The sequence below is a fragment of the Cupriavidus basilensis genome (genome assembly GCF_000876015.1).
GTDB classification, from domain to species: Bacteria; Pseudomonadota; Gammaproteobacteria; order Burkholderiales; family Burkholderiaceae; genus Cupriavidus; species Cupriavidus basilensis_B.
In genome coordinates, this window is the sequence record NZ_BBQM01000023.1 from 113152 (window position 1) to 169147 (window position 55996).

A 55996-nucleotide genomic window follows, 5' to 3' on the forward strand; every position below is an offset into this window, starting at 1 on the left:
ACGCTTGCGGCCGACACGGACAACGCTCCATCCGCACTGGCGGACTCGATGCGCCCGCCCGCGTTGGTCAGTGCGCCCGCAGCTTGCAGGGTGAGTCCATCGCCCGCATGCAGGGTCGCGCTGGTATTGTCCACCGCGCCTTGTACCGTGAGCGCCAGCGCCTTCTGAGCCGATACGGTGCCGCCGGCGCCGTCAAGCGATCCGAGCTGTGCGGTCAGCGCGCCGTTGGTCTGGATGACACCGCCCGCGTTGATGACTGGACCTTGACTGGCCATCGCCAGCGTCCCTGCACCGGCGTGGGAGACCTGGCCACCGTCGTTGGTCAGGCTGCCCGCATTGACCGTCAGGTTCTGGCCATTGGCGGCAATGGTGCCTCCCGTGTTGTCCAGCTTGCCACCTGCGGTGATGCCGGTATCGGCCTGACCGTACTGCTTCAGGCTGCCGCCCTGGTTGATCAGGTCGCCCGTCGCCTGGATGGCAAGCTGACCGCCTTCGATCTGGCCAGCAGTATTGTCGAGCGACTGGGCGGCGACGGCGACGCTGCTCCCCGATACCACGCCTTGACGGCTGCTCATGCCGCCAGCGGCGGTTGCCGTGAGCGCGCCACCCGCGCTGAGCGTCCCGGTGTCGTTGTTGAGCGAGGCGGCATGCACCGTGGCATCGCCCTGCGCGTTGACCTGGCCGTGGTTGATCAGGCCACCGGCGGTCAATCGCAGGTTCCCGTTGCCGCCAATGACGCCGCCTTGGGCGCCGCTGGCAGTGGTGCCAGCCGTATTGATGAGCATGCCGGCCGTCTGGATCGACAGGCCATCCGCATTGAGCGACACCATGCGCCCGGCCGTGTTGTCCACCGATGCGGCCGTGGCCGTGAGCGCACCGCCGGCCTGGACCGTGCCCTGCATATTGTTGACTGCGCCCGCCGATTGAATCGTCGTGGCGCCCTGCGACACGATCTGGCCACCCTGGTTGGACAGGCTGCCGGCGCTCAGGCTGGTGGCCGCGCCACTGGACATCTGGCCCCGGTCGTTGACGAGCGCCCCCTGCGCATTGACGACCAGAGCCGCGCCCGCGGCAGCCGTCGCCCCCGTCAGATCGAGATTGCCGGCGCTTGCGGTGAGGCCCAGATTGCCATTTGTCGCGGTCTGGCTGCCTGCCAGGCTGACACTGGCGCCCTGGATTGTGGCGTTGCCGCTTGCCAGGTTCCGGCCTGTGGCAGACACGGCCCCGGTTGCGCTCACCGTCAGGTCGGCTGCCGGGCCCGGCGTGCCATCCGGGTTCAAACCAGCCGCGAGCGTGCCCGTCGATGCCACACTCTGCGCTTGGATGCCAAGCGACTGCTGCGCCGCCAGCGTGCCACCGTTGGAGAATGTGCCATCGGTGCGAAGCGAGGCAGCACCGGCCGAATACGTCGTGCCGCCATTGTCGATGCCGTCTCGTGCCGAGACCGCGAGATTGCCGGTGGTGTTCGTCTGGCCGGCCAGCACGAGCTTGCCTTGCGCGGTCAGCGTCAGTTCGCCGGCCTGCGCCGCCAGCACACCCCGATTCGAGACCCCGACACCAAGCTCCGTTGACGCCAGCAGAATCTTGTTGGCGTACATGCCGCCCAGCTCGCTCACGTCGATGCCGACCGCCGGGGCCGGTCCGTTGCCAGCGATCGCGCTGGCTGACAGCGCGTTGTAGTCGACCTGGTTCGCGCCGGCCACCACGTTGAGCCTGTTCGCATAGATCGCGGCATTGGCCTTGACCGCACGCGCGATCAGGTCCACCTGGTCGGTGCTCGCAGCATTGAGGCCGGCGCCCTCGACGCTGATCTGGCCGCCGGTCACACGGAAGGCATCCAGGCTGCCACTGCCGCCGTAGACGGGCGTGCCGGTGGTCAGCGTCACGCGGCTGGTGTTGATGAAGCCTGCGCCGTCGACCAGCAGTCCGTTTGGATTGGCAATCACCACATCGGCCCGTCCCCCGGCCACTTCGAGGTAGCCGCGCAGCTGGCTCGGTGACGTGCTGTTGACCTGGTTGACGATGATCCGTGCCGAGCCCCCAGGCAGCAGATTGGGGTTGCCGTTGATGTAGCCAGCCTGCTGCGTGGTGGTGATCACCGGCGAGTTGTTGAGGATCGCCCCGGGCCGGTTGACGTCGAACTGCGTGTAGTGGTTCACCGACACCCCTGCCGAGGAGGGCCGCGTGATATTGACCTGCGGGAGACCATTAGCGGTCTGGATCACGCCCGGGCGATTGGCGCCGGCGTTCGGGTCGGCCACGATCTGCGCCCCGGCCACCATCGGCAGTCCCATGCAGGCCCACACCGCAAGCTGGATCGCCGGGATACCAATCCGGGTTGCGCCGGAGTTCGTCTTCGCTGTTCCTCCCGCCGGCGAGGCGGCGGCCCTGCCGGTCCCCGTGCTGCAAGCGGTTTCCGCCACGGCCATGAGCATGGCGCGTGTGCGATTGAAGACAATGCGGTAACAAAGACGATTCATGGCAACCCGGGAAACTGGCGTGTCTAGCGGCAACGCGCTGAGATCCGCAGCAACCTAGGGGCAAACACCGTCCTACCGCGCGCAACTACAGCTGTAACCTTTTGTAACAACAAAAAACTGCGCGCAGCTTAATGTACGGTACAAAGCGCTGATACCCCCCTTTATAACTAGGTAAACTCTGATAATCCTCACAAATTTGTTGCGCCCGCAACCGAGATCGCCCGCACTGCCGCGCTGGATAAGGAAAGTGAATGGATTTGATCCAGGAGCGATGCATTCCATAGCCCCCTGTCGCCCTGATCTGAAAATTTCTTAAATCAGATTTTCACATAACTTATAAAGCCTAAAAAATTATCTTTAAAAGGCTATTAGTAATGGGTTGCACAAGCATAAGTAGGGCGTCAGCATCGGCATTCCCGGCAATAAGGCTGAAAAAAGCGAGCGTTTCGCGGAAACCTATATTCCTGCTAATGGATCACCACCGCAGTGACAAGAAGCGCGCACGCACAAAGATTTCGGATCATCGTAGAAGATACGTGGCGTAAGCCGGTCACGAAGCCATTCCCAAAGATGCGCCAACGGCTGCCGAGTCATCACGCGCACGAAACAGACCCGAATCATCCCCCCGGCGGCGCGCACGACCCGCGCAGGACCAGCTCCGTCGGAATCTGGATGCGGATCCGGTCAGGCGGCACCTCGCCCTTCAACTGCCGCAGCAGTATGCGCGCGGCTTCGTTGCCGAGCGCGTGGGCGTCATAGCGGATCACGGAGACTGGCGGGGTGGCCAGTTGGGCGAGTTCGCTGTCGTTCGAGGCGATCAGCGAAATATCCTCGGGAATGCGGCGATTGCTGATGCGGATGGCCGGGAGCACGCCGGACAGCAGCGGCATGCCGAGCACGATCGCCGCGGTGGGCGGCTCCGGCAGGCTCAGCAGCATCTGCATTTCCCGGTATGCGTATTCGGTCGAGAAGCTGTCGAGCCGCAGCAGTTGCGGATCCACGGCCAGGCCGGCCTGGTCGTGGGCCTGCTGCAAACCCAGCAGGCGGTCGCGCGCCACGCGCGTGCCGCTGCCGCCGGTGATCATGGCGATGCGGCGGTGCCCCAGGCTGATCAGGTATTCGGCGGCGCGCCGGGTGCCGCTGAGGTGATCGGCGCCGACGGCATTGACCGGGGCGTCGAGTTCGCGCTCGAGCAGCACCACGGGCAGGTTGCCGGAGCGGATGTTGGCCAGCACCTTGCCGTTGGATTCGTCCTGCACCGCGAAGATGACGCCGTCGGCGCCACGTTGCCGGAACAGGTCGAGCAGCGCGAGTTCGCGCTCGCTGCTGCCGTCGCTGCTGGCCACCATGATCATGTAGCCGTGTTCGCTGAGGATGCCTTCGGCACCCTTGACCATCGCCGAATAGATCGGGTTGCGGATGTCGGAGAAGATGAAGCCGATCATGCGCGCGGACACGCCCCGCATGCTCTGCGCCGCCACGCTGGGCTTCCATCCCAGTTCGTCGATGGCGGCCTGGACGCGCACGCGCACGTCCTCCGCCACGGTAGGCACCCCGTTCGCCACGCGCGAGACGGTCGCTATCGCGACGCCCGCCGCGCGGGCGACGTCATGGACAGTCACGCGCTTGGTCAAATCGGCTTCCGGATCAGAATCAAAAGGCTTCTTGGAACAGATTCCGGAAATCGGCAAGGGTCGTCTTCCGGGGATTCCAGCGATTATAGTTGGCCTGCACGCACAACTCCGCCATCCCCTCCAGCTTGTCCCCGGTCACGCCCGCGTCGCGCAGGCGGCGCGGGATGCCAAGGTCCGCGCAAAGCGCCTCGATGGCTTCCACCGCCATGCGCGCGGCGTCGAGCACCGGCAGCCCTTGCACGGGCCGTCCCATTGCGGCCGCCACCTTCGCATACTTGGCGGGATTGGCGATCAGGTTGAAGCGCGCCACCGCCGGCAGGCACAGCGCATTGGACAACCCGTGCGACAGGTGGAACTCCGCACCGACGAAACGCGCCATGCAGTGCACGTTCCCCAGGCCGGTCTGCCCGAACGTGATGCCGGCCAGCGCCGAGCCGCACAGCATGTTGGTGGCGGCCTCCAGGTTCTCCCGGTCGGCCACGAACTGGCGGATGTTCCCCGCCAGCAGTTCGATCGCCTGGATATTGATGGCGTCGGTGATCAGGTTGGACTGGCGCGAGATATACGACTCGAACGCATGGACGAAGGCATCGATGCCGGAGTGCGCCGCCACGTGGCCCGGCACGGTGCGCAGTGCCAGCGGATCGAGGATCGCGAATGCCGCCGGGTTGAGCGCGGCATGGCGGATCGACATCTTGAGGTTCTTTTCCGTATCCGTGATGACGCAGGAGCCCGATACCTCCGAGCCCGTGCCCGCCGTGGTCGGAATCGCGATCAGCGGCGGCGGCGCGATCGAGAATGCCTCGATGCCCTCGTAGTCATGGATGCGGCCTCCGTTGGCGAGCACGATGCCGACCGCCTTGGCCACGTCGATGGTGCTGCCGCCGCCGATGGCGATGATGGCCGTGGCCTCGTGCGCGCGGCAGACCTCCAGCGCGCGCGCCACGGTATGCGCGCTCGGGTCGGGTTCGATCTCCGAGTAGGTGGCGATGGCCACGCCTTCGCGCTCCAGCAGCGCGGCCACGCGCCCGTAGAAATCGCTGGCGAGCAGCGCGGCATCCACCGCGATGAACACGCGCTTGCAGCCACGATCGCGCACGATGGTGGCGATTTTTTCATGGGACCCGGCGCCCATGTAGATGCGAGTCGGGCAAAAGAAGGTGGAGATATCGGTAATGGACATGAAAAGATAGTCGAATCGACAGGGAATCGATGGGGATCGATCAGTCGGCCGCGGAGAAGCCGGCGGCGATGGTCGTCCAGCGCTTGGTTTCCGCATGCACGAACGTGGTCAGCACGGCCGGCGCCATGCCGCCCGGCTCCGCCGCCATGCCTTGCAGCGTGCTTTGCATGGCGGGATCCTTCATGCTGGCCACCACGGCCTGGTAGATGCGGTCGCGGATCGGCGCGGCCAGGTTGCGCGGCGCGGCGAGGCTGTACCACGTGCTCATCTGATAGCCCGGCACGCCGGATTCGCTCAGCGTCGGCACGTTCGGCAGGAAGCGCGTGCGCTGCGCGGTGGTCACCGCCAGCGCCTTGATGTTGCCGCCGGCAAGCTGGGCGTTGGCCGAAGCGGCGGAGTCGAGCGCGAAGGTCACGCGGCCGCCGATGATGTCGGTCATCATCGGCGAGGCGCCCTTGTACGGTACGTGCACGGCATCGAACGACGCCTGCTTCTTCAGCAGCTCGGCGGACAGGTGCTGCGTGGTGCCGATGCCGGCCGAGCCGTACGTCGCCTCGGCGTGATGCTCCTTCATGTAGGCGATCAGTTCCTTGACGTTGTTGACCGGCAGCGACTTGCGCACGATCAGCACGTTCGGCACGACCGCGACGGTCGTGATCTGCGTCATGTCCTTTTCGAAGTCGTAAGGCAGGTTCTTGTAGAGCGCCGGCGCCGCCGCGTGGCCCACGTTCGCCAGCAGCAGCGTGTAGCCGTCGGGCTGCGCGCGCGCCACCATCGCGGCGCCGAGCGTGCCGCCCGCGCCGGGGCGGTTGTCCACCATCACGGCTTGTCCGAGTTCGCGCTGCAGCTGCGCCGCGATCGCGCGCGCCACGATGTCGGTGGTGCCGCCGGGCGTGAACGGCGCCACGATGGTGATGGGCTTGGTCGGCCAGTCGGCGGCGACGGCCGGACTTGCCGCGACACCTGCCACGACACCTGCCGCAGCGGCCAGTGCAACGAATGCGCCTGCCGTGCGCGCGATCTTCTTGAGGGAATGCATCATGGTCTGTCTCCAGAATTTCTTATGTTTCGGCCTGTGGCCGGGGATGCTAATCGAGTGTGACGTTGAGCCCGGACAGCAGCGTGCGCCAGGTGGCCACCGAGCCGGCCAGCAGCTCGGCCGCGCCTTCCGGCGTCTGCTGGCGCTCGGCCGGCACTTCCACGCCGGCCGGCGCGAGCCGCGCCTGGGTCTGCGGGTCGCGCACCGCGCTGCGCAGTGCCTTGTTGAGTCGCGCCACCACCGGGGCCGGCGTGCCCTTCGGCGCGAGGACCATGTTCCAGATGTCGTAGTTCAGGTCCTTGATGCCCGACTCGCCGGCGGCCGGCACGTCGGGCAGCGCACTGATCCGCCTGGGGCGCAGCACGACGACGCCCTTGACCATGCCCGACTTGATGAAGCTGGTGGACGTGGTGGTGCTGTCGACCAGGTAGTCGATGTGGCCGGCGGCCACATCGTTGAGCGCCAGGCCCGCGCCGCGGTAGTTGGCGATATTGACGTTGACGCCAAGCCTGGCATTCACCAGCACGCTGCCAAGGAACGAGCCGGAGCCCACGCCGGCCGCGCCCGCGTTCATCTTGCCGGCGTTCTGGCGCGCGTAGGCGGCGAACTGGTCGAGACCCGTCGCCGGAAAATCCTTGCGCGCCGTGATGACCTGCGGCGCGTCGCCGACCGAGGCCAGCGGGATCAGGTCTTTCAGCACGTTGTAGGACAGCGACTTGTACAGCGTGGCGTTGGCGGCCAGCGTGCCGACATTGCCGATCACCAGCGTGTAGCCGTCCGGCGCGGCGCGTACCGCGCGGGCCGTGCCGAGCGTGCCGCCCGCGCCGGGCAGGTTCTCGACGACCACGGGCTGGCCGAGATCGCGCGCCATGCCCTCGGCGATGACGCGCCCGAGAATGTCGGTGGGCCCGCCCGCCGCGAACGGCACGATCAGCGTCAGTGGCCTGGCGGGATACGTCTGTGCGAAGGCGCCGCCCGAGAGCAAGGCGAGCGCCGCCGCGCCGCCCGCCTTGAGGACCATGCGGCGGCCGGATGCGCGCGATGTCATGGCGGGCCTCATCAAGGATTGAAGACGACGAGACGCTCTTCGGTCATCTCGCGCATGGCGTAGTGCGGCCCTTCCTTGCCGAAGCCGCTGTCCTTGACGCCGCCGAACGGCATCACGTCCGAGCGCGCGCTCGACGTCTCGTTGATCTGCACCGTGCCGAAGCGCAGCGTTGCCGCCGCCTTCATGGCGCGATCGATGTCCTGCGTGAAGATGCCCGCCGCCAGCCCGAACGGCGTGCTGTTGGCGCTGGCCAGCGCCGCGTCGAAATCGTCGAACGGCCGCAGCGCGATCAGCGGCGCGAACGCTTCCTGGCACCACACGCGGCCTTCGTCGGGCACGTCGGTCATGACCACCGGATCGATGACCGAGCGCCGGCGCGCGCCACCGCACAGCACGCGCGCGCCCGCGGCGGCGGCCTCGCCGATCCACGTCTCGGCGCGGATCGCCGCCTGTTCACTGATCAGCGGCCCCACGCGCGTGGCCGGATCGCGCGGATCGCCGGCGACCAGCGTCCCGGCGAACGCGACCAGGCGCTGCGCGACCTCGTCGGCAATGCGGCGGTCCACATACAGGCGCTGCACGGACGTGCAGACCTGCCCGGCCTTGCGCAGGCCGGCATTGGCGATCCTGGGAATGGCGCGATCCAGATCGGCATCGGCCGCGACGAACGTGCTGGCAATGCTGCCCAGCTCCATCTGCGTGCGGCGCAGGCCGGCCGCGCGCTGGATGATGCGGCCGACGCGCGTGCTGCCGGTGAACGTGTAGAAGGCCACGTCCTGCTCGTCCAGCAGCCACGCCCCCACCGTGTCGCCCTCGCCTTGCAGGATCGACAGGAACGGCGCCGGCATGCCGGCCTCCAGCAGCACCTGGCCCAGCAGCGCGCTGGTCAGCGGCGTGAAGGCCGACGGCTTGAGGACGACCGCGTTGCCTGCCGCGTACGCGGGCCCCACCTTGTGCAGCACGGTATTGAGCGGCGAATTGAACGGGGTGATCGCGCACACCACGCCCACCGGGAAACGCTGCGTGAAGCCGATGCGCTTGTGCGCGCCGGGGCTGGCGGCGAACGGCACCACTTCCCCGGTCAACTGCGTGGATTCGTTGGCGCACAGGGTCAGCGTGACCTTGGCGCGGTCGACCTCGTTGTTGGCATCGACCAGCGTGAAGCCGGCTTCGGTGGTCATCGCATCGACAAAGCGGCTGCGCCACGCTTCCAGCAGATCCGCCGCGCGCCGCAGCACCAAGCTGCGGTCGTAGGGCGCCTGCGGGCCGGCATCGACCGCCTCTTTGGCAATGCGCACGGCCTGCGAGACCTGCTCGCGCGTGGCGGAGGACAGCGTGGCAATGGTCTCGCCGGTGAACTTGTCGTCCACGTCGAAGCGGTCGCCGGAGTCGACCCAGTTGCCGTTGATCAGATTACCAGTGGGGGGAAGGGTGTCGGCGGGAAAGCGGGAGGTACGCATCGGGACTTTTTTGGGCTGGGGAAAGCCTGTTGAGAAAACGTTTTCTCATATTCGTCGCATCGGACATGGAAGTCAAACCATACGATGCCCGGGATTACCCCTATTTATCCCTGATTTCCGTGGGTATGCGCTGATCTTCCGCCAGACAGCGTGGCGGCCAATTGAGCGGTGCCCGCCATTTTGAGGAAACGTTTTCCATGAATGGAGATCATTGTGCTTGTGGAAGCACACCGGCGGCAGTCGTTCCCCAAGGAAGAGGTTGGCGTCGGCCACGCCGCACGCCCTGATCGCGGCCGGGACCCGCGGGGAGGGATCGGTCGCCGGCCGCACGGCGGCATCGTCATGGAAGAGAGCCAGACGCAGGACTGGCGGCGGCGGATCGGGGCCGGATGCCGCCCGAAACCAGCGACTCCCACGAGTCCAGCATCGCCGACGTCGTCGACGAGGCAAGTCTTGGCCCGCCAGGGCGCACCGGGCGCGCACGACAACGATCGAATTGATGAAAACGAAACACCCGCCTTATCTGCGCGAGGTGATCAATGCACCGTGCTACCTGGTGCGCTCCGGTTGCGGCTGGCGCATGTTGCCGGGGAATTCTGGCCTTGGCAGACGGTGCGTTGGCGTCGTCTCGTGAGGAACCGCGGGCAACGCCCGGATGTATCCGAGGCGACGCGCTACATCGCGATGGGCGGTGTGCCGCTGCGCAGAATCGCCCATCCTCGAATCTCGAAACAGGCTTCAAGCACTCACACGCGCGGGGAACCTGTCGCGGCCCTTACCATGGCTTGAATGCTGAGGTCGACGTCTGTCTCGGTCGTTGCCCAATTCGCAACGCTGATGCGCATTGCAGTGCGGCCTTGCCATGATGTTCCGCCACACCAGCAGACACCCTCTGCCTGGAGCGAATCGATGACGGCTCGCGTTGCCTCGGACGATCCGAATGATACGAGCACCTGGTTAAGCACGACATCATTGAGTATTTCGTATCCGTGACTCGAAAGGCCGTCAGCGAACTGGCGTGCAAGGCGGCAGAATTGCCCGACGAGCTCGGCAATACCGTCGCGGCCGAGATGCAGCAACGCGGCCCATATCTCGACGCCACGCGCCCGCCTGGACGATTCCGGTGTGTAGTGGGAAGGCTCACGTCCCTCCTCGGCACCCTCGGCCAGGTACGCCGCATTCGCCGACATTGCTGCCCGTAGATCCGCTGCGTTCCGAACAAGGACGATGCCACTATCATAAGGAACGTTGAGCCACTTATGGCCGTCCGTCGCCCAGGAATCCGCCTCGGCCAGGCCAGCCGTCAACGCATCGAAATTCCGATTCGCAAGTGCCCAGAGACCGAAAGCACCATCGACATGGACCCAGGCGCCGGCCTGCCTTGCACGAAGGCAGATTTCCGCCGCCGGATCGAAATCACCGGTGTTCACATTACCAGCCTGGATGCAGACAATTGTGCGGCCATCGAGCGCCGGCATGCTATCGACTTTGAGCCGCCCGCGGCGGTCGGTCGGGACCAGGATAACGCGCTCGCGTCCGAGGCCGAGTAACGAGAGCGCCTTCAACACCGTCACGTGAACCTCTTCACTGACAACAACGCGGAGTTCGGGCGCCCCATAGATGCCTTTGGCTTCCACGTCCCAACCCAGACGCGAAAGAAGCGCGTGGCGCGCGGATGCCAGCCCGGTCAGGCTGGCCATGGATGCGCCACTGACAAACGCCCCTGCGACGCCTTCCGGCATGCCGAACAAGTCGCGAAGCCATTGCAGCGATACATCTTCCAGCGTCGCCGCAATCGGAGAAGTCCATCGGAAGCAGGCATTCTGGTCCCACGCCGTCGCCAGCCAGCTCGCCGCGACGGTAACTGGCAAAGCGCCCCCCATCACCAGACCGAAATAACGTCCCCCTGCGGTGGCGACAGTCGCAGGAGATCCGATCTCGTCGAGGCGTCGCAGGACTTCGATCGAATCAACGCCCTTTTGCGGTAGCGCATGCCTCAGTTCGCCGAGACGGCGCATGGCCTCGGGCGAGGCGATTACCGACCGATTTTTTATTGACTGCAAGTACGATATGGCTCTCTCAGAGGCGTCCCGCAAGACCCCGTGTGCCGACGATTCTTCCATAGAGACTCCATGTCTTTCCGGTGGACCAGACGCGCGCGATCGATTCTCGCGCCAGTGGCGTTTTGTCGGCATCGGAAACAGCCAATACCCTGATACAAGATACGGAAATACACGTAGTTGCCCGGGCCGCCAGCCAGCTATTTGTTGTTTGCCGCGCGCGCATGTTGTATCAGGCGCAGCAACCAGCCCGCGCACGACTCCACGTACTCGTCAGCTTTTCGCCCCGGGTATCCTGCGCTTAGTTTGATGGTCAATCCTTGCCCATTCAGCCACGCCTCCACGCCCTCCAAAGCTTCGTCATCGTCAAGCATGATTTTCATACTCTCCAGATTCCCGTTGTTCTCTACTATGCCATTGTCAGCATGCATGGTTCGCTCCCAGATTCATGCCTCCGCATCGATGCGGCGTGAAGTCCAGAGGATCGACGGATCGCACTTCATTTCCCGACAAGATCATGTCGGGAAATGTCGTTGGCGCAAAACTCCGCTTATGCACGGCCGCGGTACGAACGAAGCAACAGGAACTGCAATAACGATCCCAGCAAGAAAATCCCCAGCCACGCGGCAAGCGCGCCCCGCACGACGGGGGACTCAGGACCACTCGCCAGGGGATGGCTGACAGGCAACCGCGTCAGCGTCTCATTGATCCCGGGGACTAACAACAGAAAGAAACTGAACGTGAATGCGAACTGGGACAGGTATCGCCGCGCATGCCCCAGGATTCCTATCCGCGGAACGAATACGCCGCCCAATATCGCAACCAGCGCAACGATGCCCAGTGCGTGGCCGACATTGAAACCGCCTGTGCTGGACAAGCCAAACGATGTGAGTACCGAGACCACCATGCCGGACAAGTAGATCCTGGTGGACAGGTTGGTGCTATCCATTTTCTGATATCGGGCGAAGCTATAGAGACCCGCTGCGAAAGTCGCCAGGCTGAGAATGGTGTGACTCGCGCCCAACGCGGAGATGGGATGAGGCATAGGACAATGACTCCTTCTGAAGGTAAGAAAGGCCCCCCGATCGCCGCAACGCGGGCGGCAGCATGGATGAATGCACGGGCGACAATGACGACTTACAAAACAAACAACCAACTAGTTGGTCGATACAGCAATTCAAAAATTAGGCGCCGTAGCGCCCGCATGGGTGGTGGATGTTCAGCTGACCGCGCTTAAGCGACTTATTGCCACTCTCGAAATGGCCTGAAACGACTCCGCATTGCCCAAGGCTCTTGCCGTCAGCATCGCGCCATGTATCGTGGACATGAAGGTCTGAGCCTCAACAAACGCGCTGTCGCACAATTTGAACTGAGACCTTGCCACGCCACTGTCCAGAACCGTGGCGATCCAGGTCGTCAAGTCGTTGAAATAACCCCTGACCTGGTCCGCAATCTCTTGCGGGATCATGGGCAATTCTGTAGCAAGCATGACGCAAATGCACATTGACGATGTGCCATCGCGGATGCATTCGGCCCAATAATTGGCGTAGGCCATCAATCGTGCCAAGGGATCCTCGATGTTCCGGTCGAGAGCTGCCAATCCTTCCCGAGCCTGCTGCCGGTGCCGCGTGACCACCGTCAGCACCAAGTCCGCCTTGCTCGGAAAATGATGATGGATGCTGGGCTTTCCGATGTGCACCAGTTTGGACAGATCCGCATAACTGAACCCGTGATAGCCGCCTGCGACAAGCAGTTGCTTCGTGTGCTCTGCAATTTCGGTCGCCCGGGGGGACAGATCAACGCTCATGGACACTCATCCGAGTTACTTATAAGGCACGCATGGAATGTGTCATGCGCGCTTGCTATCTCAACCAACCCAGCCAATCTACTAGTTGGTCGGTTCCGTGTCAATCCTTCGGATGGCCGTTGTTGATCCATCCCGACCGGAATGACGTCAAGCGGCCTCCGGGACGTGGCCTTGCGATGTCAGGTTCCGTCGCCGGGCAGCGCATCGACTTTCCCCGCCCCACGTCCGGCAAAATGTTGCGTTACCCACCGCTCGCAAATGTCCCATAGCTCGGGTGCCCCCCTTTTGATGACGGGACCATATCGGGAGATAACCTGCTCAAGCGAGACGCCATTCTCCGTCCAGGTCCCGCCGCCGGTGAATATGTTGATGAGCAGCGGCTGAAAGCGATCAAGCGCCTTCGCGAACTTCGCGTCCTCAGTCTCAGCACGCTCAAATTCCTGCCACAGATCGAGAAACATGTCTCGTTGCGACAGCGGCAAAAGCCCGAACAGCCGTACCGCGGCCTTGAATTCTTGTTCAGCCTGCAATTCTCCACGCACCTTCCCGTGAATCGGGAAATCGCCGACGTCAACTTCGACGACGTCATGCAGCAGGAGCATCTGTATCACGCGGTACGCGTTCACAGGCCCATTGGCATACTCGCTCAACACCAGTGCGTACATTGCCAGGTGCCATGAGTGCTCGGCGGAATTCTCCTTTCGACTTTTGTCGAGTAGCGGTGATTGCCGCATGACGGACTTCAACCGATCGATCTCTCTCAGAAAATTCAGTTGCTTCTCCAAGGTCGTCCGCTGCATGATTTTTTCCTCTGAAAGTGAGGTCATAGTATGCAGAACAGGTGTCGACCTCCAGAGATACCTTGCCGCTTCTGTCATCACGACGAGGCAACAGCAAGCTCGGCCGCGAACATGGCGGCAGCCTCGTCTATGCGACTGGCCCCGCGGCCCTCTCCGCGGCGTATGACGAGGTCAACAGCGGCACGACACTCCCGGAGTACCGCTGGGCACGGGCCGGTGACGGCGCAATGCCGGCGGAGCCACCGGAGGCTCCGCCGGCCAGCGATCCGGCATCGGCCGGGCGAGCATGCAATCGGAATTGCGCCGGACGTCAGCCGCCGAACGGCTGGCCCATTGGCTTGAGGCGGATGCCGGGCGCCAGGCGCGTCCAGGGCAGATCGGCCGGATCGGCGGTCATCGGCCCGGGGGCCTTTGCCACCAGCACCGCGTGCGCGATGCCCTGGAAGTCCGCGCGAAAATGGACCGAGCTCTTGTTCACCAGGATCTTCATCACCTCGGGCTCGACGCCGCCAACGCGATAGAGATTGCGGTCGAGCATCTGTGCCTTGCCGCCGCTGACCACGACCTGCACGCCTTCGATGCCCAGCAGCGCCACGGGCCCGACATCGGCCTGCATGCCGTGCATCATCGGGCCGCCAAAACGGCACACGCCGTCCGACAGCCTCAGCACCTCGAAGCGCGCCTGCAGCGGCTCGTCGCCGGGCACGCCCGACACGCCACCAAGCGCCGCGTCGACCATCGCACCCACGCCTGCGCGATGCGCGGCCGCTGCCACCGCCGGATCCCAGATCAGCCCGATGGCCGCGCCCCGCGCGCCGTTGCGCAGCAGCGCGCGCAGCATGCCCATCGTGTTGGAATCGCCGCCGGCGCCGGGGTTATCCTGGGTATCGGCGATGACCACCGGACGCGTGGCCCCCTCCGCCATGCGCATGGCTTCGCGCACCGCGTCGTCAGGCGAGAGGAACGGTACCTCCCAGGCAGACTCCTCGGCCAGCATCCTGTCGTAGAGCGCCTGCACGGCGGCTTCGGCGGCGGCGTCATCCTCGCCATAGCCCCAGATCACAGGTCCGCACTCGGGAAAGTCGGCCGCCGGGAAGCCCGGCGTGAACGACAGCGACGCCACTGCGCCGGACTCCAGTTCGGCCAGCGCCGCGTACAAGCCGCGTGCCGGCTCCAGCATCGTGCACATGCCGTTGATGGGAATCAGGAACGGCAGGCGGCGGGCGGCAGCGCGCCAGCGGCGCGGGCCGGCCAGCAAGGTCTTCAGCAGTGCCGCGGCGCGCCCGCCGGTTTCCGCCATGTCGACGTGCGGATACGTGCGGTAGGCCACCAGCGCATCCGCGGCATCGAGCATGCGTTGCGTGACGTTGGCGTGGAGGTCGAGCGACGCCACCAGCGGCACGTCCGGGCCGATCACGTCGCGCAGCCGTGCCAGCAGTTCGCCTTCGCCATCGTCGGCATGCTCGGCCACCATCGCGCCATGCAGGTCCAGGTAAATGGCATCGAAGCCGCCCGCGCGGGCGGCCGCGACGATCTCGCCCGCGATGCGCTCGAACGCATCCTCGGTCACGTGCGCCGACGGACTTGCGCCGGCCCAGATCACCGGGCTCAGGGACCAGCCATTGCGCTGCGCGGCCTGGATGAAGCCACCGGCGGGGATATTCACATCGCGCAGCGCCAGCACGTCGTTGCCGCGCGCCAAGGCCGGAAAGCCCTCGCCGCGCTCGAAACTGGCGTAGGTGGCCTTGGACGGCGCGAACGTATTGGTTTCGTGTTGGAAACCGGCAATCAGGATCTGGGGTACCACAGGACTCTCCATCTTCATGGTTATCTTCAGGCCGTCGCCGGGCTGCCTTGCGGCGCGGGCATGCGGTTGGCCACCAACGTCACCGCGCCGGCCACCAGCAGGGCCACCATCACCAGCAGGCCGGCCTGCATGCTGCCCGTGGCCGTGCGCACCCAGCCGATGATGGTCGGGCTCAGGAAGCCGCCGATCAGGCCTATCGTGTTGATGAGCGCGATGCCGCCGGCCGCGGCGTCGCCCTTCAGGTACTGGGACGGAATGGCCCAGAACACCGTGTAGGCCGCCCACATCATCGCCGTGGCAATCGTCATGCAGGACAGCGACACCGCCAGGTTGCCACTGGACAGCGTGGCCACGGCCAGCGCCACGGCGCCGATGAATGCGGGCACCGCGCTATGCAGGCGACGCTCGCCGCGCCGGTCCGAGCGCCGGCCGATGACGACCATGGCAATGGCGGCCGCGATATACGGGATCATCGAATACAGGCCGATCTTCATCGTGTCGGTAACGCCATCTGCCTTGAGAATGGAAGGCAGCCAGAAGCTCACCGCGTAGATGCCGCAGATCATCGTGAAGTAGGCGAAGGCCAGCAGGTAGACGCGCGGGTCGCGCGCCACCTGGCCGAACGAGTGGTGGCCTGCGCCGGGCGTGTGCAGCTCGGCGGCGAGCATGCGCTTTTCCTCGTCGGTCAGCCATTTGGCATCGGCCGGGCGATCTGCCAGCACGCGCAGGGCCAACACGCCCAGCAGCACGCACGGAAGCCCTTCCACCAGGAACATCCATTGCCAGCCTTCCAGGCCATGCGTGCCGGACAGTCCGGTCATCAGCCACGTCGACAGCGGCGAGCCGAAGATGCCGCCGAGCGGCCCGGCCAGCATCACGATGGCCATCACGCGCGCCATGCGCTGCTGCCCGTACCAGTACGTCAGGTAGAAAATCATGCCGGGCGCGAAGCCGGCCTCGAACACGCCGAGCAGAAAGCGCATCACGTAGAACGTGGTTTCGTCGCGGACGAACAGCATGCAGGCCGACGTCAGGCCCCAGAGCACCAGAATGCGGCTGATGGTCTTGCGCGCACCAATACGGGGAAGCAGCAGGTTGCTGGGGATTTCGAACAGCACGTAGCCGAAGAAGAAAATGCCGGCGCCCAGCCCGTACACGGCGTCGGAAAAGCCCAGGTCGCCCTGCATCTGCAGCTTGGCGAACCCGATGTTGACGCGGTCCAGGTAGGCAAAGGTGTAGCAAAGCAGCAGGAATGGCAGCAGGCGCCAGTTCAGCTTGCGGTACAGGGCCTGCTGCGCGGCGCTGTCGTGCGCCGGCGTGGTGCGTGGGGGCAGTGTGGCAGTCATACGATTTTTCCCGTGGTCGTTCGTGGATGCGATGAACGTTGTGCTGGCGCTGTGTTTTAGTTTTCAAGCATCGTGAGTTAGACAAAACGACATAGCAAGAGCAACTTAAGTCGGTTATCGTTGCCTATTCAGCAACACGATGCATCAGGCGGACGTCGATATGCGAGAACTGAACCAACGCAGGCTGCGTTATTTCCACGAGGTGCTCACGCACGGATCGATCCGGGGCGCGGCCGACAGCATCAACACGTCGCCCTCGGTCGTCACGCGCCAGATTCGCCTGCTGGAAGAGGAAGTGGGCGCGCCACTATTCGACCGCCACGCACGCGGCGTGCAGCCTACCGAAGTGGCTCTGCATCTGCTCGAATACTGGCGGGGGTGCCGCGCGCAGCAGGAGCTGTTCGAAGACCGCCTGCAGGCATTGCGCGGCCTGCAGCACGGCCAGGTACGCATTGCCACGAGCGAAGGCTACGTCGATGGCTTGATGGACGAAGTGCTGACCGACTTCTGCGCGCAGTATCCGCGGCTCGATGTCACGGTGGATGTCCTGCCCGTCAACAACGTGCTGCAGGAGGTGGCGGAAAGCCGGGCGCATCTCGGCCTGGCCTACAACCCGCCCTCGCATGCCGACGTGCGCTGGGTGGCCACGTCGTCGCAGCCGGTGGTACTGCTGGTCCATGCCGAACATCCACTGGCACTGCGCGGCACGAATGTCGATGTGCGGGAACTGGCCGACTATCCGCTGGCGATGATGCCGCCGGCGTTCGGGCTCGGGCAGATCGTGCAGATGCTGGCGTATGCCGAGAACATCCAGATCCGTCCCACGCTGACCACCAATTCACTGGCCGTGCTGCGGCACTTCGTCAAGCGCCATCACGGCATCACGCTGATCGGCGCGTTTGCCGCCTATCGCGAACTGGCCTCGGGCGAACTGGTGACACTACCGATTGCCCATCCGCTGTTCGAGGCTGCCAAGGCACGGTTGCTGGTGAAAACGGGAAGGCCGCTGGGCATGGCGGCGGACACGCTGCTGGACCACATCCTGCGCGACATGTCGATGTTCGCGGCCCCGGCGCCGCGCGGGCGCGGACGATCCACGGCGCGCAAGTCGTCCCGAGCGTAAGAAAGCTCGGGAGCCAGCCTCGAAGACACGCGATGCGGACGTCAGCTCGCCACGCCCTGCCGCCACGTCCCGACGCGCGACGAACTTGTCCCAGCGGTGTACCAGCAGGAAGTCACCGCGCTGCTCGAGGCAGCCGATCGGATGGCCGATCCTCCGCCCGGTGGTTTGCGGCGCAATGCGCGAGACGACGACGGGAGGCTTGACAGAGAAGCCATCGGGACCATCTGCACGCTGCTCGTCGACCTCATCGATAAGCGCCTCCTCAGGTCCTGACTCTCCTCGCGGACCTTGCGACAGCCGGTGCATCCAGCGCAGCCCCAACGAGCTCCTGCATGCGACGGGCTGCCGCGGTCTGGATCCGCTCGGCTCGCACGATCACGCGCATCTTGGCGGATTCGAGCGCGGCGTTGGTGGTGCGAATCGCAACGAGGTCGCCGCGTGCGATTTCGCTGGCCGCGGCTCCCGCGGACAGAAAGGTCAAGCCCAGCCGCTTCATCACGAACCGCTTCAGCAACTCGATCGAACTGCTGGTGAGCGTCGGCGCAAGCTGAAGATTCTCCGCGAACTCGGCCAACCGGATCAACTGATGCAAGCCAAAACCCGGGCCCATCGTCGCCAGCGAGTAGCGGCTCGCGTCCTGCAATGACGGGGTTGCACGACGCCGTGCCAGCGGATGGTCGGGCCAGGCAATGATGCAGACCGGCTGGCTTTGCTCCCGCACGATCTGAACCTCCGGATGCGCCGGCGGATTCATGGCGATACCCAGGTGCGCTTCGTCGCTGGCGACTTTCCGCACTGCCTCCGCTGCGCTCGCCAGTTCGACGTTGACCTGCACCCCGGGATACTGCTGGCCGAACGTATCGACGATGCCGTTCATCAGCAGATCCATATACCCCTCTCCGGCCACCACGTTCAACGTGCCACGCCGCAGCCCGGCAAGGTCGTCGATACGCTCCCGCAGCGCCTCTTCGCTCGCCATGCGATTGCGGCAATGCGCGATGACCAGCGCAGCCGCCTCGGTGGCAATGATCCCTCGGCCTTTGCGCTCAAACAGCGCCACCCCCAGATCCTGTTCCAGCAACTGGATCTGCCGGCTGACCACGGACGGCTCAACGTTGAGCCTGTCCGCAGCGCCCCGCACCGATCCGCACATGGCGGCTTCGTAGAAATATCCCAGCCGCTTTTCATTCAGCGTTCCCGCAGTCATTGCGCCGACCTCTACTGTTGACTTTAGAGCAACGAAACTCACCGAAATCATACATTGATCGCACGGTCCGTTGCACCGATGATGCTGTACACAACAGCGGCCATCGAATGCAGAAGGAAATGCCATGCCCGACGCGCACCTATGTCAGGTGGAAGATCTCATGTCGCAGGCGGAGGCTCTGACGAGTCTCCGCAGGTACATCCATGAACGCCCCGAGCTCGCCTATCGGGAACACGCGACCGCTTCGCTCGTTGGCGAATTGCTCGGCCGATGGGGCTATGACGTAGCAACCGGCATCGGTGGCACGGGCGTGGTGGCAACCCTGACAGCCGGCCACGGTGGCCGCAGCATCGGCATACGTGCGGACATGGATGCACTGCCGATTCAGGAGGCCACTGGCCTGCCTTATGCGAGTACGGTTTCCGGCGTCATGCACGCGTGTGGACACGACGGCCATACCACCATCCTTTTGGGTGCGGCGCAGTACCTCGCCACGCATCGTCGCTTCGACGGCACGCTGCGTCTCTATTTCCAGCCCGCCGAGGAAGCCGGCGTGAACAGCGGCGCCGAGCGGATGATCGCCGAAGGACTGTTCGAGCGCTTCCATTGCGATGCGGTGTTCGGCCTGCACAACCACCCCGGCCAGCCTGCCGGCAGATTCCTGTTTCGGAGCGGGCCGTTCATGGCCTCCGGAGACAAGGTCACGATCACGGTGCGCGGGAAAGGGAGCCACGCGGCACGCCCGCACCTGAGCGTGGACCCGGTTGTCGTGGCGTCGAGCATCGTCATGGCATTGCAGACGGTCGTGGCCCGCAATGTCGATCCGGGCGCCGCGGCGGTGGTCACGGTAGGCGTGCTCCAGGCCGGTACCGCGAACAACGTGATTCCCGCTTCGGCCCGGCTGGAACTGAGTGTTCGTGCATTTGACCCGCGGGTTCGTGAACTGCTGCGCCAGCGCATCGAAGCGCTGGCCAATGCCCAGGCTCACGGCTACGGCGCCACGGTCGAGATTGACTATGTCCTCGGCTACCCGGTCGTCGTCAACAGCGACGCCGAGACTGCCTTCGCCATCGAAGTGGCGCGCGAGCTTGTGGGCGATGCCGATGTCGACGCGGCCTTCGAGCCGGTCATGGCCAGCGAGGACTTTGCGTTCATGCTGCAGCAGCGCCCCGGGTGTTTCCTGCGACTCGGCAACGGCATCGGCCAGGGCATGGGCGAGGGAGGCTGCATGGTCCACAACCCGCGTTACGACTTCAACGACGCGAACCTACCGATTGGCGCCGCCTTCTGGGCCCGGCTGGTCGAGCGATACCTGCCTGTGGCGTGAGCCGCGCATTCCATCCCATCCCCTGCAACATCAGATCCATCGTCCCGCCATGAAGCACGTTTCCCGCATTGCATTGGCTGTATTGGCCGCAACCACGACGGCTCTCGCAAGCGCCGAACCCGCCTACCCGTCCAAACCCGTCAAGATCATAGTGGGTTACGCACCCGGCGGATCGGCGGATACGGTCGCGCGCCTGCTCGCCAACCGGCTCTCGATCCAGATGGGACAATCGTTCGTGGTCGAGAACCGCCCCGGAGCAGCTAGCAGCATCGCCGCCAGCGGCGTCGCACGCGCGCCTGCCGATGGGTACACGCTGTTCCTTGGATCCAACGCGAATGCCATCAATACCACGCTCTACAAGAAGCTTACCTTCGACATCCAGAAGGATTTCGCTCCCGTCGCTCTGGTGACAAGTTTCCCGAACGTCATGGTGGTCAATCCCGCACTGCCTGTGAAGACTGTTGGCGAGTTCATCGCCTACGCGAAGTCGCACCCGGACGGCGTGAACTACGGGTCCTCGGGAATCGGCTCGTCCACGCACCTGGCAGCGGAGATGTTCAAGTCGATGGCTGGCATCAAGATGGAGCATGTCCAGTACAAAGGTAGTGCGCCGGCCCTTACCGACCTCATGGCCGGCCAGGTTCAGGTGATGTTCGACAACGCACCGTCGGTGCTGCCGTTCATCCGCAGTGGCAAACTGCGCGCGCTTGCCGTTACCAGCAGCCAGCCGCAGGCATTTGCGCCGCAGGTGCCAACGGTAAGCGGTGCGGCGCTGCCGGGCTACGAGGTGAAGTCGTGGTATGGGCTGTTTGCCCCGGCCCGCACGCCGCCGGCGATCGTGAACGCGCTGAATCAGCAGATCAATGCCGCCTTGCAGGAAGCTTCCGTGCGCGGCAATCTGGCTGCCCTGGGTGCGTCCCCTGAAGGCGGGATGCCCGAGGCAATGCGCAAGCATCTGGGGCAGGAAGTCACCAAATGGGCCGCGGTGATCCGAAGCTCAGGCGTCACAGCCGAGTAAGCAACACGGCATTTTCCGAATGGCATTCTTGCAGCCGGCTACTGGTCATGGGTAAGTCGTCGGAGTTCGCCAGCTTGCCTGGCGCCTGGAATGGCGCTCTCTTTCCGCCCAGGCAATGTCGGACAGCCAGCCTCATCTGCTCGCAAGCCCCTTAGGCATCAGATTAATCCCCCGAGCTTCTTCAGAAACGCGGCGATATTCTTCTCCTCCCGCTTATAGTAGGTCCACGGGCCCATGCGTTGCGAAGTGACCAGCTGAGCCCGCTGCAACGATGCGAGATACAGGGACACCGTGGACTGGGACAGTCCTGCCCGCTCCTGAATGCTGCTCACGCAGACCCCATATTTGTCCGCGTCAAACTCTTGGTCTGGAAAACTCTTCCCCGGGTCTTTCAACCAACCCAATATCGCCAGACGAGTTGGATTATCCAGAGCCTTCAGTACCTCGCCGACATCGATGCTCATAAGTTGCACATTAGCTTGAGAAAAATAAACCTGGGATCGATACCATCCCTCCGGACTGTATAGTATCAGGCATCGCTACCATTGCGCCGAGGACGGCAACGACGGCCTGCGTGCCATTACGACAGCAACCCCGCGCCAGGCCTCACCAGAAGCGACCGTTACCCAATGCTCGCGTTGTCGGTCCCGATGTCGGCTGATGATCGCAATGCGATAGCAACCTGCAACCGCCTCACGGGATGAGAATGCCAAGCTCCTTGCCCGCGCAAACGATGCATCACATCCTGTCATCATTAACAATTTCAAAATGACTTATGGAATCGGGGCAGGATTTTTGCACCATTTTTTTCCATGACCTCATCCGCGGGCCGGCGACCGTACTTTAAACTCAACATAATACGATCCACGCCGACGCTCCGAAACGCCTCCGGCAACTCGAAAACATATTCAGCTCCGGGCCTATATCCCAAATGCATCGGTAACGGCGGCAACGATGGCGAAGTATCAAGATCGATGTCGAACGATTGCAGGAAAGATCTGTACGCCTCACCAGATTGCCTACGAACTTCTTGGCGCCACGTCTCCACGAAAAGCGGCTATGGCTCGAGGTCCGACCCGAACCCAGTCGGGTCCTTGCCCTGATGCAGGGCAAGGACCCGGCTCTTACTTCTGATAGGTCGGATAGCTCGTGTAGCCCTTCTCCGTGCCTCCGTACATGGTGCCGGGATCTACCGGATTCAGCGGCCAGTTGTTCGCGATGCGTGCCGGCAGGTCCGGATTGGCGATGAATGGGCGACCGAAAGCGATGAGATCCGCGAGACCGGCATCCAACAGGCGCACACCGCGTTCGGCGGTATATCGGCCCGCGTAGAAGATGCGACCGCTGAACGTCTCGCGGACTGCTCGCCGAAAGTCTTCTGGCAGGTCAGGAGCGTTGTTCCAATCGGCCTCGGCAATCGACAGATAGGCAATGCCCGATTGCTCCAGGAGCTTGATGGCTTCGATGTACGTGGTATGCGGATCCGCTTCGACAAGACCCAGGTAAACGCGATCTTCGTCCGTGCTTTCGAACAACGGCGCGAACCGCACGCCCAGTCGATTCTTGCCGACCACTTCCGCAACGGCCGTCACGATCTCGCGCAGGAACCGCAGACGGTTCTCCAGCGAGCCGCCATATTCATCATCACGCTTGTTGCTATGCGCGGAGATGAACTGGTTGACCAGATATCCGTTGGCGCAATGGAGTTCGACACCGTCAAACCCCGCCTCCAGGGCATTGCGGGCGGCTTGCGCATAGAGCTGGACCAGCTCCCTGACTTCCGCGGTGGTCAGGGCACGCGGCTCGGAAGGCGGCGCCAGAGTGCCTGCCCCGGGGCCGGTTTCGATGAAAACACTGACCTGTTGGGCCGGAATGGCCGATGGCGCCACAGGCGCTTCGCCGCCCGGCTGCAGCGAGGTGTGCGAAACCCGTCCGACGTGCCACAGCTGCGCAAAAATGACGCCGCCCTCGTCGTGAACCGCCTTGGTGACCTTCCGCCATCCCTCAACCTGCGCGGGACTATGGATGCCTGGCGTCCAGGCATAGCCCTGGCCGCGAGGTTCGATCTGCGTACCCTCCGTGACCATGAAACCAGCCCCGGCGCGCTGACGGTAGTAGGTCGCCATCAGATCGTTGGGAATATTGCCCGGTTGAGTGCTCCGCGAGCGCGTCAGCGGCGGGAGCACGATCCGGTTCTTCAGCCTGTATGGCCCCAGGCTGGTCGCGGAAAACAGTGAGGTAGCTTTCATTTTCATATTCCTAGATATTGAGAATAATAGATTCTTAGGGTCGAAAAGCATCGTTGCCTAGAACAGACCGTGCGGCGTCTCACCCAGACTCACGAGGATGTTCTTCTTCTGGCTGTACGCCTCCAGCATGGACTTGTGCGTCTCGCGCCCCAGACCGGACTTCTTGTAGCCACCGAACGGCGCGTGAGCAGGAATGTCATGATAGGTATTCACCCACATCCGCCCGGTTTCCACGGCGCGGGCAACCCGCAGCGCACGGTTGAGGTCTTGTGTCCAGACACCCCCCGCCAGCCCGTACTCGGAATCGTTCGCCATGGCGATGACTTCTGCTTCATCCTTGAACGGGATGACGCAAAGAACCGGTCCAAAGATCTCCTCGTACGCAACGCGCATGTCGTTTCGCACGCCCACCAGGATGGTGGGTTGAATGAAATATCCGGCGTCATGGTCGCCACCGACGAGCCGGCCGCCGCCAACGAGCACGCGGGCACCTTCAGCCTGGGCGATATCGATGTAGCCGAGAATTCGCTCCATCTGCGTCTTGCTGACCTGAGCACCCATTTGCGTCTCCGGCGACATCGGATCGCCGACACGCACTGCCCGGAACTTCTCCTTCAGCTCTTCGAGGAACCGCTCGTAGATCGACGCATGAACGAACAGGCGGGCGCCAGATTCGCAGACCTGGCCCTGGTTCCAGAGAATCGCGAGCGCGGCGCCTTCCACAGCCTTGTCCCAGTTCGCATCGGGGAACACGATGTTGGCGGATTTCCCTCCCAGCTCCAGCGTGGCGGGAATGATCTTCTTTGCAGCCGCGACGGCAACGGCCTCGCCGATACGGGTCGAGCCAGTGAACGCCAGCTTCCTGATGTCGGGATGGTCGAGCAGCGGCTGGCCGGCCGAAACACCCGTACCCGTCACGATGTTCACGACGCCCGCGGGTAGCACCTTGGCAAAGATCTTTGCCAGTTCGAGGATGGTGACGGGCGTCATCTCGGACGGCTTGATCACAACGGTGTTGCCCATCGCAATTGCCGGAGCAATCTTCCAGGCCGCCATCAGAAGGGGAAAGTTCCATGGAATGACTTGCCCTACAACGCCTAGCGGCTCGCTCAGCACAATGCTGAGCGTCTTCTCATCGAGCATCACCGCTTCGTCCGAATGGCTTCGGATGACGCCAGCGAAGTATCGGAAATGATCGATGGCGAGCGGCACATCGATAGCCCGGCTTTCACGGATGGGCTTGCCCACATCGAGCGTTTCGAGCGTGGCGAAACGCTCGGCATCCGCCTCGAGCAGGTCGGCGATCTTCAGCAGCGCGGTGGAACGCTCGATCGCTGTGGTTGTACGCCACGTGCGGAATGCACGGGTGGCTGCCTTCACGGCACGATCCACATCTTCCGCGGACGCGTTCGGAATCCGGGTAAGGAACTCACCGTTGGCAGGATTGATGCTATCCAGCGTCTCGCCCGTTGCACCATCAACCCACTGATTGTCGATGAACAGGCCATAGCTGCGGTCCGGAACATAGCTCGGCGGAATGTCTTTCAAGGTTTGCACTGCGTACCTCCAGAAGTTTGAGAACAGGGCCCCGACTGCGCTGCCGTTCCGGGCCCAGGAAGCTAGCGCCATCCATATGCGCTGTGTTTTCACTCTAATTTACATATTGAGATATGTCAATATGTAAATACCATCAGATGGGGTGAGTGCCGCTCCGACCATGCCGGGGAGCGGCCAGCACGGGGCAGCGCTCCGAATCGTCCCGGCAAATCGCCCCGGCCCCGTATTGCAAATAAGAACAATTCTCGATATTATCCAGCGCTCAGCACCGTGTCTCCGGTCAACGACCATGTCCACCACCATTCGAGTTCTGTACGAGAACAACCATGACTGGCTTTGCCAATGGTTGCGCCGCCGGCTCGATTGCCGCGACGAAGCCGTGGATCTGGCGCACGACACCTTCCTGCGGTTGCTCCGCCGGCCGGACGAAGTCCCCGGCATCGGCGAGCCGCGCGCCTTCCTGACCACCATCGCCCGCGGCTTGCTGAACGACCACTGGCGCCGGCGCTCCCTCGAGGAAGCCTGGCTGGAAGCGCTGGCCGCGCTGCCCGTCGAGATGGCCGTGTCCCCCGAGAATCTGGTATCCATGCAGCAAGAGCTGCAGCATCTGGACGCCATGCTCGCCGAGCTGGCCCCCAAGGCCCGCGAAGTCTTCGTGCTGTCGCAGCTCGAGGGCCTCACCTACAAGCAGATCGCCGATCGCACCAGGCTGAGCGACCGCACCGTCAAGCGCTACATGGCGCAGGGCTTTACGTTGTGCCTGACGCTGATGTGCTGATTTGATGCGCTGACCTGCCGTGCCCGCCCCCGATTCCACCACCGCGCTGGACCCTGCCGTCATCCGCGAGGCCGCGGGCTGGCTGGTGCGCCTCCATTCCGGGGAAGCGGGTCCCGCGGACCATGAAGCGTTTGAACGCTGGCGCCGCGCCAGCCCGGATCACGAACGGGCCTGGGAGCGCGCCGAGAAGCTGAGCGCGAAGTTCGGGGCGGTATCTCCCGCGCTCGGCGTGCCCGTCCTCACGCGCCAGGGCACGGTCAACCGGCGTGCCGTGGTGAAGACGCTCGCGATCCTGGGCGTGGTGGCGCCGGCCGGATGGCTGGGCGCCAGCCTGTGGCGCGGCGAAACCGGCGACGTCTACCGCGCGGCCGTGGGCGAGAACCGGCGCGTCGCCCTGGCCGATCGCAGCCTGGTGCAGCTCAATACCTCGACCGACATCGCGGTGCGCTATTCCGACGAGGCTCGCGTGCTGCAATTGCGGCAAGGAGAGATCTATATAGAGACCGCCGCCGATCTCCGAAGCCCGTCACGGCCGTTTCTGGTGGAAACCAGGCAGGGCCGCCTGCGCGCGCTGGGTACGCGGTTCGTGGTGAGGGAACTGGCGCGGGGCGACAAGGACGTGACCGCGTTGACCGTGCTGGAGCATCGCGTCGAAATCACGTTGAAGTCGAGCGGCTCGCGCAGGATCGTCGGCGCGGGTGAAACCGTCGTCTTCTCGGACCAGGCCTTCGACGCGGCGGAGTCCCCGCGGCAGCCTCCCGGCCAGCCGTCCGCCGCCGCGCCAAGCTGGACCAAAGGCATGCTGCAGGCGGACAACGCGCGGCTCGACGCCTTCCTGCGGGAGCTGGCGCGCTACCGCCCGGGGATCCTGCGCTGCGAGCCGGAGGTAGCGAGCCTCCGGGTCTCCGGCATGTTCGTGCTCGGGGATACCGACCACATCCTCGACATCATCGGCGAGACGCTTCCCGTGCGGATCGTCCGACGCACCGCGTACTGGGTCACGGTGACATCCAATACCCGGTGAGCGGGGAGGACGCCCGGATTTTTTTCGTTTCCTGCCCGACTTCGTGTCCCCTTTTGCCCCGGTCGTTCGGCATACAGGGCGTCAACGAAGTACACAGAGAGGAAACGAAGTGGTGCCGTCGCATTTTGAAGCCATTGGGAGCGCAGCCGGAGCACGCCGCGTCAGGAAAAAAACCGTCGGGCGTTTCGCGCTGACGGCAATTGCAGCCTGCATCACGGCCGGTACCGCGATGCACGCGCCGCAGGCGCATGCGCAGGCCGCCGCGCAGGAAACCCGGGACTATCGGATTGCCGCCGGCCCGCTCGCGGACGCGCTCTCGGCATTCGCCAGGGACGCCGGCATCACGGTGTCTTTCCGCCCCGAGGATGCGGCGCACTTGACCACGAAGGGCGTGCAGGGCCGGTACACGGCGGCCGAGGGCCTGGCGGCGCTGCTGGCTGGCACCGGCCTGCGGGCCGTACCGCAAGCTCGCGAAGGTTTCGTGATCCAGGCCGGCCAGGCTCCGGCAAACGGAGCCGCCCGCGCGCAGGCGGCCGCCGAGGCCAATCCCCAATCCGATGTCTCCACCCTCGAAGCCATCACCGTCAGCGGCGACTGGCTTGGCACCGGCCTGGAAAACAGCGTGCAGACGTTCGGCGGCGCCCGCACGCTGGTGAAACGCGATGAGATCGTCAACAGCGGCGCGTCGAACATCTCCGATGTGCTGCGCCGCATCCCGGGCGTGCAAATCAGCGGCAGCACCAGCGCCACCGGCAGCTCGGTCGGCCTGCACGTCGGGATTCGCGGGTTGAACCCCCGCAACTCGTTCCGCTCCACCATGCTGATCGACGGCATTCCCCTGGCCATGGCGCCCTACGGCCAGCCCAACCTGGTCATGTCGCCGGTCAGCATGGGGAATCTCGACTCGATCGACGTCGTCCGCGGTGGCGGCGCCGTGCGCTACGGCCCGCAGAACGTCGGCGGCATCATCAACTTCAAGACCCGCGCGATTCCCAACGCGCCGGGCCTGACCGCGGACGGGTCCGCGCGCTACAACATCTACAGCCACGGCGGATCCAACAAGCAGTACAGCGCGTTCGCCGGCACGCAGATGGACAACGGCTTCGGCGTGGCGCTGCTCTATTCGGGCCTGGACGGCGAGCAGTGGCGGGACGGCAGCCACGACAACTACAACGACGTGGCACTGAAATGGCGCTACGCCATCAGCCCGACCTCCGAGGTCTACGGCAAGCTCTCGCACTACGACGTCAAGTCGATGACGCCGGGCGGCCTGACCGCGGCGCAGTACCGGCAGAATCCGTTCCAGAATACCCACCCCACCGACTCCTGGCGGGGCAAGCGCGAGCAGGTCGACATCGGCTACGTCAACTCGATCTCCGACACGCAGGAATTCGAGATCCGCAGCTACTACTACGAGAGCTCGCGCAAGAGCTCCCTGATCAACCCGGACCAGGGCCGCAACGACTTCCAGCCGCGCGACAACCGGGTGCTGGGCATCGAGCCGCGCTACACGCAGCGCCTGCAGTTCGGCCCCACCACGCACGACTTCACGGTCGGCTACCGCTATGTCCACGAGAGCGGCACCGACACGCGCTACGCCACGTCGCTGGCCACCGGGCTCCAGGTCGGCCCGTCGCAGGTCTTCGACAACGGGACCAACGCGCACTCGGTCTATCTGGACGACCGGATCGCCTACGGGCGCTGGCGCGTCACGCCCGGCATCCGCTACGAGAAAATCAGCAGCGACCGGCAACCGAGCGGGACCACCAACGACACCCCCTTCGACGTCGGCAATAGCCGTGGGCTGCCCTCGTTGAACGTCGCCTACCTCGTCAACGACAAGCTCACGCTCTACACCTCGTACAGCACGTCGTTCGGCGCCGTGCAGTACACGCAGTTGAACTCGATGTCGGCGGCGAATCCGCTGAAGCCGGAAGTCGCCAAGACGGTGGAGGTCGGCGCGCGCTTCGCCGGCGAACAGGTCCACTCCGAACTGACGGCCTTCGACCTGCGCTTCGACAACCAGATCCTCTCGATTCCCGGCACCAACCCCGCCGTGTTCCGCAACCTGGGCGCGACAAACCACAACGGCGTGGAATTCGCCATCGACTACGACTTCGACAAGGCGAGTCTTCTCGCCGGCCTGAACCTGTACGCCAACTACACTTATGTGCGCGCGATTCAGAAGTCGGGCGACTTCGACGGCAAGGACGTGCCGTTCTACTCGCGCCAGACGGCGACATGGGGCGGACGCTACACCAGGCAGAACTGGGCGCTCAACGTGTTTGCCACGGTGCAGAGCAGCCAATACGCCGACACGGCCAACACCGTGCAGGAATCAGCCGACGCAACCAATGGCCGGGTGCCTGGCTTCAGCGTGTGGAACGCGCAGGTGAACTACAAGATTCCGGGCAGGAAAGGCAGCGATCTCGCCTTCGGCATCAACAACCTGTTCGACCGGCGCTATTACTCGCGCAATGTCGACACCAACGGCGGCCGCATGGTCGGCGCGCCCCGCATGGTGTACATCCAGGCGCGGCTGGCTTACTGAGCGGAACATACGCGGGGACGTTCGGTTCCGGCATGGATTGCGGCCCCGCCGCTCCACGTGGTGTCAGTACAGGATGTCCAGATGCGCGCTTGATGCGGTGTGGACGACCGGGCTGCGCTCAATGCGCATCCCGCTTGCCTCGCCAGTCGTCCCGCCAGTCATCCCGCGCGCCTGGCAAGCACCTCGTCCCGCGGCCCCGCATCGACCACGCGCCCGGCCTCCACCACGACAATCGTGTCGAACCGCGCGAGCAAGCCCGGCCGATGCACCGAAGCCACGATGCATGCCGCCGGGAACGCGGCGAACATGCGATCGAACACCCGGCCTTCGGCCTGCGGGTCGAGCGCGCTGGTCGGCTCGTCGAGCAGCAGCAGCGAACTTCCCTGCGCCGCCAGCGCGCCGCGGGCCAGTGCCAGCCGCTGCCGCTGGCCGCCGGAGAGGTTGGCGCCACGCTCGCTGAGCGCGCTGGCGAGGCCCTCGGGAAGGCGCTGCAGCACCTCGTCGAACACGCCCGTGTGTACCGCGGCGTCCAGCGCCGCCGCGTCGGCCGGCTCGCCGAAGGTGAGATTCTCCCGCACGCTGGCTTCGAACACTTCGGCTTCCTGCGGGATCAGCGTGGCGAGCGTGCGCAGTTCGGTCCAGTCCTGGGCAGCGCCGTCGCGCCGGAGTTCGCCGTGCTGCGGGCGGTAGAGGCCGGCGAGCAAACGCAGCAGCGTGCTCTTGCCGCCGCCGCTCGGGCCGATGAGCGCGACGCGCGCGCCACGCCGCAGCAGCAGGTCGATGCCATGCAGGCCGCCGCGCGCGTCGTCGCCGTGGCGCCAGGTGGCGCCATGCAGCTCCAGCGTGTGCCAGGGCGCGTCGGGCACCACGGCGGGCACCGGCGCATCCGGATCGCAGCGCACTTCCCAGATCGGACCGGCGCTGCCGTAGTCGGTGTGCATGCGCGCGAAGCTCTGGAAGTTCGAGGCCATCGCCCCGACCACCGACGCGGCCTGCTGCGCGTACTGGTAGATCATGAAGATCGTGCCCAGCAGCACCGCCTGCCCCGGCTGGCGCGACTGCAGCACGTAGACCACCACCAGGATCCAGGTCAGCCCCATGCCGAGCAGGTCCACGGTAAACCACTTGCCTTCGTTGACCATGACCGCGCGCCGCAGCGGCGCCATCACGGCCGCCATGCGGCGGTCCAGCAGCTTGCGCGAGGCGGCTTGCAGCCGCAGGCCGATCACGGTGCCGGCATTGCCGATGAAGTCGAGCAGCGCGGCGGCATAGTGGCGCTCCGCGTCGTTCTCGGCGCGCGCAAGCTGCATCAGCGCGCGGTCGAAGCGCAGGATGATGAGCGCGATGACCATGTAGCCGCTCACCGCGATCACGCCGCTGGTGCGCGACAGCAAGGCCAGCGCGACCAGCGGGCCGACGAAGTTGAAGGCGCTCTGCAGGTAGCCGAACTGGTTCTGCGCGAAGTCGGACAGCGCCCGGCTGGACTGCACCACGCGGTGCTGCAGTTCGCCCGAATGGCGGCCGTCGCGCCACGCCAGCGGCGCCGCCGCGATGCGCGCATAAAGCTGGTCGGCCAGCCGCTCGCGCACGCGCACGCCGACGTTGCGCTCCAGCACCCGGCCCGGGCCGTGGAGCAGCCACGACAACAGATAGATGCCGATGAGGTAGAGGATCCAGCGCCCGGCCGTCTCCATGCTGTCCCGCTGCAGCGCGTTGATCGCCTGCGCCGCCAGCCACGGCATGGTCAGCCGCAGCAACTGCGCCGCCGACAGCAGGCCGGCCGCGCCGAGCATGTGGGCCCGGACGCCGTGCGCGTGGCGCCAGAGCGCGCGATAGAGGTCGCGCGCCGCGCTGCCGAGGCCGATGGCGGGAGGCTGGGTGGTGGAATCGGAAGCCGTCATGCGGTCGTCATGCCTTCGCGTCAGGAAGCGCGGAGCGCGAAACCGGCGTCGACGGATTCGACGACCCCGCCGAGACCGATGACGATGACTGCTGTGTTGGGGCGACCGGCTAACGTAGTCATGTGCGGATACCTTGCCAAGAACATCCGTATCTTAGCGGTATCCGCTTCCCGCCACGCCGGCGGCCGTCATGCGATGCGATGATCTGCGCAAAGCCCGACAGCGCCCGGCCGGCGCCGCCGCCCGCTCACCAGCGCAGCAACCGCGGCCCGAGCAGCGCGCCGATCGCCGTGGGCAGCAGCATGCCGAGCACGTACCAGACGCCCCAGAACGCCACGCCCATCTCGGGACAGTGCAGGCAGTAGGCCAGCGTGGCCACCGCGCCGGACAGCAGGCCGCCCACGGCGCCGGTCAGCGCCAGCCGCGTCGGGGCCAGGCCGCGCAGCGCCCAGAACACGGCGATGAACACCGGCACGGACAGCATGACGATGTTGAACGGGCAGACCCGCCAGGTCTGCCCCAATACCGCCGCCATCCGCTCGCCGTCCGGCGTCCGCGCGGCCACGTACAGCGCGGCCAGCCAGATCGACGCGAACGGCACGCCGATGCCGAGCCAGCTGGCGCCCGGCGCCACGCCGGGCCGCGCCAGCCGGGTGGCCATCCACAGCGCGCCCAGCAGCAGCGAGAACGGCAGCGCCACCTTCGCCCAGAACAGCGGCGTGGCCGCGACCTCGGCAAGGTCGGCGCGAACGTGGAACGTGGCGGCGACCAGGACGGCCGCGATCGCGGCGCCCGCGGCGATCGCGGTGCCGAAGCGGCGCGCGAGCGGGTGCCGCTCCACCGGCGTGACGCCGGTGGCGAGCATGGAAATCAGGTCGTCCGTTTTCATCGCGTTCCTCGCATCTTCGCCGCGAGCGCCTTCAGCCCGCGGTGCACCCCCACCTTCACCGCCGACTCCGACAAGCCGGTCATGCGCGCGGCCTCGCTGACCGAGAGCCCCTCCAGCTTGACGTGCACGATCGGCAGGCGCTGCTTGTCGGGCAGCGCGTCGAGCAGCACGTTCAGGTCCCGCCGGGCCTGCGCCGGTTCGAGATCGGGGGCGGCCAGCAGGTCGTGCGCTTCGTCCAGCGGATCGTTCAGCGCGTCGTGGCGCGCGTGCGCGCGGAAGTGGTCCGCCAGCTTGTAGCGCGCGATGGCGTGCACCCACGCCGTCAGCGGCTGGCCCGGCAGGTAGGTGTGCCGTGCGTTGTGCACGGCCAGCAGGACCTCCTGTGTCAGATCCTCGACGTCTTCGGGCTGCCGCCGCAGCCGGTTGCGCAGATAACCGCGCAGCAACGTGGCCAGCTCGGCCAGGAAGCGCGCGTAGGCGGCCTGATCGCCCGCCAGACCGTTCGCGAAGAGAGACTGCAGGTGCGCCTCGCGCCTTTGCAGTGCTCCCTGGTCTGTAGTTCGGTCCATCGCTCGCGTTGGTTACACCGGGCCGGTTGATTTGCCCGAATTCTACGCCGCACTTGCCGTCGTGTGTGGTGCGAGGCGCTTCACCAGGAAATGGCCGGACGGCGTGCCCGCGAAAAAATTTCCGCCGGCTGTAACCGCCCGCGCGCCGGCGGCGAATTCCCCTTCAGACGCACACGACAGCGTGTGAATCTGGCCCCGGCCACCCCCTTTGGCCGGCGCGACGTTCCGGAGGCCGGGGCAGTCCCGGCCGATGTCACCACAATGAGGAGTTACGAATGAACAAGATCGCAATCGCCGTGTTTTCCGCCGCCTTCCTGATGGGCGGCGCCCCGGCATTCGCCCAGACCGGCGGCTCGATGGCCAAGGACGCGATGTCCAAGGAAGGCATGTCGAAGGACGCGATGTCCAAGGATGCCATGTCGAAGGATGGCATGGCCAAGGACGCGATGTCGAAGGACGCCATGCACAAGGACAAGATGGGCAAGTCGAAGCCGCACGACAAGATGGGCAAGGACGGCGACGCCATGTCCGGCGGCGCCGGCAAGTAAGGCAGGACCAACAGGCTGGACCGGGTGCCGCGGGGACAGGCCTCGCGCGGCGCCCGGACTCTGGAGACCGAGATGGAAACCGCTCCTCACGCGATCGCCCCGCCCTCCGCCCCGCACGTGATCCAGCCCGGCTGGGTGCGCATTGCGCACTGGCTCAACGCGCTGGCCGCGGTGGTGATGCTGCTGTCGGGCTGGCGCATCTACAACGCTTCGCCGGTTTTTCCGGGCTTTCGCTTTGCAGACGGCATCACCCTGGGCGGCTGGCTAGGCGGCGCGCTGCAATGGCACTTCGCGGCCATGTGGCTGCTGTTCTTCAACGGGCTGTTCTACCTGGCCATGAACATCGTCACGGGACGGCTCGCCAGGAAGTTCTTTCCAGTGACGCCGCGTGCCGTGCTGCGCGATCTCGCGGCCGCGCTGAAGGGCCATCTCTCCCACGCCGACCCGAGCCGGTACAACGCGGTGCAGAAGCTGGCCTACCTGTTCGTGATGGCCGTGCTGCTCGTGCTGGTGCTGTCGGGCATCGCGATCTGGAAGCCGGTGCAGTTTCCGCTGCTGCGCGAGCTCATGGGCGGCTACGACTTCGCGCGCGTGGTCCATTTCTGCGCCATGTCGCTGCTGGCCGCCTTCGTCGTCGTGCATCTGGTGATGGTGGCGCTGGTGCCGCGCAGCCTGCTGACGATGATTCGCGGACGCTGACGCCCCATCGCCACATCGTCCCATCGCCCCATCACCGCATCACCGCATCACCGCATCACCGCATCGCCACCCAGGACACAGGAGCCCGAACCGTGAACCCGAAACCTCCAGGGCCGAAGCGCGCGGCGATCGACCGCGCGTCGCTGATCATCGACGTGCGCCGCGAACTCGACCAGCCCGCGCGCCGGCTGTTCGGCAAGCGCCTCCTCACGCTCGGCGGCCTCGCCATGCTCACCGGCTGCAGCCTGAGCGACGAGGCATCGGTCGAGACCTTCCTCACGCGCGTCTCGCGCGTCAACGACAGGGTGCAGGGCTGGCTGTTCGACCCGAACCGGCTTGCGCCCACCTACACCGAAGCGCAGATCACGCGCCCGTTTCCGTTCAATGCGTTCTACGGCATCGACGAAGTGACCGTGGTGAACGGCGACGACTTCCGGCTCAAGGTCGGCGGCCTGGTGCAGGACAAGCGCAACTGGACGCTCGACGCGCTCTACGCATTGCCCAAGGCCGAGCAGATCACCCGGCATATCTGCGTGGAGGGCTGGAGCGCCATCGGGCGCTGGGGCGGCACGCCGTTCGCGGGATTTCTCCGGCGCATCGGCGCGGACCCCACGGCGAAATACGTGGGCTTCAGATGCGCGGACGACTATTACGAAAGCATCGACATGGCCACGGCGCTGCATCCGCAGACCCTGCTGACCTTCACCTACGACGGCGAGCGCCTGCCGCCCAAGTATGGCTACCCGATGAAGCTGCGGATGCCGACCAAGCTCGGCTACAAGAACCCCAAGCACATCATGGAACTGTTCGTGACCAATACCTATCCGGGCGGGTATTGGGTGGACCAGGGCTACAACTGGTTCGGCGGTTCGTGAAAACCAGCCGCCGCCAGCCCCGCCGCGCGCCGTCGAGACCGCCAGCCCGCCCGCGATGCCGGCCAGCATCTTCCGTGACCTTCCGTGGCCGGAGCGCGGCTCAGATGCGCGAGCGCCCGATCTCCGCGATGCGTTGCCGCAGCAGTTCCGCCTGCTTCTGCATTTCCTGAATCACCGGCGAGAGCCGGCTGGCGGGCAGGCGCGCCGTGATGGTGGCCAGCGCGATCCCGGCGACGACGGCGCCGGTGCCGTCGTAGACCGGCACGGCTACCGCTCTCGAGCCTAGCACCACGCCCTTGGCGGTATAGCTGTAGCCCTGTTCGCGGACCTCGTGCGCGCGCTCGATCAGCGCGGCGGGATCGACCTTCAGGGCGGCCAGCCGCCTCGCGTTGCGCTGGACGATGGCCTGAATCTCGCTGTCGGTCCGGGACGACAGCAGCACCAGCCCGCTTACGCCGGCGCCGAGCGGGCGCCGCGCGCCGACGTCGATCGACAGCACCTTGACCGGATAGCTGCCCGGCCAGCGTCCGATGCAGACGGAGTCGTCGCCATTCGCGATCGTCAGGAAGATGGTGTCGCCCAGGGTCTCGCTCAGGTATTGCAGGTATGGCTCGGCCGCCGCGCGCAGCGGAAAGCGGGCCACGCGGGCCAGCCCCAGCAGCGTGACTTCGTTGCCGATCGCGTAGCGGCGTGTCTTCGGATTCTGCTCGGCCGCGCCCTCTTCGATCAGCACGCGCAGAATCCGGTGGACGGTGGGCTGGCTCAGTCCCGTGCTCGTCACCACGTCGATCAGGCGCACGCCGCGTTCCTGTCCCGCGGCGACGATCCGCAGGATGGCAAGCGCGCGGCGGATGCTCTGCGCTCCCTCGGAGCCCCTGCCCTTTTCCGCCACGTCGACCACCTCGGTCTCCATGTTCCGGTTGCCGCCGTCGCCGGTTGCCACGGCCGCCGATGCCGCCGCGCTAGCCCGCCTGGCCATTCCCGCTCATGACCGACTTCGCCGTCTGCGCCACCGCGCGCAGCGTCACGATCTCGCCCAGGCTCGCGTAGTTGGGGCCGCCGATGCGGCACACCGGATTCAGCCCGCGCGTGTCGACCTTGCCGTCCTGGTACAGGTCGTCGCGGATATGAAACGCCAGGACCTCGCCGACGACGAATTCGGCGCCGGTCTCGCCGAACTCGATGACGCGCTCCAGCCTGCATTCCATGCTGACGGGAACGTCGGCCAGGCGCGGCGTGCGAATGAGGGTGGACGCCGCGGTGGCCAGGCCGAGGACTTCGACCTCGCTCACGTCGGCGGGATGTTCCTCGCTGCTCAGGTGGATCGCCTGCAGTTGCGTGGCATCGCCGATGTTGATCACGAACTCGCCGCTCGCGTGGATGTTGGCTCCGGTGTCCTTGCGCACGCCGGCCTTGCGCCCGATGTTGACGCCGATCAGCGGCGGCTTGTTCGAGACGAACGTAAAGCACGAGAAAGGCGCGAGGTTGACCACGCCCGCGGGCGATTGCGAGGTGATCCAGGCAATGGGGCGGGGCACGACGACCCCGCTCATCAGACGGTAGGTGGCTTCCGGCGAGAGCGATTCGGCGAGGACTTGCATCTTGTCTCCTGCATTCGGGTTGGAATGGGGCCATTCTGCCCACGCGGCCGTGGCGCCGGAAACCCGCAATGCGCCGATAGTCCACTTTATGGACTATCTGGGTGTTTTTGCATTGCAGCAGATCCGCTCCGATTTGTAAAGTGAGGCTGTCACAGGCCGGATCGAAGCGTCCGGCAAACAGATGACATAACGGAGACACTATGACCAAAGCGCAATTTGCGCGCAGCGCGGCCAGGGCCGCCGTTGCCGCAATCCTGGCTTCCCTCGCTTCACCGATACTGGCGCAGGCATGGCCGGACAAGCCGGTCCGCGTGGTGGTGCCCTATCCGCCGGGCGGCAACGTGGACTCGGCCGGCCGCATCATCGGCGCGAAACTGCAGGAGATCTTCAAGCAGCCGTTCCTGGTCGACAACAAGCCCGGCGCCGGCGGCATGATCGCCGCGGAAGCGGTGGCGAGAGCGCGGCCCGACGGCTATACGCTGTTCCTGGGCGCCAACGGCCCGATCCTGTTCTCGCCCATGATCTACAGGAAGAACAACTACGACTGGAAGAAGGACTTCATTCCCGTCAGCTCGGTGTCGTTCACGCCCGTGATCCTGCAGGTCAACAACGCGGTGCCGTTCAAGACCGTCGGCGAGCTGATCGCCGCCGCCAGGAAACCCGGCAACGACCTGACGATGGCCTCGCCCGGCGCCGGCACGCAGAACCACCTGGCGAGCGAATACCTGCAGCACAAGACCGGCGCGCACTGGATCACCGTGCACTACAAGGGCAACGCGCCGGCGACGACCGACCTGCTCGGCGGCCAGGTCCAGTTCAACTTCGACCAGCTTTCCGTCGCGCTGCCCTTCATCCAGCAGGGCCGCACGCGCGCCCTCGCCGTGGGCTCCGCGAAGCGCCTGCCGCAGTTGCCCAACGTGCCGACCTTCCAGGAGTCCGGCTTCCCCGACATGACGGTGGAAACCTTCACCGGCCTGCTCGCGCCGGCCGGCACGCCGCAGGACATCGTGCAGAAACTGTCCGGCGCGCTGCGGCAGATCCTTGCCGACAAGGACGTGCAGGGCAAGTTCGAAGCGCTGGGCGCGCAAGCGCGCGGCAGCACGCCGGAGCAATTCAAGCAATTCCTGACCAATGAGGACAAGCGATGGACACCGCTGATCAAGCAAGCCAACATCACCGCGGAATGAGTGCGGAAGCGCCGGCCTCCCCGGCGCGCCGCGCCAGCGTCTACGTGGCCGGGTTCAGCCACAAGAACCCGATTCCCGCCGGCTGCCGCATCGGCCCGCTGCTCATGAGCGGGAGCATCCAGGGCAACGATCCGGCCACGGGGAAACCGGCGCAGACCATCGAGGCGCAATGCGAGTACATGCTGGCCAACGTCAGGCGCATCGTCGAGGCGGCCGGCGGCACCACCGGCGACATCGTCAAGCTCACGGTCTGGATGCAGGACCGCAACCAGCGCCCGGCGCTCAACAAGCCCTGGCTGGAGATGTTCCCCGATCCGGAATCGCGCCCGGCGCGGCACACGATGCAAGCCGACCTCGACATGGGAAAGCTGATCGAATGCGACTTCACGGCCTACATTGCGTGAGCGCATGAGCGCATGAGCGCATGAGCGCGTGGCCACGTGAGCGCGTGGCGCGCGCCAGGCCAGTTCCACGAAGACGGCTTCTTCACCGAAGCCGGCCCACATTTCCACCCAGCAGACATGCCAGACTATCTTCCCTTCGATCCGAATCCGCGCGCGCCCGTGCCCTTGCCGCCCGCGCGCAGTTGCGACAGCCAGTTCCACGTGTTCGGCCCGCGCGAGCGCTTTCCGGTGCGGCCCGGCGCGGCCTACGAGATGCCGAGCGCGACATGGCAGGTTGCCCAGCGGCTGCATCGCACGCTCGGCATCGGCCGCGGCGTCATCGTGCAGGCAACCACCTACGGCGCCGACCACGCCGTCGTGCTGGACGCGCTGGCGCATCTCAACCCCGCCACCGGACCGCGCACCTACCTCGGATGCGCCAACGCCGCCGTGCTGACCGAATGCGACGACGCCTATCTGGCGCGGCTGCACGACGCCGGCGTGCGCGGCGCGCGCTTTACGCGGGCCGGTCTCGGCATCAGCATGAGCGCGGCCGAACAGGACAAGGCCTTCGCGCGCATCAGGGAGCTGGGCTGGTACGTCAAGCTCCAGCCGGAGCCCGATGGCATCGCCGCGCAACTGGCCGCCTACGACAAGCTCGACGTGCCGATCCTGCTCGACCACATGGGGCGCGCCGATCCCGCCAGGGGCGATGCGGACCCGACGCTCGCCGCCGTCCTGGAGCGGCTCGCGCGCGGCAACTACTGGGTCATGCTCTCGCTCAGCGAGAAGATCTCCCGCGCGGGCGCGCCCTGGGACGACGTGGTGCCGCTCGCCCAGAGGCTGATCGAGGCCGCGCCCGACCGCTGCGTCTGGGGCAGCGACTGGCCCCATCCGGTTTCCGTCAAGCAGCCGCCGAACGAGGGCGAGCTGCTGGAGCTGCTGTATCGCTTCGCGCCGGACGCCGCCGTGCGCCACAAGATCCTTGTGGACAATCCCGCCAACTTCTTCGGATTCGAAGCATGAAACTCGCAACGTTCAGCGTGGGCACCGGCATTTCCTGGGGCGCCGTGGTCGGCGAAGGCGCCGCCGCGGGCGTGGTCGACCTCGCGCGCCGCCTGCCCGGCATCCACTCGGTCAAGGCACTGCTCGCGGGCGGCGAACCCCTGCTCGCGCGCGCCAGGCAAGCCGCGGCCGAAGCGCGCATCGACCACCGGCTGTCGTCGGTGCAACTGCTGCCGCCGGTGCCGGACCCCGAGAAGATCTTCTGCATCGGCGTCAACTACGCGCACCGCAACGCGGAGTACAAGGACAACAGCGACCTGCCCAGGTATCCGAGCGTCTTCATGCGCGCGCCGGCCTCGCTCGCCGGTCACGGGCAATCCCTGCTGCTGCCGCCGGAATCGAAGCAGCTCGACTACGAAGGCGAGATCGGCATCGTCATCGGCAAGACCGGGCGCCGCATCGCCAGGCCAGAGGCGCGCGCCCATGTCGCGGGCCTGACCTGCATCAACGAGGGCACCATCCGCGACTGGCTGCATCACGGCAAGTTCAACGTGACGCAGGGCAAGAACTTCGACGCTTCCGGCGCGATCGGCCCGTGGATCGTCACCGCGGACGAATTCCCGGACTTCGGCGACATCCGGCTGACGACCCGGGTCAACGGCGAAGTGCGCCAGGACGACACCACGGCGAACCTGATGTTCCCGTTCGACGCGCTGATCGCCTACCTGTCGCAGTTCGCCACGCTCAATCCCGGCGACATCATCGCCACCGGCACGCCGATCGGCGCCGGCGTGCGCTTCGACCCGCCGCGCTTCCTGGTCGCGGGCGACGTGGTCGAGGTCGAGGTCGCCGGCGTCGGCGTGCTCTCCAACGTCGTGCGCGCCGAGGAGGTGCGGCCATGACGCCCGGGCAGCTCAAGGACGCCGCGCTGCGGCTCGAACAGGCGGAGCGCACGCGCGTGCCCTGCCGCCAGTTCTCGCTCGACTATCCCGAGATGCGCATAGAGGACGCCTACGCCATCCAGCACGCCTGGATGGCCCTCAAGCAGGAGAACGGCCGCACCATCAAGGGACACAAGATCGGCCTGACCTCCAAGGCCATGCAGCGGGCGGTCAACATCGGCGAGCCGGATTTCGGCGTGCTTCTCGACGACATGTTCTACCGCGACGGCGCGGCGATTCCTTCGGAGCGCTTCATGCAGCTGCGCATCGAGGCGGAGCTGGCGTTCGTGCTGGACAAGCCGCTGTCCGGCCCGGACTGCACGCTGTTCGACGTGCTGGACGCCACCGCCTACATCACGCCGGCGCTGGAGATCCTGGACGCGCGCATCCAGCGCGTGGACCCGCAGACGCAGCGCACGCGCACCGTGCTCGACACCATTTCCGACAACGCCGCCAACGCGGCGCTCGTGCTGGGCGGGCGCCCGTTCCGCCCCGCCGTGCAGGACGTCGACCTGCGCCGCATCGGCGCCATCGTCAGCAAGAACGGCGAAGTGGAGGAAACCGGCCTGGCGGCCGGGGTGCTCAATCATCCCGGCTATGGCGTGGCGTGGCTCGCCAACCGGCTCCACCGCTACGGCGTGGCGCTCGCGCCCGGCCAGGTGATTCTCGCCGGCTCGTTCATCCGCCCGCTGGAGGTCGCGAAGGGCGACACGATCATCGCCGACTATGGCGACTTCGGCACGGTCTCGTGCTACTTCAGTTGACTTCGGGGAGCACCGCAATGGCGATTGCCGCCAATCATTTCAAGCAGGCGCTGCGCGCGGGACGACCGCAGATCGGCATCTGGTCGGCGCTGGCGAACCACTATACCGCGGAGATCCTCGCCGGCGCGGGATTCGACTGGATCATGCTGGATACCGAGCATGCGCCCAACGACGTGCCGATGGTGCTGCAACAGCTCCAGGCCGTGGCCGCCGATCCGGACCGCAAGACTGCCGCAGTGGTAAGGCCGGCCTGGAACGACCCTGTGCTGATCAAGCGCTTCCTCGACATCGGCGCGCAGACGCTGCTCGTTCCCTATGTGCAGACGGCGGAGGAAGCGGCGGCCGCGGTCCGGGCGGTCCGCTATCCGCCGCTCGGCATTCGCGGCGTCGGCGGCGCCACGGTGCGCGCCACGCGCTTCGGGCGCACCCGCGACTACATGCAGCAGTGCGGCGACGAGATCTGCCTGCTGGTCCAGGTGGAAACCGCGCAGGCGCTGGAGAACCTGGAAGCCATCGCCGGCGTCGACGGCGTGGACGGCGTGTTCATCGGCCCGGCGGACCTCGCCGCGAGCCTGGGGTATCCGGGCCAGCCGGCGCATCCCGCGGTCCGTGCCGAGATCGACAGGGCCATCCGGCGCGTTGCCGCCTGCGGAAAGGCGCCCGGCATCCTGATGGTCGACGAGGCGCGCGCCAGGGAATGCCTGGCGCTTGGCGCGCTGTTCGTCGCCGTGGCGGTCGACATGGTGATGCTCGCGCGCGGCGCCGAAGCCGCCGCGGCGAAGTTCAAGGAACGTCCGGCTAGCGTCTGCTGAAACACGGGGGCATCGGCAGACGCCATCCGCTCAGACCGCTTCGTCCAGCAGCGGATAGTCGTTGTAGCCCGTTTCGTCGTCCGCGTAGATCGTCTCCGCGTTGACCGCGTTGAGCGGCGCGCCGCGGCGGAAGCGCTCCACCAGATCGGGGTTGGCGATGAACGGGCGCCCGAACGCCGCCGCGTCCGCCTCGCCGCGTTCGATGGCGGCCTCCGCGCTTTCCCGCGTCAGCCCTTCGTTGAGGATGTAGGCCCCCTTGAAGATGCGCCGCACGTCGCGGCCGATGCGGTTCTCGCCGCGGTCGAGCGACTCGCGCGCGAAGATGAAGGCGAGGTGGCGCGCGTTGAGCTGCTCGGCGACATAGGTGAACAGCGCGCGCGGGTTCGAGTCGCGCATGGAGTACGAGCTCGACATCAGGTTCAGGTGCACGCCGACGCGGTCCGCGGGCCAGACCGTGAGCAGCGCGTCGACGGCTTCCAGCAGGAAGCGCGCGCGGTTCTCGATGGTGCCGCCGTAGCGGTCGGTGCGCTGGTTGGAGCCGTCGTGCAGGAACTGGTCGAACAGGTAGCCGTTTGCCGCGTGCAGCTCGACGCCGTCGAAGCCCGCGCGTTTGGCATTTTCGGCGCCGACCCGGAAGTCCTCGACGATGCCGGGAATCTCCTCGGTCTCCAGCGCGCGCGGCACGGTGTACGGGCGCTGCGGGCGCACGCGGTTGACGTGGCCTTCCGGCGCGATGGCGCTCGGGGCGACCGGCGGCTGGCCGTCATGGTAGACCGGATCGGAGACGCGCCCGACGTGCCACAGCTGCGAGACGATCAGGCCGCCCGCGGCGTGCACCGCCGCCGTCACCTCTTGCCAGCCGGCAATCTGCTTCTCGGTCCAGATGCCCGGCGTGTTGGGATAACCGACGCCCTGGGGCGTGACCGAAGTCGCTTCGGAAATGACGAGTCCGGCGCTCGCGCGCAGCGCGTAGTGCCGCGCGTTGATGGGGCCCGGGCTGCGCTCGGCGAACGCGCGCATGCGCGTGAGCGGCGCCATGATGATGCGGTTCGGCAGCTTCAGCGCGCCGATCTGGACGGGATCGAAGAGTGAGGACATCTGCGGGTTTCTCGTTTCGGTGTGGAACAGGGCATGGAAGAAGAAAGGAGCGGTGGCTCGGTTTCGGCTGGCTATGGCACGTCGCAAGGCCCGCTGGTATCGCCGCGCCGCCTTCGATGTAACAATATCGGTTACAACATAAACCATCCGCGCCGCCGGCACAAGTCTTTCGTCGTGAACGTTCGCTGCCGGCGAGCCGGATTGACAACCCATGCCGTAACGAATATGGTTACAACCAAACCGACTATCACAGGCCTGCCATGAGCGCCAACAGCCGCCTGACCGTGGCGACCCACATCCTCGCGTGGATGGCGCTCGTCGCGCGGAACCATCCTGAACCGGTCACGTCGGACCGGATCGCCGCCAGCGTCAATACCAACCCGGTGGTGATCCGCCGCACGCTCGGGCTGCTGGCGAAAGCCGGCCTGGTCGAGAGTTATCGCGGCGCCAACGCGGGATGGCGCCTGGCCCGCGGCGCGGACGCCATCAGCCTGCTCGACGTCTTCGATGCGCTGGAAGAAGGCGCGCACTTCGCACTGCACCCTTCCAGGCCCAGCCAGGCGTGCCCAATCGGACGCGGCATCGGCCCGGCGCTGGGCCACGTCTATGCGTCGATCGACGACAGCGTTCGCAGGACGCTTGCCGCCACGACGATCGAAGCGGTGCTCGCGGACACGCTGGCATCGCCATCATCGCCATCACAGAAACGGCGCCGCTGAAGTCACGGCCACGCGCGCCCGCCAGCCGTTACGCTGGCCTTCCACTGCGCATACCGCTCGGGCAGGCAGACGGCGCAGGGCCGGTAGCCCGCAGCGAGCGCCGTGGCTTCGTCGGCGAAGAACACGCGGTGCTTCACATAGCCGCCACGGGCGACGGCCCGCAAGGCAGTGCGGCAGTCGAGGCGGCCATAGATCCGGCCGCGCCGATGGCCGCCGAGCGGCTCCCATATGGCCTGCCGTCCCGGCCGATCAGGGTCCAGGTCCGGGCATCGGCCGCGACCGTGCCGTTCAAGTCAGAACCCCGGCAGCGCCTGGGTCCGGGGCACCACGGGCGGCGGCTGGATCGCCTTCTCGTGTTCGAGCAGCCAGCGCTTCCTGTGCAGGCCCCACGCATAGCCCTTGAGGTCGCCGTTGCTGGCGATCACGCGGTGGCACGGCACGACGATGGCGACCGGGTTGGCGCCGTTGGCCGCGCCGATGTCGATGGCCGCGCGCAGATCGCCGAAGCCCAGGTCTTTCGCCAGCTTGCCGTAGGTCGTGGTGGTCCCGGCCGGAATGCGGCGCAGCGCGGCCCAGACCTGGCGCTGCAGCCCGGAGCCGACCGTGGCCGTCGGCAGGGCGTCGAGTGCGTCGAGGTGCCCGGCGAAATAGCTGGCGATGGCCCCGGCGATCTGCGCTGGCGCGGCGGCATCCGCCAGGTCCGGCTCGCCATAGTGCTCGCGCAGGCCGCGATGCAGACGGGCCTTGTGGTCGGCAAAATCGAGCGCGCGGATGACCTGCTGCGCATCGGTGACGAGCAGCATCTCGCCCAGCGGCGACGCGAGCTTGCTCAGGAACAGTTGCATGATGTGATCCTCCTTCGCAGCAGGACGGCATTGCCCGCTTGCAATGACGCCAGTGTAGAAAGCCCGCCGTTTGCGCGAACTCCGCTCCTTGCGGTCGAATTCCGCGCCGGGTTCCGGCGCGCGCGGCGCCACCGAAAAGGCGCGGCGCGGCAAATGGATTTCACAGCAAGAAACGGCGAGCGCCCGCCGGCGGATTGCCATAGCCTGCAATCGCCGGGAGCCGCGGAATACGTCTTCAAGCATCCTGCTCCGGCTCCCGGCCCGTGTTCACCGATCCGAGGGAGTCCAATCATGCTGCCGTTGCTCGCACTGCATGCGCTCGTAGCCCATCGCGGCGACGGGCTGCGCCCGGAACTGCTCGCCGCGCTGGAACGCCGTGCCGGATGGGAAGCCGGCCTTGGCGCCGGCATCGAGTCCGACAACGGCCAGCCCGGTCGCGGGACGGAAGTCGCCACTGCCGAGAAAAACCATCGCGACGAAGCCTGACCCGCGGCCGGACGACGCGCCGGATGATGCGCTCATCCCCTCTTCCTGCTCGCCGCGCCCGCCTTCGCCTTCTGCTTCTGGCCGGGGTCCAGTTCGTCGAACACCTCGACGAGCCAGTCGATGAATATCCTCAGCCGCTGGCTCAGGTGCCGGTTCTGCGGGTAGACCACGTGCAGCGGATACGGCGGCGGCCGCCAGTCTTCGAGAAAGGCGACCAGCCGGCCGCTCTCGATATACGGCCGGACCTTGAAGGAAAAGAGGTGGATGATGCCGATGCCGGCCAGGCCCGCCGCCAGGTGCGCGTTGCCTTCGTTGACGCTCAGGAAGGCGTTCGGCTGCACTTCGGTGGCCGCGCTGCCGACGCCGAACGGCGACGGCGCGACGCGGCCGGTGCGTTGCGAGATATACCCCACCAGGATGTGATTCCGGCCGAGGTCCGCGATGTCGGCGGGCATGCCGTGGCGCGCGATGTATTCCGGCGTCGCGCACGTGGTCCAGCTCGCACGGCCGACTTCCCGGGCCACGAGAGACTCGTCGCGCATCGGGCCGCCCCGCACCGTGCAGTCGATGCCTTCCTGGATCATGTCGGTGAAGCCGTCGCGCACGCACAGTTCCACCTCCACGTCCGGGTAGCGCGCGTGAAACGCCGGCAGCACCGGAATCAGGAAGCTGCTGGCCAGCGAGGCGCTCACGCCGATCCGGATCTTCCCGGCCGGGCTGGCGTTTTCCACGCCGAATGACGCATTGACCTCGTCCAGCGCATGCAGCAGGGGCAAGGTGCGATCGTAGTAGGCGGCGCCCTCCGGCGTGACGGCGACCATGCGCGTGGTGCGCCGCAGGAGCTTGACCTTGAGCTCGGCTTCGAGGTCCTGGATGATCTTGCTGGCGGTGGCCAGCGGAATGCCGAGCGAGTCCGCCGCCTTGGTGAAGCCGCCCGTCTCGACGACGCGTGCGAACACGCGGATCGCCATCAGGTTGTTCAATCCAGTCCCCTTTTCATCATTGCGTCATCGCGTCACCGCCCCCGCGCCGGCGTTCAGCCGGCGGCCGCGGCCGGCTCCGCCTTGCCGTTCAGGTAGGCGATCAGCGGCTCCAGGTACGGCAGGTCCTCGGCGATCAGGTCCTGCCCGCTGCGGTTCTTCACGCTCGGACGCTCGCCGACGCGGGCGCGCCATTCGAGCAGCGCGGTGTGATCCGCCGGGACCGCGAGCCCCGCGTAGTCGCCGTGCATCAGCGCGGCCCATACGGTGATGTCCGCGACCGAGAACTGCTCGCCGGCCACGTAGGGCTGCGTGCGCAGCACGCCGTCGAAGTACCGCATGCCCGCCATCGCGCGTTCTCCGTGCTTGTCGCCCCACTGCTTCCTGAAAGCCCAGTCGGCGCTCTTGAACGCTTCGTTGGCCTTGCCGAGGCCGGGCGTCGAATGGTGGAAGAATACGCCTATCCCATTGATCAGCTGATCGTCGGCGCGCTTCTGCATCATGTGGATGACGGCTTTCTCGCGCGCGGTGCGTCCGGTGAGGATGGGATTGCCGTCGAGATTGTCGAGGTATTCGGTGATCGCGATGCACTCCGAGATGAACGTGCCGTCGTCGAGTTCGAGCACGGGGACGGTCGAGGTCGGATTCTTCTCCCGAAACGCGCCCTGCTGATGTTCCGCGCCGTAGAGATTGACGCGAACGAATTCCACCTGCGATTCCATTCCCTTCTCGGCCAATGCGATGCGGATGCGTGCCGGATTGGGAAAACCGGTTATGTCGTGTACTTTCATGTGAATCACCTTTTTGCGGGACCTTGCGGCGGAAAATCGGGAGACGGGCGGCGTGCGAGGCACGGCCCCTGACCCGCTGGAGTTGCGGGGGACGAGACGGATGACGGACCTGGGGAGTCGGTGCCGGCGCGTATTCGGCGCGCCGGCGAAAAAAAGCGCCGGGCGCCGCCCGCGCGCGGCATTGCCGCCCGTCGCCCGCGGCCTGGCGGGCAACGCTTCAACTGCGTCGCAGTGTAAGTGAGCGGGCAATGGAGATAAATGCCGCCGGGTGGAAACATCCTCCATCCCGGTGGATAGTGGCCCCGGCCTTATTCAGGACGCCGCAGATGACTCGGTCGCCGAGATCGCGCGCCTGTGCGGCTTCGGATCGGCGACGGGATTCTCGGAGATGTTCAGGAGGATCGCGGGCGTCTTCCCGACGGCGTGGCGTGCCGGACAGCGCAAGTGAGCGGCGCGCCGCCGGACACCACGGTCGGACCGCCAGAGCTATGCCTCGTCAGCCGGGCGCCACCGGCCGGAATCCGGGCACACGCCGGCGCTGGCGCCGTTCAGCCAGACCTGTTCTTCTTGCGGCTGCGGCGCGGTCGCGGAGGCCACGTCGAAGACAACCCCGAGCGCCTGCCCGACGCGGGCGTCTTCGATGGGAAGCTCCCAGGTCAGGAACAGCTGGGTGCAGTCCGGCTCGGCCGGGAAGTCGGCCGCGTGGAAGCCGCTGCCGCCGCGCCGGATGACGCCATGAGGCTGGCAGGTATCGAATATCAGGGCCGTGCCGCGGGTCAGCGGGATGCGCAGATCCAGCGCGGGAAAATGCACGTCCTGGCCCTTGTCCTCGCTCACGAAGAGATTGCAGAAAGCCGCGCCGCCGTATTGCGTGCCGTCATGGTGATACCGCGCGCCGCGGCAGGCCATGAGCGCGACGTCGCTGGCGGCGAGCACGCCGGGCAGCCCGAGCGCGCCCGCCCAGTCGGCCATCGCCTGCACGCAGCGCGCGTAGTCCGGCCAGCGCGCCCGCGCCCGGGCCAGCGGCATGGCCTCGACGTCTCCGGGTTCCAGGATCAGGCGGGACGACAATTCCCTGCTCCAGTCCGCCAGCAGCCGCGCGGGCGGCGCGGGTATGTCGACCGTGCCGGCCAGCACGACGCCGCTCACGCGCCGGCTGCGGATGGCGTCGCCGCTCCAGAAGTAGGAAGTGGGCTGGTCTTGTGCCGGATGCGGTGGAGGGCGGTGGTTCATCGGGATCGGGGTAACGCGGTGGCCGCGGCAAGGTAACGGATCATAGCGCGCCGGGCCGCCCGTGCTCGCCCGGTGCGGCGCGCCCGTTCTCCGGCGCGGCGTCTGCCATGTATCGCCCGGGCGTCGTCCCCAGCGCGCGGCGGAACATGTCGATGAAGGCGCTGACGTTGTCGTAGCCTAGCTCGAGCGCGATCGTCGTCACCGGCAGCCCGTCCGCGATCAGCTCGAGCGCGCGCAGCAGGCGGGCCTGCTGGCGCCATTGCGCGAAGGTCAGGCCGGTCTCCGCCACGAAGCGGCGGCTCAGCGTGCGCGGCGCGACGCCGGCCCACGCGGCCCATTGGCCGAGGTGGCGGTTGTCCGCGAGGTCGCCGGCCAGCGCGTCCGTGATGCGGATGAGCCTGGGATCTTCGGGAAGCGGCAGGCCGAGCGATGCCGCCGGCGAGGCGGCGAGCTCGTCGAGGATGACCTCGGCAACGCGCGCCTGCGCCGGATCGAGCGCGGCGCCGGGCCAGGTCGCGGCGCGCCGCACGGCTTCGCGCAGCAAGGGCGTGGCCAGGATGGCGCGCGGTTCCCGCGGCAGCGGTGCGCAGCGCTCTTCGGCGATGAACACGCTCCAGCCCGAGAACGGGCCGTATGAGCGCACCGCGTGAGGACAATGCGGCGGAATCCAGATCGCGTGGATCGCGGGGACGACCCACTGGTGCTTGTCCAGCCCGACCGAGACGAGGCCGCTGAGCGCGCCCATGAGCTGCCCGCGCGCGTGGCTGTGCGACGACTTGGCGCGCGCCTCGCTTTGCGTGAGCTCGGCCGCGACGAGGAACGGGCCGGCCGGCGAGGTCATGAGGTCCGGGCGAATGATGGGCGTGAACATGGCCAAAACACGGTATGGAATGGCATTTATACCGGAGACCGGTCGCATGCGCACGCCTACACTGGCCACACCTGATCGCCATTGCCAAGGAACCGCCATGAAAGCCGCTGTCGTCAAGGAAGCCGGCCAGCCGCCGGTCTACGCCGACTTCCCCTGCCCCGCCGCGCAGGACGGCCATCATCTGGTCGACGTCACCGCCGCCGCGTTGAGCCGCGTCACGCGCGCCAAGGCGGCGGGCTCGCACTATTCGTCGTCGGACGTCCTGCCGTTCGTGGCGGGCCTCGATGGCACCGGGCGGCGCGAAGACGGCCAGCGCATCTATTTCTTCGGACCGCAGGCGCCGTTCGGCGCGATGGCGGAACGCACCCTGGTACGCGCGGCGCACTGCATTCCCCTGCCCGATGCGCTCGACGACGTCACCGCGGCCGCGATCGCGATCCCGGGCATGTCGTCCTGGGCGGCGCTCACCGAGCGGGCGCGCTTCGCGCGGGGCGAGACGGTGCTGGTCAACGGCGCGACGGGCGCCTCGGGGCGGCTCGCCGTGCAGATCGCGAAATATCTCGGCGCCGGCAAGGTCATCGCGACCGGCCGCAACGCGGCCGTGCTGGCCACGCTCGGGCGCCTCGGCGCCGACGCCACGATTTCGCTGGAGCAGGACGAGAGCAGCCTGAGCCGGGCCTTCGAATCGCATTTCCGCGCGGGCGTGGACGTGGTGCTGGACTACCTGTGGGGCGCCAGCGCGCGCTCGCTGCTGATCGCCGCGGCAAAAGCCGCCGCCGAGGCGGATCCGGTCCGCTTCGTCCAGATCGGCTCGGTCAGCGGCGCCGACCTCCAGTTGCCGGGCGCGGTGCTGCGCGCCGCCCCGATCACCCTGCTGGGCAGCGGCATCGGCAGCATCGCCCTGCCGCGCCTGCTGCATGCGGTGAAGGCGGTGCTCGACGCGTCCGTACCCGCCGGACTCCAGATCGCGACCGAGGCGGTCCCGCTCGCGGCATTGGGCCGCTACTGGGAGAACGCGGACCGCCTCGCGCGGACTGTCTTTACGCCGCGTCCGCGCGAGTGACGGGACGGTGCGGGCAATGCGGGCCGGCGCCCGGACAAAGCGCCGGGCACGCCCCTACGGACATTGCCGCATTGCCTCCGCGAAGAAATCGGCGGTGCCGAAGTTCCCCGACTTGAGCGCGAGCGAAAGCGGCGCCGCGTCGATCGATTGCGTCCACGGCACGCCGGGCGCGATCGGCTCGCCGATGCGCAGGCCCGTGACTTCGAGCGCCTTGACCACGGCCCCGGAGGTCTCGCCGCCGGCGACGACGAACTTGTCGAATCCCGCCTGCCGCAGCCTTGCCGCGATCGACGACAGCGCCGCCTCCACCAGCAGGCCCGCCGGCCCCGCGCCGAGTTCGGCCTGCACCCTGGCGACTTCGTCGGGCCGCGCGCTCGCGTAGACGAGAACCGGTTCGTCGTGCCCGAGAACCCATGCGACGGCGCCGGCAACCACATCCTCGCCGCGATGCAGCGCCAGCGGGTCGATCTTCAGTCCCGGACGATGCCTGAGCCACTGCTCCAGCTGAACGTTGGTGGCGACCGAGCAGCTTCCCGACAGCAGGACCATCCGCCCGGGGCGCGCCCGCGGGCGCGCCGCCCGCGTCGAGGCGGCGAGCAGCCCCGCCCGCCGGAAATTCTCGGGCAGGCCCAGTGCGAGGCCGGAGCCGCCGCTCAGCAGCGGCATGTCCGCCGCGGCGGCGCCGATGCGATGGAGATCGTCGTTGTCGATGGCGTCGACGATGGCAATCCGCGCGTCACCTTGCCGGCACCGGTCGAACGCGGCCCGGATCGCCTCATGGCCTTTGGCCACGACGCCGTGGTCGACCAGCGCCACCCGATGCGCCGTCTGCGGCGCGAGCAGCCTGACCAGGTTCGCGTCCGTCATCGGCGTCAGCGGATGGTTCCTCATGCCGGACTCGCTCAGCAGCTCGTCGCCCACGAACAGATGGCCCTTGTAGACGGTCCGGCCATTGTCGGGCAGCGCCGGGCACGCGATGGTGAAGCGCGTGTCCAGCTCGCGCATCAACGCATCGAGCACCGGCCCGATGTTGCCGCGCGGCGTCGAATCGAACGTCGAGCAGTACTTGAAGTAGAACTGCCTGCAGCCTTCCTGCCTGAGCCAGCGCAGGGCGTCCAGCGACTCGCGCACCGCCTGCGCGGCGGGCATGGTGCGCGTCTTCAGCGCCACCACGATGGCATCCGTCCCGGTCAGCCGCTGTTGCGGGATGCCGATGGTCTGAATCGTTCGCATGCCGCCCTTGACGAGCATGCTCGCCAGATCGGTGCCGCCGGTGAAGTCGTCGGCGATGCAGCCCAGCAGTGGTCTCGACACTATCCCGTCCTTCCCAGTGAAATCCCGCAGGTCCGGCCGCGGCGGCGGCCTTCAGAAAATGAACCGCGTGTTGATGAACGCGGACTTGTGGCCGAGCACGATCTCGTCGAGCAGCGCCTTGGACGCGGCGGTCGATTTGGCGGCGATCATGGTGCGGATCGAGAACGCCCGCAGCGCGTCCGACACCGAGAGCGTGCCCTCCGCCGAATCCTTGCGCCCGGTAAACGGAAAGATGTCCGGCCCGCGCTGACACTGGCAATTGATGTTCACGCGGCAGACCTGGTTGACCAGCGGATCGACCAGCGTGGCGATGGTGTCGGGGTCGGAGCCGAAGATGCTGACCTGCTGACCGTAGTCGGAGCTCTCCACGTAGCACAGCGCGGTGCCGATGTCGTCGAACGGCACGACCGGAACCACCGGGCCGAACTGCTCCTCCCGGTACAGCTTCATGGTCTCGTCCACGGGATACACCACCGCGGGGACGAACAAGGATTCGCAGCTCTGGCCGCCGTCGGCGTTGCGAATCGTCGCGCCCTTCGCCTGCGCGTCGGCCAGGCACCCGGCGAGGTAGGCCGGCTTGTTGCTGTCGGGCAATGGCGTGATGAAGACGCCTTCCTCCCACGGCATGCCCATGCGCAATGCCGCGATGGCGGCGCAGAACCTGGCGAGGAATGCCTCGGCGACCGAGCGATGGACCATGATCGTCTTCAGCGCCGTGCACCGCTGGCCGTTGAAGGAGAGCGAGCCGAGCACGCATTCGCGCACGGCCAGGTCGAGGTCCGCGTCGGCAAGGATGATGGCGGCATTCTTGGCGTCCAGTCCGAGCACGGCGCGCAGGCGGTTAGTCTTCGGGTGCAGCTTCTTGAGCTTGTCGGCCACGCGGGACGACCCGATCAGCGCCAGGACGTTGACCTGCCCGGACGCCATCAAAGGCGGCACGACCTCCTCGCCGCGGCCGTAGACGGTGTTCACGACCCCCGTGGGAAAGGCGTCCCGGAAAGCCTCCAGGATGGGCGCGAACAGCAGCGTGCCGAACCTGGGCGGCTTGAACAGCACCACGTTACCCATGATCAGAGCCGGGATCAGGGTGGTGAACGTCTCGTTGAGCGGATAGTTGTAGGGCCCCATGCAGAGCACCACGCCCAGCGGGGCGCGCCGGATCTGCGCGATGGTGCCTTCCGCGACCTGGAACCGCGAGTTGTTGTTGTCGAGCTCCTTGAGCGCATCGATGGTCTGGCGGATGTAGTCGACGGTGCGGTCGAACTCCTTGGCCGAATCGACGGCCGACTTGCCGATCTCCCACATGATCAGCTTCACGATCAGCTCGCGCTTCTCGCACAGGCGGCAGGTGAAGTCCTGGACGTGGGCGATGCGCTGGTCGACGGACATGGTCGGCCAGAGGCCGGTGCCGGACGCATATGCCGCCACGGCCGCCGCGAGCGCCTCGCGGCTTTCCGCCGCGGTGGTGATCGGATAGCTGCCGAGCTCGAACGGCCGCAGGCTGCCGTCCGGATCGCGCACGCGCACCGGCGAGAGCACCGTGTGAGCGGGCCCCGCCCACTCCCGCAGCTGGCCGCCGATCAGGATGGTGCGCTGGTGCAGCGGCCCGGGCAGGCGATATTCGGGCGGGATGTCCTCGAGGCGCGGAAAGCGCGCCGCCAGCCCGGCGTGTGTCTGGAGAGCATTCATCTGTGCCACCCTCAGTGAGCGGAATCGGTTGGAGGGAAAACGATGCGCAGGAGGTTCGTCGACCCCGGGGTGCCGAACGGCATGCCCGCGACGATCGCGAACGGGCGGGACCCGGGCTCGAGCCCTTCGGCGCGCACGACGTCGGTCGCCTGGCTGACCATTTCCTCCACGTTGCCGGCATCCGCCGCGTGGACGGCATGCACGCCCCAGACGACCGCCAGCCTGCGCGCCGTTTCGATGCTTGGCGTCATGCCGATGACCGGCACGTTCGGCCGCTCGTGGGCCACGCGCAAGGCACTCGCGCCGGAGAGCGTGTACGTCACGCACGCGGAAAGCGGCAGCACGTCCGCGACGGTGCGGATGGCGGCCCCGATGGCATCGATGGCATCCGCGTGCCGCGTGGCGGCAACGGCGCCCATGATGTCCCGCTGGAGCCGGTCCTTCTCGGTGTTGCGGATGATCCTCGCCATCATCTGGACGGACTCCACCGGATAACTGCCGCTTGCCGATTCGGCCGACAGCATGACCGCATCCACACCATCATAGACGGCGGTTGCGACATCCGACGCCTCCGCCCGGGTGGGCGCGGGCGCGCTCACCATCGAGTCGAGCATCTGGGTCGCCACCACCACCGGCTTGCCGGCTTCGCGGCACAGGCGCGTCAGGCGCTTCTGGATGGCCGGCACTTCCTCGGGCGGCATTTCCACGCCGAGATCGCCGCGGGCCACCATGATCGCGTCGGCCGCGGCGACGATGGCGCCGATGTCGGCGAGGGCGGTGGGCTTCTCGATCTTCGCCATGATGCCGATGCCGGGGCCGACGAGCTGCCGCAGCGCCGCGATGTCCCGGGCCGACTGCACGAACGACAGCGCAATCCAGTCGACGCCGAGCTGCAGGCCGAAGGCCAGGTCGCGGCGGTCCTTCTCGGTGAGCACCGACAGCTTCAGCGCGCAATCCGGCACATTGACGCCCTTGCGGTCCGAGACCTTGCCGCCGGTCTCCACGGTCGTCTCCGCGAAGTCCGCGCCGCAGCGGGTCACGCGCAGGCGGACCCGCCCGTCGTCGATGAGCAGCGCGTTGCCGGGCTGCAGGGCTTCGAATATTTCCGGATGCGGCAGTTGAACCACCTCCTGGCTGCCCGGCACCGGCGCGAGTTGCAGCCTGAACGGCTGGCCGGCCGCGAGCGCCACCGGCCCCGCGGCAAAGGTGCCCAGCCGCAGCTTCGGCCCCTGCAGGTCGAGCAGCGCGCCGATCGGCCGGCCCACCTCGGACTCGATCTCGCGGATCAGGCGCAGGCGCATCGCGTGGTCTTCCTGCGTGCCGTGGCTGAAGTTCAGGCGGAAGGTGTCCGCGCCCGCCAGGAACAACTGCCGGATCGCCTCATGGGTCGACGAGGCGGGCCCGAGTGTCGCCACGATCTTTGTGTGGCGTTCACGACGCAAGCTCATGTGTTTCTCCGGTGACAAGACCGCGGCGGCGGCCGGCATGCCGGGCCCCGCGGGAAAGCAGGGTCCTCCGGCATCGGACCGGCAGCCAATTGGATTGGACGGGAAAGGCGCATCCGTTCCCGGGGCGGGAACGAGGATGGAAATATCGCGGGGGCTTTCGGCGAATCGAAAACAGCGTCTATCTTTTTCTCATCGGCAGCAATGGCCGGCCGCGGCTACGGCTTGCTCTCTAGCCTTTCGCTTTCGAGCCTGCCATATTCGGCGACCTTCTTGCTCACCAGCCATGCGCTGGTGGCGCGATCGAAATCGTGAAAATGGCGCATCGCCAGATGGTCCTTGAACGCAGCGGCATCCCGGTAGATCTCGTACAGCAGGAACGCCGGCTCCGTGGGGCTCTCGAGAACGTCGAAGGTGAAGCAGCCCGGCTCGATGGCAAGGGACTGCGCGGCATTGGTCAGGATCGCGTCCCGGAACGCATTGCGCTTTTCCGGGAGCACCTCAATAGTCACGACGACTGCGTGCATGCGTAACCTCGTTGTCGGTGGAGGTTCAGGAGAAAGGCGGATCGCCATGCTTGCGGCGGCGCGCCCCGGGCCGTCCGGGGCGCGCGCGCCGGGGTCTAACGGTCAGGCCAGCGGCAGCGGAACGCCGTATTGGGCGCCGAGCTCCTGCAGTTCCCCGAGAAGGGAATTGCCGAGCGGAATGCCGTCGCGGCGGCGCGCGCCCAGGGAAATGTACTCGCGCTCGCCGGGCAGGTAGATGCGCTCCACGCCGGTCGCGCGCCGGGCGCCGGTGACGTCGGTCATGGCCTTCTGCATGCGCTGCATGTAGGCATCGACGTCATCGAAGGCGTCCACCGGCAGCACGCCGAACAGGTGGCCGCTGTTCTGCGCGGTGGTGGTCTTCTCGTAGAGATCGCCCACGTCGCGGCCGAAGAACGCGCCGGACAGCATGGTGCTGAGCAGGCCGACGATCAGCGTCAGCGCATACCCCTTGGGGCCGCCCACCGGCACCACGAAGCCCTTGAGCGCCTCGACCGCGTCGGTGGTCGGCAGGCCGTCGGGGCCGGTGGCCCATTCCGCCGGAATCGGCGTGCCTTCCTTGGCGGCGACGATGATCTTTCCGCGCGCGGCGATGCTGCACGCCATGTCGAGCACGATCGGGAACGCCCCCGGGGTCGGAAAAGCGACCGCGAACGGGTTGTTGCCCAGCACGGCTTCCGCGCCGCCCCACGGCGTCATGTGGTTGATCGCGCCGATGGTGAAGCTGAAGCCGATCATGTTGTTGCGCGCGGCCATCTCCGAGTAGTACGCCGCGGCGCCGAAGTGGTTGCTGTTGCGCACCGCCACGAACGCGCAGTTTCCGCCCTTGCCTTTCTCGATGGCGAGCGCCATCGCGCGGATCCCGACCAGATGGCCAAGTCCGTTGTCTCCGTCCATGACCGCGCTGGTCAGGCCGTCGCGGACCAGCGAGATCTTCGGCGTGGCGTTCGTCCCTCCGTCCAGGATCCGCTTGATGTAGATCGGGAAACGCACGACCCCGTGCGAATCGACGCCGCGCAGATCCGCCTCGACGAGGTTGTCGGTGATCTCAACTGCCTCGCCGGCGGGCACGCCCACGCGCGTGAGAATCTCCACGCAGTATGTCTTCAAGCTCGATTCGCTCACGCGAACTGTGTTTGCGGCTTCCATGCTTCGCCCTTCCTTCCACGAATTGACTATCCCCAGGGCGCCCCGGCAGCCCGGAGCGCCTTCGATGACCGGCCCGCGCGCGCGAGCGCGCGGCCG

At 66.5% G+C, this 55996-nt stretch carries 53 protein-coding genes and 2 pseudogenes (1 of these 55 cut by a window edge); 21 read left to right on the forward strand and 34 right to left on the reverse strand.

Annotation, left to right across the window (positions count from 1 at the left end; all coding sequences use genetic code 11):
- The 6 genes from KF708C_RS25250 to KF708C_RS25275 form a co-directional block, all read right to left on the reverse strand.
- A protein-coding gene (locus KF708C_RS25250; RefSeq protein WP_231586575.1) for a hemagglutinin repeat-containing protein crosses the window boundary here: on the reverse strand, nt 1-2435 show its start. It extends 8533 nt beyond the left edge of the window; 2435 of the gene's 10968 nt are visible here — the first part of the coding sequence; its start codon is at nt 2433-2435; the stop codon falls past the left edge of the window.
- A gap of 662 nt (nt 2436-3097) precedes the next feature.
- Nucleotides 3098-4114 carry a LacI family DNA-binding transcriptional regulator gene (locus tag KF708C_RS25255; RefSeq protein WP_020200664.1) on the reverse strand — a complete coding sequence of 339 codons (1017 nt, stop codon included), beginning with the start codon at nt 4112-4114 and terminating at the stop codon, nt 3098-3100.
- A 19-nt stretch (nt 4115-4133) separates the two neighbouring features.
- On the reverse strand, nt 4134-5297 hold the full coding sequence (locus KF708C_RS25260) for an iron-containing alcohol dehydrogenase (RefSeq protein ID WP_043365039.1): 1164 nt from the start codon (nt 5295-5297) through the stop codon (nt 4134-4136).
- A 40-nt stretch (nt 5298-5337) separates the two neighbouring features.
- Nucleotides 5338-6339 (reverse strand): tripartite tricarboxylate transporter substrate binding protein, encoded by a 1002-nt coding sequence (locus KF708C_RS25265; RefSeq protein WP_059413662.1) that lies wholly within the window; start codon nt 6337-6339, stop codon nt 5338-5340.
- Nucleotides 6340-6385: 46 nt separating this feature from the next.
- Complete coding sequence (locus KF708C_RS25270; protein ID WP_059413889.1) at nt 6386-7384, reverse strand: tripartite tricarboxylate transporter substrate-binding protein; 999 nt, start codon at nt 7382-7384, stop codon at nt 6386-6388.
- 11 nt (nt 7385-7395) lie between these two features.
- The gene (locus KF708C_RS25275) at nt 7396-8844 is read right to left on the reverse strand and encodes an aldehyde dehydrogenase family protein (protein ID WP_059413663.1); all 1449 of its coding nucleotides are present in this window, start codon (nt 8842-8844) and stop codon (nt 7396-7398) included.
- A 523-nt stretch (nt 8845-9367) separates the two neighbouring features.
- Here KF708C_RS25275 and KF708C_RS37080 point away from each other — a divergent pair.
- Nucleotides 9368-9480: pseudogene (locus tag KF708C_RS37080) on the forward strand (transposase); the annotation flags it as partial.
- Between the two features lie 110 nt (nt 9481-9590).
- On the opposite strand, the gene KF708C_RS34870 reads toward KF708C_RS37080, so the two are convergent.
- The 7 genes from KF708C_RS34870 to KF708C_RS25305 all read right to left on the reverse strand — a co-directional run bounded on the left by KF708C_RS34870 (nt 9591) and on the right by KF708C_RS25305 (nt 16664).
- Nucleotides 9591-10967, reverse strand: coding sequence for a pyridoxal phosphate-dependent decarboxylase family protein (locus tag KF708C_RS34870; protein ID WP_082079842.1), 1377 nt, complete (start codon nt 10965-10967; stop codon nt 9591-9593).
- Nucleotides 10968-11104: 137 nt separating this feature from the next.
- Nucleotides 11105-11335 carry a hypothetical protein gene (locus tag KF708C_RS35925; protein WP_156173944.1) on the reverse strand — a complete coding sequence of 77 codons (231 nt, stop codon included), beginning with the start codon at nt 11333-11335 and terminating at the stop codon, nt 11105-11107.
- 119 nt (nt 11336-11454) lie between these two features.
- Entirely contained in the window at nt 11455-11949 is a 495-nt protein-coding gene (locus KF708C_RS25285; RefSeq protein WP_020200670.1) for a hypothetical protein, read from the reverse strand.
- A gap of 174 nt (nt 11950-12123) precedes the next feature.
- Nucleotides 12124-12711 carry a TetR/AcrR family transcriptional regulator gene (locus tag KF708C_RS25290; protein WP_020200671.1) on the reverse strand — a complete coding sequence of 196 codons (588 nt, stop codon included), beginning with the start codon at nt 12709-12711 and terminating at the stop codon, nt 12124-12126.
- 179 nt (nt 12712-12890) lie between these two features.
- The gene (locus KF708C_RS25295; RefSeq protein WP_059413667.1) at nt 12891-13511 is read right to left on the reverse strand and encodes an HD domain-containing protein; all 621 of its coding nucleotides are present in this window, start codon (nt 13509-13511) and stop codon (nt 12891-12893) included.
- A gap of 310 nt (nt 13512-13821) precedes the next feature.
- Entirely contained in the window at nt 13822-15318 is a 1497-nt protein-coding gene (locus KF708C_RS25300; protein WP_156173945.1) for a M81 family metallopeptidase, read from the reverse strand.
- A gap of 26 nt (nt 15319-15344) precedes the next feature.
- Entirely contained in the window at nt 15345-16664 is a 1320-nt protein-coding gene (locus KF708C_RS25305) for an MFS transporter (protein ID WP_059413668.1), read from the reverse strand.
- A gap of 160 nt (nt 16665-16824) precedes the next feature.
- Between KF708C_RS25305 and KF708C_RS25310 the strand changes: the two genes are divergently transcribed.
- Together KF708C_RS25310 and KF708C_RS35930 are read left to right on the forward strand one after the other, a co-directional pair.
- Nucleotides 16825-17787: a LysR family transcriptional regulator gene (locus tag KF708C_RS25310; RefSeq protein WP_029043113.1), complete on the forward strand. Its 963-nt coding sequence runs from the start codon at nt 16825-16827 to the stop codon at nt 17785-17787.
- Between the two features lie 96 nt (nt 17788-17883).
- A complete protein-coding gene (locus KF708C_RS35930) occupies nt 17884-18060 on the forward strand; it encodes a hypothetical protein (RefSeq protein ID WP_156173946.1) in 177 nt (58 codons plus the stop codon).
- Here the strand turns inward: KF708C_RS35930 and KF708C_RS25315 are convergent.
- On the reverse strand, nt 18050-19045 hold the full coding sequence (locus KF708C_RS25315; RefSeq protein WP_231586576.1) for a LysR family transcriptional regulator: 996 nt from the start codon (nt 19043-19045) through the stop codon (nt 18050-18052). The two genes, KF708C_RS35930 and KF708C_RS25315, sit on opposite strands and share 11 nt — an antisense overlap.
- 73 nt (nt 19046-19118) lie before the next feature.
- Between KF708C_RS25315 and KF708C_RS25320 the strand changes: the two genes are divergently transcribed.
- Both KF708C_RS25320 and KF708C_RS25325 read left to right on the forward strand, forming a co-directional pair.
- Nucleotides 19119-20321 (forward strand): M20 aminoacylase family protein, encoded by a 1203-nt coding sequence (locus KF708C_RS25320; RefSeq protein ID WP_020200678.1) that lies wholly within the window; start codon nt 19119-19121, stop codon nt 20319-20321.
- Between the two features lie 49 nt (nt 20322-20370).
- Complete coding sequence (locus tag KF708C_RS25325; RefSeq protein WP_059413673.1) at nt 20371-21339, forward strand: tripartite tricarboxylate transporter substrate binding protein; 969 nt, start codon at nt 20371-20373, stop codon at nt 21337-21339.
- 158 nt (nt 21340-21497) lie between these two features.
- Here the strand turns inward: KF708C_RS25325 and KF708C_RS25330 are convergent, their stop codons facing one another.
- The 3 genes from KF708C_RS25330 to KF708C_RS25340 all read right to left on the reverse strand — a co-directional run bounded on the left by KF708C_RS25330 (nt 21498) and on the right by KF708C_RS25340 (nt 25145).
- Nucleotides 21498-21797 (reverse strand): ArsR/SmtB family transcription factor, encoded by a 300-nt coding sequence (locus KF708C_RS25330; protein WP_441602927.1) that lies wholly within the window; start codon nt 21795-21797, stop codon nt 21498-21500.
- A 666-nt stretch (nt 21798-22463) separates the two neighbouring features.
- Nucleotides 22464-23588: an alkene reductase gene (locus tag KF708C_RS25335; RefSeq protein ID WP_059413675.1), complete on the reverse strand. Its 1125-nt coding sequence runs from the start codon at nt 23586-23588 to the stop codon at nt 22464-22466.
- Nucleotides 23589-23645: 57 nt separating this feature from the next.
- Nucleotides 23646-25145, reverse strand: coding sequence for an aldehyde dehydrogenase family protein (locus KF708C_RS25340; protein WP_059413894.1), 1500 nt, complete (start codon nt 25143-25145; stop codon nt 23646-23648).
- Between the two features lie 289 nt (nt 25146-25434).
- Here KF708C_RS25340 and KF708C_RS25345 point away from each other — a divergent pair, with 289 nt between their 5' ends.
- The 3 genes from KF708C_RS25345 (at nt 25435) to KF708C_RS25355 (ending at nt 29498) form a co-directional block, all read left to right on the forward strand.
- Complete coding sequence (locus tag KF708C_RS25345) at nt 25435-25923, forward strand: sigma-70 family RNA polymerase sigma factor (RefSeq protein WP_029043115.1); 489 nt, start codon at nt 25435-25437, stop codon at nt 25921-25923.
- A 19-nt stretch (nt 25924-25942) separates the two neighbouring features.
- The gene (locus tag KF708C_RS25350) at nt 25943-26947 is read left to right on the forward strand and encodes a DUF4880 domain-containing protein (protein WP_059413677.1); all 1005 of its coding nucleotides are present in this window, start codon (nt 25943-25945) and stop codon (nt 26945-26947) included.
- Between the two features lie 229 nt (nt 26948-27176).
- A complete protein-coding gene (locus KF708C_RS25355; protein WP_059413679.1) occupies nt 27177-29498 on the forward strand; it encodes a TonB-dependent receptor family protein in 2322 nt (773 codons plus the stop codon).
- Nucleotides 29499-29656: 158 nt separating this feature from the next.
- Here KF708C_RS25355 and KF708C_RS25360 read toward each other — a convergent pair whose 3' ends face one another.
- The 3 genes from KF708C_RS25360 to KF708C_RS25370 all read right to left on the reverse strand — a co-directional run bounded on the left by KF708C_RS25360 (nt 29657) and on the right by KF708C_RS25370 (nt 32857).
- Nucleotides 29657-31399, reverse strand: coding sequence for an ATP-binding cassette domain-containing protein (locus KF708C_RS25360; RefSeq protein ID WP_197090426.1), 1743 nt, complete (start codon nt 31397-31399; stop codon nt 29657-29659).
- Nucleotides 31400-31646: 247 nt separating this feature from the next.
- Nucleotides 31647-32288 (reverse strand): DUF1109 domain-containing protein, encoded by a 642-nt coding sequence (locus KF708C_RS25365; RefSeq protein ID WP_059413681.1) that lies wholly within the window; start codon nt 32286-32288, stop codon nt 31647-31649.
- Nucleotides 32285-32857, reverse strand: coding sequence for a sigma-70 family RNA polymerase sigma factor (locus KF708C_RS25370; protein ID WP_059413683.1), 573 nt, complete (start codon nt 32855-32857; stop codon nt 32285-32287). Before KF708C_RS25370 ends, KF708C_RS25365 begins: the two co-directional genes overlap by 4 nt.
- A 275-nt stretch (nt 32858-33132) precedes the next feature.
- Here KF708C_RS25370 and KF708C_RS25375 point away from each other — a divergent pair, with 275 nt between their 5' ends.
- From KF708C_RS25375 to KF708C_RS25385, 3 genes are all read left to right on the forward strand, one after another.
- A complete protein-coding gene (locus KF708C_RS25375; RefSeq protein ID WP_059413685.1) occupies nt 33133-33405 on the forward strand; it encodes a pentapeptide MXKDX repeat protein in 273 nt (90 codons plus the stop codon).
- A 72-nt stretch (nt 33406-33477) separates the two neighbouring features.
- Entirely contained in the window at nt 33478-34104 is a 627-nt protein-coding gene (locus KF708C_RS25380; protein WP_020200690.1) for a cytochrome b/b6 domain-containing protein, read from the forward strand.
- A 92-nt stretch (nt 34105-34196) separates the two neighbouring features.
- Complete coding sequence (locus tag KF708C_RS25385; protein ID WP_059413687.1) at nt 34197-34979, forward strand: molybdopterin-dependent oxidoreductase; 783 nt, start codon at nt 34197-34199, stop codon at nt 34977-34979.
- Nucleotides 34980-35079: 100 nt separating this feature from the next.
- On the opposite strand, the gene KF708C_RS25390 is transcribed toward KF708C_RS25385, so the two are convergent.
- On the reverse strand, nt 35080-35892 hold the full coding sequence (locus tag KF708C_RS25390; protein WP_059413897.1) for an IclR family transcriptional regulator: 813 nt from the start codon (nt 35890-35892) through the stop codon (nt 35080-35082).
- Nucleotides 35893-35941: 49 nt separating this feature from the next.
- A complete protein-coding gene (locus tag KF708C_RS25395; protein ID WP_059413689.1) occupies nt 35942-36580 on the reverse strand; it encodes a flavin reductase family protein in 639 nt (212 codons plus the stop codon).
- A 200-nt stretch (nt 36581-36780) separates the two neighbouring features.
- On the opposite strand from KF708C_RS25395, the gene KF708C_RS25400 reads away from it, so the two are divergent.
- The 6 genes from KF708C_RS25400 to hpaI all read left to right on the forward strand — a co-directional run bounded on the left by KF708C_RS25400 (nt 36781) and on the right by hpaI (nt 41672).
- Nucleotides 36781-37767, forward strand: coding sequence for a Bug family tripartite tricarboxylate transporter substrate binding protein (locus KF708C_RS25400; RefSeq protein WP_020200694.1), 987 nt, complete (start codon nt 36781-36783; stop codon nt 37765-37767).
- The gene (locus KF708C_RS25405) at nt 37764-38171 is read left to right on the forward strand and encodes a RidA family protein (RefSeq protein WP_059413691.1); all 408 of its coding nucleotides are present in this window, start codon (nt 37764-37766) and stop codon (nt 38169-38171) included. Before KF708C_RS25400 ends, KF708C_RS25405 begins: the two co-directional genes overlap by 4 nt.
- A gap of 117 nt (nt 38172-38288) precedes the next feature.
- On the forward strand, nt 38289-39176 hold the full coding sequence (locus KF708C_RS25410) for an amidohydrolase family protein (protein ID WP_020423628.1): 888 nt from the start codon (nt 38289-38291) through the stop codon (nt 39174-39176).
- Nucleotides 39173-40057, forward strand: a complete 885-nt coding sequence (locus KF708C_RS25415) for a fumarylacetoacetate hydrolase family protein (RefSeq protein ID WP_059413693.1) — start codon at nt 39173-39175, stop codon at nt 40055-40057. Before KF708C_RS25410 ends, KF708C_RS25415 begins: the two co-directional genes overlap by 4 nt.
- The gene (gene hpaH, locus KF708C_RS25420; RefSeq protein WP_020200698.1) at nt 40054-40860 is read left to right on the forward strand and encodes a 2-oxo-hept-4-ene-1,7-dioate hydratase; all 807 of its coding nucleotides are present in this window, start codon (nt 40054-40056) and stop codon (nt 40858-40860) included. The genes KF708C_RS25415 and hpaH overlap by 4 nt, the downstream gene beginning before the upstream one ends.
- Before the next feature lie 17 nt (nt 40861-40877).
- On the forward strand, nt 40878-41672 hold the full coding sequence (hpaI, locus tag KF708C_RS25425; RefSeq protein ID WP_059413696.1) for a 4-hydroxy-2-oxoheptanedioate aldolase: 795 nt from the start codon (nt 40878-40880) through the stop codon (nt 41670-41672).
- Between the two features lie 30 nt (nt 41673-41702).
- Here hpaI and KF708C_RS25430 read toward each other — a convergent pair whose 3' ends face one another.
- Complete coding sequence (locus KF708C_RS25430; protein WP_059413697.1) at nt 41703-42770, reverse strand: alkene reductase; 1068 nt, start codon at nt 42768-42770, stop codon at nt 41703-41705.
- A gap of 260 nt (nt 42771-43030) precedes the next feature.
- Between KF708C_RS25430 and KF708C_RS25435 the strand changes: the two genes are divergently transcribed.
- The gene (locus tag KF708C_RS25435) at nt 43031-43489 is read left to right on the forward strand and encodes an Rrf2 family transcriptional regulator (RefSeq protein WP_020200701.1); all 459 of its coding nucleotides are present in this window, start codon (nt 43031-43033) and stop codon (nt 43487-43489) included.
- 2 nt (nt 43490-43491) lie between these two features.
- On the opposite strand, the pseudogene KF708C_RS25440 reads toward KF708C_RS25435, so the two are convergent.
- Both KF708C_RS25440 and KF708C_RS25445 read right to left on the reverse strand, forming a co-directional pair.
- A pseudogene (locus tag KF708C_RS25440) lies at nt 43492-43781 on the reverse strand (Ada metal-binding domain-containing protein).
- Nucleotide 43782: 1 nt separating this feature from the next.
- Nucleotides 43783-44334 carry a methylated-DNA--[protein]-cysteine S-methyltransferase gene (locus tag KF708C_RS25445; protein ID WP_059413701.1) on the reverse strand — a complete coding sequence of 184 codons (552 nt, stop codon included), beginning with the start codon at nt 44332-44334 and terminating at the stop codon, nt 43783-43785.
- A gap of 291 nt (nt 44335-44625) precedes the next feature.
- Between KF708C_RS25445 and KF708C_RS35935 the strand changes: the two genes are divergently transcribed.
- On the forward strand, nt 44626-44820 hold the full coding sequence (locus KF708C_RS35935; protein WP_156173947.1) for a hypothetical protein: 195 nt from the start codon (nt 44626-44628) through the stop codon (nt 44818-44820).
- A 32-nt stretch (nt 44821-44852) separates the two neighbouring features.
- Here the strand turns inward: KF708C_RS35935 and KF708C_RS25455 are convergent, their stop codons facing one another.
- Nucleotides 44853-45803, reverse strand: a complete 951-nt coding sequence (locus tag KF708C_RS25455; protein ID WP_020200705.1) for a LysR family transcriptional regulator — start codon at nt 45801-45803, stop codon at nt 44853-44855.
- Nucleotides 45804-45856: 53 nt separating this feature from the next.
- Entirely contained in the window at nt 45857-46591 is a 735-nt protein-coding gene (locus KF708C_RS25460) for a glutathione S-transferase family protein (protein WP_081651290.1), read from the reverse strand.
- A 289-nt stretch (nt 46592-46880) separates the two neighbouring features.
- On the opposite strand from KF708C_RS25460, the gene KF708C_RS37085 reads away from it, so the two are divergent.
- Nucleotides 46881-47039, forward strand: a complete 159-nt coding sequence (locus KF708C_RS37085; RefSeq protein ID WP_370552855.1) for a helix-turn-helix domain-containing protein — start codon at nt 46881-46883, stop codon at nt 47037-47039.
- Nucleotides 47040-47077: 38 nt separating this feature from the next.
- Here the strand turns inward: KF708C_RS37085 and KF708C_RS25465 are convergent, their stop codons facing one another.
- Together KF708C_RS25465 and KF708C_RS25470 are read right to left on the reverse strand one after the other, a co-directional pair.
- Nucleotides 47078-47824, reverse strand: coding sequence for a hypothetical protein (locus KF708C_RS25465; RefSeq protein ID WP_059413705.1), 747 nt, complete (start codon nt 47822-47824; stop codon nt 47078-47080).
- Nucleotides 47825-47864: 40 nt separating this feature from the next.
- Nucleotides 47865-48695 (reverse strand): AraC family transcriptional regulator, encoded by an 831-nt coding sequence (locus tag KF708C_RS25470; protein ID WP_059413707.1) that lies wholly within the window; start codon nt 48693-48695, stop codon nt 47865-47867.
- Between the two features lie 97 nt (nt 48696-48792).
- Here KF708C_RS25470 and KF708C_RS25475 point away from each other — a divergent pair, with 97 nt between their 5' ends.
- Nucleotides 48793-49758, forward strand: a complete 966-nt coding sequence (locus KF708C_RS25475) for a quinone oxidoreductase family protein (protein ID WP_059413709.1) — start codon at nt 48793-48795, stop codon at nt 49756-49758.
- A 54-nt stretch (nt 49759-49812) separates the two neighbouring features.
- Here KF708C_RS25475 and otnK read toward each other — a convergent pair whose 3' ends face one another.
- From otnK to KF708C_RS25500, 5 genes are all read right to left on the reverse strand, one after another.
- Nucleotides 49813-51072, reverse strand: a complete 1260-nt coding sequence (otnK, locus tag KF708C_RS25480; RefSeq protein ID WP_059413711.1) for a 3-oxo-tetronate kinase — start codon at nt 51070-51072, stop codon at nt 49813-49815.
- A gap of 51 nt (nt 51073-51123) precedes the next feature.
- The gene (locus KF708C_RS25485) at nt 51124-52761 is read right to left on the reverse strand and encodes an NADP-dependent glyceraldehyde-3-phosphate dehydrogenase (RefSeq protein WP_059413713.1); all 1638 of its coding nucleotides are present in this window, start codon (nt 52759-52761) and stop codon (nt 51124-51126) included.
- An 11-nt stretch (nt 52762-52772) separates the two neighbouring features.
- Entirely contained in the window at nt 52773-54203 is a 1431-nt protein-coding gene (gene pyk, locus KF708C_RS25490) for a pyruvate kinase (RefSeq protein ID WP_197090429.1), read from the reverse strand.
- Between the two features lie 221 nt (nt 54204-54424).
- Nucleotides 54425-54733, reverse strand: coding sequence for a putative quinol monooxygenase (locus KF708C_RS25495; protein ID WP_020200714.1), 309 nt, complete (start codon nt 54731-54733; stop codon nt 54425-54427).
- Between the two features lie 102 nt (nt 54734-54835).
- Nucleotides 54836-55900, reverse strand: a complete 1065-nt coding sequence (locus tag KF708C_RS25500) for an Ldh family oxidoreductase (protein ID WP_029043118.1) — start codon at nt 55898-55900, stop codon at nt 54836-54838.
- Between the last annotated feature and the right edge of the window lie 96 nt (nt 55901-55996).

Excerpts from the sequence above, each read along its gene's own strand:
- KF708C_RS25260 (WP_043365039.1), bottom strand. The coding sequence starts at position 5,297 with ATGTCCATTACCGATATCTCCACCTTCTTTTGCCCGACTCGCATCTAC.
- KF708C_RS25265 (WP_059413662.1), bottom strand. The coding sequence starts at position 6,339 with ATGATGCATTCCCTCAAGAAGATCGCGCGCACGGCAGGCGCATTCGTT.
- KF708C_RS25270 (WP_059413889.1), bottom strand. The coding sequence starts at position 7,384 with ATGACATCGCGCGCATCCGGCCGCCGCATGGTCCTCAAGGCGGGCGGC.
- KF708C_RS25275 (WP_059413663.1), bottom strand. The coding sequence starts at position 8,844 with ATGCGTACCTCCCGCTTTCCCGCCGACACCCTTCCCCCCACTGGTAAT.
- KF708C_RS34870 (WP_082079842.1), bottom strand. The coding sequence starts at position 10,967 with ATGGAAGAATCGTCGGCACACGGGGTCTTGCGGGACGCCTCTGAGAGA.
- KF708C_RS35925 (WP_156173944.1), bottom strand. The coding sequence starts at position 11,335 with ATGCATGCTGACAATGGCATAGTAGAGAACAACGGGAATCTGGAGAGT.
- KF708C_RS25285 (WP_020200670.1), bottom strand. The coding sequence starts at position 11,949 with ATGCCTCATCCCATCTCCGCGTTGGGCGCGAGTCACACCATTCTCAGC.
- KF708C_RS25290 (WP_020200671.1), bottom strand. The coding sequence starts at position 12,711 with ATGAGCGTTGATCTGTCCCCCCGGGCGACCGAAATTGCAGAGCACACG.
- KF708C_RS25295 (WP_059413667.1), bottom strand. The coding sequence starts at position 13,511 with ATGCAGCGGACGACCTTGGAGAAGCAACTGAATTTTCTGAGAGAGATC.
- KF708C_RS25305 (WP_059413668.1), bottom strand. The coding sequence starts at position 16,664 with ATGACTGCCACACTGCCCCCACGCACCACGCCGGCGCACGACAGCGCC.
- KF708C_RS25310 (WP_029043113.1), top strand. The coding sequence starts at position 16,825 with ATGCGAGAACTGAACCAACGCAGGCTGCGTTATTTCCACGAGGTGCTC.
- KF708C_RS25315 (WP_231586576.1), bottom strand. The coding sequence starts at position 19,045 with ATGATTTCGGTGAGTTTCGTTGCTCTAAAGTCAACAGTAGAGGTCGGC.
- KF708C_RS25320 (WP_020200678.1), top strand. The coding sequence starts at position 19,119 with ATGCCCGACGCGCACCTATGTCAGGTGGAAGATCTCATGTCGCAGGCG.
- KF708C_RS25325 (WP_059413673.1), top strand. The coding sequence starts at position 20,371 with ATGAAGCACGTTTCCCGCATTGCATTGGCTGTATTGGCCGCAACCACG.
- KF708C_RS25335 (WP_059413675.1), bottom strand. The coding sequence starts at position 23,588 with ATGAAAGCTACCTCACTGTTTTCCGCGACCAGCCTGGGGCCATACAGG.
- KF708C_RS25345 (WP_029043115.1), top strand. The coding sequence starts at position 25,435 with ATGTCCACCACCATTCGAGTTCTGTACGAGAACAACCATGACTGGCTT.
- KF708C_RS25355 (WP_059413679.1), top strand. The coding sequence starts at position 27,177 with ATGCACGCGCCGCAGGCGCATGCGCAGGCCGCCGCGCAGGAAACCCGG.
- KF708C_RS25360 (WP_197090426.1), bottom strand. The coding sequence starts at position 31,399 with ATGACGGCTTCCGATTCCACCACCCAGCCTCCCGCCATCGGCCTCGGC.
- KF708C_RS25365 (WP_059413681.1), bottom strand. The coding sequence starts at position 32,288 with ATGAAAACGGACGACCTGATTTCCATGCTCGCCACCGGCGTCACGCCG.
- KF708C_RS25370 (WP_059413683.1), bottom strand. The coding sequence starts at position 32,857 with ATGGACCGAACTACAGACCAGGGAGCACTGCAAAGGCGCGAGGCGCAC.
- KF708C_RS25375 (WP_059413685.1), top strand. The coding sequence starts at position 33,133 with ATGAACAAGATCGCAATCGCCGTGTTTTCCGCCGCCTTCCTGATGGGC.
- KF708C_RS25380 (WP_020200690.1), top strand. The coding sequence starts at position 33,478 with ATGGAAACCGCTCCTCACGCGATCGCCCCGCCCTCCGCCCCGCACGTG.
- KF708C_RS25390 (WP_059413897.1), bottom strand. The coding sequence starts at position 35,892 with ATGGAGACCGAGGTGGTCGACGTGGCGGAAAAGGGCAGGGGCTCCGAG.
- KF708C_RS25395 (WP_059413689.1), bottom strand. The coding sequence starts at position 36,580 with ATGCAAGTCCTCGCCGAATCGCTCTCGCCGGAAGCCACCTACCGTCTG.
- KF708C_RS25400 (WP_020200694.1), top strand. The coding sequence starts at position 36,781 with ATGACCAAAGCGCAATTTGCGCGCAGCGCGGCCAGGGCCGCCGTTGCC.
- KF708C_RS25405 (WP_059413691.1), top strand. The coding sequence starts at position 37,764 with ATGAGTGCGGAAGCGCCGGCCTCCCCGGCGCGCCGCGCCAGCGTCTAC.
- KF708C_RS25410 (WP_020423628.1), top strand. The coding sequence starts at position 38,289 with ATGCCAGACTATCTTCCCTTCGATCCGAATCCGCGCGCGCCCGTGCCC.
- KF708C_RS25415 (WP_059413693.1), top strand. The coding sequence starts at position 39,173 with ATGAAACTCGCAACGTTCAGCGTGGGCACCGGCATTTCCTGGGGCGCC.
- hpaH (WP_020200698.1), top strand. The coding sequence starts at position 40,054 with ATGACGCCCGGGCAGCTCAAGGACGCCGCGCTGCGGCTCGAACAGGCG.
- hpaI (WP_059413696.1), top strand. The coding sequence starts at position 40,878 with ATGGCGATTGCCGCCAATCATTTCAAGCAGGCGCTGCGCGCGGGACGA.
- KF708C_RS25430 (WP_059413697.1), bottom strand. The coding sequence starts at position 42,770 with ATGTCCTCACTCTTCGATCCCGTCCAGATCGGCGCGCTGAAGCTGCCG.
- KF708C_RS25435 (WP_020200701.1), top strand. The coding sequence starts at position 43,031 with ATGAGCGCCAACAGCCGCCTGACCGTGGCGACCCACATCCTCGCGTGG.
- KF708C_RS25445 (WP_059413701.1), bottom strand. The coding sequence starts at position 44,334 with ATGCAACTGTTCCTGAGCAAGCTCGCGTCGCCGCTGGGCGAGATGCTG.
- KF708C_RS35935 (WP_156173947.1), top strand. The coding sequence starts at position 44,626 with ATGCTGCCGTTGCTCGCACTGCATGCGCTCGTAGCCCATCGCGGCGAC.
- KF708C_RS25460 (WP_081651290.1), bottom strand. The coding sequence starts at position 46,591 with ATGAAAGTACACGACATAACCGGTTTTCCCAATCCGGCACGCATCCGC.
- KF708C_RS25465 (WP_059413705.1), bottom strand. The coding sequence starts at position 47,824 with ATGAACCACCGCCCTCCACCGCATCCGGCACAAGACCAGCCCACTTCC.
- KF708C_RS25470 (WP_059413707.1), bottom strand. The coding sequence starts at position 48,695 with ATGTTCACGCCCATCATTCGCCCGGACCTCATGACCTCGCCGGCCGGC.
- KF708C_RS25475 (WP_059413709.1), top strand. The coding sequence starts at position 48,793 with ATGAAAGCCGCTGTCGTCAAGGAAGCCGGCCAGCCGCCGGTCTACGCC.
- KF708C_RS25485 (WP_059413713.1), bottom strand. The coding sequence starts at position 52,761 with ATGAATGCTCTCCAGACACACGCCGGGCTGGCGGCGCGCTTTCCGCGC.
- KF708C_RS25495 (WP_020200714.1), bottom strand. The coding sequence starts at position 54,733 with ATGCACGCAGTCGTCGTGACTATTGAGGTGCTCCCGGAAAAGCGCAAT.
- KF708C_RS25500 (WP_029043118.1), bottom strand. The coding sequence starts at position 55,900 with ATGGAAGCCGCAAACACAGTTCGCGTGAGCGAATCGAGCTTGAAGACA.